At 49.0% G+C, this 57671-nt stretch carries 21 protein-coding genes, 1 tRNA gene and 1 pseudogene (2 of these 23 only partly in view); 3 read left to right on the forward strand and 20 right to left on the reverse strand.

Annotated elements, in window-relative coordinates; all coding sequences use genetic code 11:
• The 12 genes and pseudogenes from JNUCC21_RS09760 to JNUCC21_RS09815 form a co-directional block, all read right to left on the reverse strand.
• Positions 1-20: the beginning of an AMP-binding protein gene (locus JNUCC21_RS09760; RefSeq protein WP_031379066.1), read on the reverse strand. It extends 1621 nt beyond the left edge of the window; only the first 20 of its 1641 coding nucleotides appear in the window; its start codon is at positions 18-20; its stop codon lies beyond the left edge, outside the window.
• A gap of 45 nt (positions 21-65) precedes the next feature.
• Positions 66-1208, reverse strand: coding sequence for an acyl-CoA dehydrogenase family protein (locus JNUCC21_RS09765; protein ID WP_003153894.1), 1143 nt, complete (start codon positions 1206-1208; stop codon positions 66-68).
• A gap of 140 nt (positions 1209-1348) precedes the next feature.
• Positions 1349-2886: pseudogene (locus JNUCC21_RS09770) on the reverse strand (glycoside hydrolase family 10 protein).
• Positions 2887-3007: 121 nt separating this feature from the next.
• Complete coding sequence (locus JNUCC21_RS09775; RefSeq protein WP_007410116.1) at positions 3008-3388, reverse strand: DUF1360 domain-containing protein; 381 nt, start codon at positions 3386-3388, stop codon at positions 3008-3010.
• A 72-nt stretch (positions 3389-3460) separates the two neighbouring features.
• Positions 3461-7264, reverse strand: a complete 3804-nt coding sequence (locus JNUCC21_RS09780; RefSeq protein WP_369878789.1) for an amino acid adenylation domain-containing protein — start codon at positions 7262-7264, stop codon at positions 3461-3463.
• A gap of 18 nt (positions 7265-7282) precedes the next feature.
• Positions 7283-18058 carry an amino acid adenylation domain-containing protein gene (locus JNUCC21_RS09785; RefSeq protein WP_369878790.1) on the reverse strand — a complete coding sequence of 3592 codons (10776 nt, stop codon included), beginning with the start codon at positions 18056-18058 and terminating at the stop codon, positions 7283-7285.
• A gap of 25 nt (positions 18059-18083) precedes the next feature.
• Positions 18084-25733, reverse strand: coding sequence for an amino acid adenylation domain-containing protein (locus JNUCC21_RS09790; RefSeq protein ID WP_369878791.1), 7650 nt, complete (start codon positions 25731-25733; stop codon positions 18084-18086).
• Positions 25734-25748: 15 nt separating this feature from the next.
• On the reverse strand, positions 25749-33446 hold the full coding sequence (locus JNUCC21_RS09795; protein WP_369878792.1) for an amino acid adenylation domain-containing protein: 7698 nt from the start codon (positions 33444-33446) through the stop codon (positions 25749-25751).
• A gap of 25 nt (positions 33447-33471) precedes the next feature.
• Entirely contained in the window at positions 33472-41130 is a 7659-nt protein-coding gene (locus JNUCC21_RS09800; RefSeq protein WP_369878793.1) for an amino acid adenylation domain-containing protein, read from the reverse strand.
• A 479-nt stretch (positions 41131-41609) separates the two neighbouring features.
• Positions 41610-43085 (reverse strand): D-alanyl-D-alanine carboxypeptidase/D-alanyl-D-alanine-endopeptidase, encoded by a 1476-nt coding sequence (gene dacB / locus JNUCC21_RS09805; protein WP_369878794.1) that lies wholly within the window; start codon positions 43083-43085, stop codon positions 41610-41612.
• An 18-nt stretch (positions 43086-43103) separates the two neighbouring features.
• Entirely contained in the window at positions 43104-44072 is a 969-nt protein-coding gene (locus JNUCC21_RS09810; protein ID WP_327944058.1) for an aldose 1-epimerase, read from the reverse strand.
• 115 nt (positions 44073-44187) lie between these two features.
• The gene (locus tag JNUCC21_RS09815) at positions 44188-45576 is read right to left on the reverse strand and encodes an MATE family efflux transporter (RefSeq protein ID WP_007407362.1); all 1389 of its coding nucleotides are present in this window, start codon (positions 45574-45576) and stop codon (positions 44188-44190) included.
• 228 nt (positions 45577-45804) lie between these two features.
• On the opposite strand from JNUCC21_RS09815, the gene JNUCC21_RS09820 reads away from it, so the two are divergent.
• A complete protein-coding gene (locus JNUCC21_RS09820; protein WP_052827517.1) occupies positions 45805-46347 on the forward strand; it encodes an IseA DL-endopeptidase inhibitor family protein in 543 nt (180 codons plus the stop codon).
• 145 nt (positions 46348-46492) lie between these two features.
• On the opposite strand, the gene JNUCC21_RS09825 is transcribed toward JNUCC21_RS09820, so the two are convergent.
• The 3 genes from JNUCC21_RS09825 to JNUCC21_RS09835 form a co-directional block, all read right to left on the reverse strand.
• Positions 46493-46565, reverse strand: a tRNA-Arg gene (locus tag JNUCC21_RS09825).
• 42 nt (positions 46566-46607) lie between these two features.
• Positions 46608-47153: a site-specific integrase gene (locus tag JNUCC21_RS09830; protein ID WP_003153850.1), complete on the reverse strand. Its 546-nt coding sequence runs from the start codon at positions 47151-47153 to the stop codon at positions 46608-46610.
• 314 nt (positions 47154-47467) lie between these two features.
• On the reverse strand, positions 47468-47698 hold the full coding sequence (locus tag JNUCC21_RS09835) for an excisionase family DNA-binding protein (RefSeq protein WP_003153848.1): 231 nt from the start codon (positions 47696-47698) through the stop codon (positions 47468-47470).
• Positions 47699-47941: 243 nt separating this feature from the next.
• Between JNUCC21_RS09835 and ggt the strand changes: the two genes are divergently transcribed.
• A complete protein-coding gene (gene ggt / locus JNUCC21_RS09840) occupies positions 47942-49717 on the forward strand; it encodes a gamma-glutamyltransferase (protein ID WP_007407357.1) in 1776 nt (591 codons plus the stop codon).
• A gap of 46 nt (positions 49718-49763) precedes the next feature.
• Here the strand turns inward: ggt and JNUCC21_RS09845 are convergent, their stop codons facing one another.
• The 4 genes from JNUCC21_RS09845 to JNUCC21_RS09860 form a co-directional block, all read right to left on the reverse strand.
• Positions 49764-50939 (reverse strand): MFS transporter, encoded by a 1176-nt coding sequence (locus JNUCC21_RS09845; protein WP_063095091.1) that lies wholly within the window; start codon positions 50937-50939, stop codon positions 49764-49766.
• A 143-nt stretch (positions 50940-51082) separates the two neighbouring features.
• On the reverse strand, positions 51083-51385 hold the full coding sequence (locus JNUCC21_RS09850; RefSeq protein ID WP_003153841.1) for a helix-turn-helix transcriptional regulator: 303 nt from the start codon (positions 51383-51385) through the stop codon (positions 51083-51085).
• A gap of 46 nt (positions 51386-51431) precedes the next feature.
• Complete coding sequence (thrS, locus tag JNUCC21_RS09855) at positions 51432-53351, reverse strand: threonine--tRNA ligase (protein ID WP_369878795.1); 1920 nt, start codon at positions 53349-53351, stop codon at positions 51432-51434.
• A 641-nt stretch (positions 53352-53992) separates the two neighbouring features.
• Positions 53993-54859, reverse strand: a complete 867-nt coding sequence (locus JNUCC21_RS09860; RefSeq protein WP_061581695.1) for a LysR family transcriptional regulator — start codon at positions 54857-54859, stop codon at positions 53993-53995.
• 118 nt (positions 54860-54977) lie between these two features.
• Between JNUCC21_RS09860 and JNUCC21_RS09865 the strand changes: the two genes are divergently transcribed.
• Positions 54978-55958 carry a zinc-binding dehydrogenase gene (locus JNUCC21_RS09865; protein ID WP_369878820.1) on the forward strand — a complete coding sequence of 327 codons (981 nt, stop codon included), beginning with the start codon at positions 54978-54980 and terminating at the stop codon, positions 55956-55958.
• Positions 55959-56280: 322 nt separating this feature from the next.
• Here the strand turns inward: JNUCC21_RS09865 and gltD are convergent, their stop codons facing one another.
• On the reverse strand, positions 56281-57671 hold the 3' portion of the coding sequence (gltD, locus tag JNUCC21_RS09870) for a glutamate synthase small subunit (RefSeq protein ID WP_007611890.1). It continues 91 nt past the right edge of the window; 1391 of the gene's 1482 nt are visible here — the last part of the coding sequence; the start codon falls outside the window, past its right edge; its stop codon occupies positions 56281-56283.

The raw sequence follows: 57671 nt of genomic DNA on the forward strand, positions 1-57671 counted from the left end.
AAATGGATAAGTTCAGCCATATGACCTGCCTCCCTTCCATCTCTGTCTTAGTAAACGTTTTCATTTCACTTCAAAAGCTGTCTTGCGATGACCATTCTTTGAATTTCTGACGTTCCTTCGCCAATCTCCATCAGCTTTGCGTCACGAAGCATGCGCTCAACACCGCATTCCTTCATATAGCCGGAACCGCCATGAATTTGGATGGCCTGAAGACATGTTCTGACGGCCATTTCAGAAGCATAGAGCTTGGCGAATGCAGCTTCTTTCGTAAATGGCAGGTTTTGATCCTTCAGCCATGCCGCTTTAAGCACCATCTGTCTGGCAAGGTCAATTTCCATCGCCATATCGGCCAGCTTAAATTGAATGGCTTGAAATGACGATATCGGACTGCCGAACTGCTTGCGTTCCTTCGCATATGACAGCGACGCCTCCAGTGCGCCTTGAGCGATACCGACAGCCAGTGCCGCAATCGAGATCCGCCCGCCGTCTAATGTATATAAAAATTGTTTAAAACCTTTTTCAGGATCACCGAGCAGGTTATCGGCAGGCACCCTGACATCCTCCAGCACAAGTTCGGCCGTATCCGACCCTCTCACACCCATCTTGTCGTACGGATTTGTGATCGTAAATCCCGGTGTGTCTGTCGGGACGATGAGAGCTGAAATGATCGGTTTTCCGGCGGAGTTCTTTCCCGTAACGGCGGTGACAATGACCGTGCGGGCGTAATTTGCGTTTGTGATCCAGCATTTCTCTCCGTTTATCACATAGTCATCGCCCTTTTTCTCGGCTTTTGTCTGGGTTCCGCCGGCATCGGAACCTGCATTCGGCTCTGTCAGCCCGAATGATCCGAGCGCTTTTCCCGAAGCAAGCGGAATAAGATGTTCTTGCTTTTGCTGTTCAGTACCGAAATAGTATAATGGGCTTGCACCGAGTGACACGGCCGCCGCGTAGCTCAGCCCCGTGCTGCCGCAGGCTTTTCCGATTTCTTCGACCGCTGCTGCATATGAAATGGTGTCACCGCCCGCCCCGCCGTATTCTTCCGGAAACGGAATTCCGAGCAGCCCGAGTTCGCCTATTTTTTTAAATGTGTCTATCGGGAAGACGGCTGATTGATCAACCTCATGGGCTTTCGGGGCAATTTCATTTTTGGCGAAATCTCTGACCATTTCGCGCACCATCTGCTGTTCTTTTGTCAGTTGAAAATTCATTAACCTTCCTCCTTCTGCTGCTTTCTACATTTTATTAATGGGGGTCTTTATTCATTCCATCCAAATAAAGTCTGAACATTCGGACTCATCCGCTGCAAAAAAACTGACAGCGCCGCAACTGTCAGTTTTATTAATAATGGCTATTTAATTGTCCGTTTTGCGGAGGGACGGCTCTCATGGTGAAGCCTGTCAACGGAAGTAACGAAATAGGTGCAGGCTTCTTTCGCCCGAATATCAGTATCTGAAAATGTCTGCGTCCGTGACGATGTTTTTCTGACTGTATCCACTAAATAAGGCTGCTTTCCCTTTTCTGCGCGGTAAATGGCGTAATAAGCCGTTTTTTTACCGTTGGATTTCGCATCTTCGATATAGAGTGTATGGCCTGAAGCGTTCTTCTCCGCCCGCTTGACAGCCGGTTTTTTTAAAGCGGAATGTCCGAGCCAAGGCATCTCGGGAATTAATGCGGGCCGGCTGTACATGTCTTTGATCAAACGGTTTTTTACATCGAGCGGATTACGGTTTAAATCCTTTAAACTGAAATGCATGCTGCCTTTTATCCATGCTGATCCCCTGTTAAGAGCAATCTGTCTTCCGTATTCCCCGGGTCGGCCCAGGCCGGATCAGCGTTGTTGTTGATTTTATAAGCTGCCTGCCCGATATATAAATGCACCGGCCGATTGTTCACTTCTTTTCCCCACCAATCCGCTAAGACGTCATATGCCGCCGCTTTAAATCCGATGCTCCAGTAAATTTGCGGTGCGATGTAATCAATGTATCCTTTTTGGATCCATTCTCTCGTATCAGCATATAAATCATCATAGTTCCGCACCCCGGCGGCCGTTTCGGAGCCTGTCGGGTCATCTGCGGCATTTCTCCATACGCCGAACGGGCTGATTCCGAATTTGACATAAGGTTTTTCTCGTTTGATGGTTTGGTTGATTTCTTTTACAAGCCGGTTGACGTTATCCCGGCGCCAGTCATCAATTGATGCAAAGTGAGCTTTTCCGTACCGTTCGTATTCCGCCTGATCGGGGAATTCCTGTCCGGCAATTTTATAAGGATAAAAATAATCATCCATATGAACCGCATCAATGTCATAACGGCTGACCACCTCTTTGATTCCATCCGTTATAAATTGTCTTACTTCCGGAATGCCCGGATTATAGTACAGCTGTTTTCCGTATGCAGCGACCCAGTCCGGATGCGAACGCGCGGGATGATCATCTGAAAGCGCATTCAAATTTGTATGATTCATCGTGATCCGGTAAGGATTGAACCAAGCGTGAAATTCAAGATTCCGTTTATGTGTCTCTTCAACTAAAAAAGCAAGCGGATCGTAGCCGGGATTTTTGCCTTGTGTTCCTGTCAAATACTCTGACCAAGGCCCGTAATCTGATGGATAAAAAGCATCAGCCGCAGGCTTAATTTGGACGATAACGGCGTTCATTCCCATCTCCTGAACGTCATCCAGCAGCTTGCTGTATTCTCTTTTTTGCTCTTCCGGTGACAGCCCTTTTTTAGAGGGCCAGTCGATATTGGTGACAGACGCGATCCATACGGCTCTCATTTCTCTCTCCGGCTGAGTGCCGCTTGCTTGTGCGGATGCTGAGAATGTAAAGATGCCGGCGGTCAGTACAACGGCCAAAAACCATATCATGCTAAAACGGCAGCTTTTCATGTTTTTCCCCCTCTCTGCTTTACGGTATTCCGAAGCATTCCGGGCGGTGAATCAGAAAGCCTGCTTTGCTCCTCTCAGCCTAAAAGGGAAAGAAAAAAGTCCTAAAGCGAATCAAAACGCTTCAGGACTTTTTATGTTTCATAGCGGCGAGCACGTCAATGACCTTCGTTCCGACGCCGACACACGTTTCAAGAATGGCCTGCGCTCCGGCGATGGACAAAATGAAAATAACCGGATGTGCATAGCGGGGCCAGACCAAGTAGCAGATGCCGATCAATATGGCGCACCAGACGCCCGCACACCAATAACATTGCAGCATATAACCGAATGCGGAGGAAGGGACTTTTTTTTGGACGGCGCGCCCGTTTTGATCGACGGTTTTTTCTTGCTTTATAAAGGGTTTTCTTATGAATTCCGTAATCTTATCAAATACGATCAAATGGGTCAGCCGGTAGCTGGCAAGAATAATCATTACATACGTAAGCCAAGATAGGTTCGTCATCTCAAAGCCTCCAAAAAACTGGTTTGATTCCCCTATCTTGCCCTCTGTCATCCTGAACCATTCTGCCGGATGTTACAGATTCCGCGCCAAGCGTCTTCCGCTGTTTGCAATGATGTCCAGTATGACCTCAGCATTTTGCTGTGCAAAGGCGGGTTCAAACATATCTTTATGGGCGCCCTCGCCTTGATATTCCTGATAGAGTCCCGTTGTGGCGCCTTCCCATTTCATCGGCTCGGTCTTATCACTGTGCTCTTCCTTTATACCGGCCTCGATAAAATGGAGGTTTGCCGCAATTTGGCCGTCATTTATCAGTTCCGCCCAGTACGTTTGATAGCGCTCTGTCTTTTTGATGACCGCTTCTCTGACGGCTTCCGGGACATTTTCGGCTGTTGCGTTTGTTGGCTGCGGCGGCAGTGCGTCAAGCTTTCTGTACGCGTCTGCGATAATGACGTCGCTGATTTCTAAGCCGCGCTTTTCCATCGCTTTTGCCGCCTCGAATGCCGTATTGCCGCCTGCCGAATATCCGAAGAGTATATAAGGGCCTTCCGGCTGGATTTCCAGCATTTTATCAATGTATTGTTCCATTCTGCTGTCTTCTTCAATAAAGTTAAAACCGTACACAGCAGCCCGTTCGTTTAATGCCGCCGCAAGATCTTTAAAGAAAATCCCGAAACCTGAGATAGGCGGAAAACAGAAAAGATTTCGGCCTTTCGGCTGGTTCAGTCTGCTGATATGCTGCTCTGCAGCTTCTGTCAGTGTGTTTGAATACAGCTTTTCAGCCAATTGTTCAATTGTCGGATATTCAAATATCATTTCAATCGGCACATCCATCTGCTGCCTGGTCTTCAGCTGATGAATCACTTGCAATGCTTTCAAAGAATGGCCGCCCAGCTCAAAGAAGTCATCCTGTATGCCCAGCTCCCTGCAGCCGAGGATCGGCGTCCAAATGTCGATCAGCTCACGCTCTACCCAGTTTCGTGGCGGAACGGCTTTTGATGACGTTTTTTTCCGCTCCGGCGCAGGCAGCCCGCGGCGGTCCACTTTGCCGTTTGCGGTAAGCGGCATACGGTCAAGCTTCATCACATACTGAGGAATCATATAGTCGGGAAGCGACCTGGCCAACAGGGATCGAATGGCTCTTTCTTCAGCATGCGCGCCTGTATAATACGCACAAAGGATTACTTCTTGTCCTTCGTCTGACACGATGACTGCCGCTTCCCTGATTCCATCGATTTCAGTCAAGCGCGCTTCGATTTCGGCCGGCTCAATCCGCTTTCCGCGAATCTTGAATTGACGGTCGATACGGCTGATGTATCCGATGCTTCCATCAGGCAGCCAGTGTGCCAAGTCGCCTGTTTTGTAGATCTTTTCTTCAGGATGAACCGGGTGGCTGACAAACGCTTCACTTGTTAAGTCAGGCCTGTTTAAATAGCCTTTGGCAACCCCGTCACCGCCGACACAAAGCTCACCGGGCACGCCGATCGGCGCAAGTCCGCCATTTTTATCAATGATATACGCGGTTGAATTGCTGATCGGTTTTCCGATTGGGATCGGCTGAGAAAAATCGTGCCTGATTTCGTAAAAGGTAGAAAATGTCGTATTTTCTGTCGGTCCGTATATGTTATAAAGTCTGAGATTCGGACAGCGGTGTCTGACCTTATTGATGAGCGCCGGGGACAATGCTTCTCCGCCGACATATAAGGTGTGCAACCCAGAAAACATCTCCGGATCTGCCTGGGCGAACTGGTTAAAGAGCGCCGTCGTCAAAAACAGAATCGTAATACGGTTGGAAGAAAGATAATTGCCGAACCTCTCAGGGGCAAGCATTGTCGAGCGGTCAACCACATGAAGACATGCTCCGTTCAAAAGCGCTCCGAAGATTTCAAACGTCACTGCGTCAAAACCGATGGACCCTGTCAGAATGAGACGGTCCGACATGCCAGCCGACGTGTAATTGCTGTTTGACACGAGCGATACGACGTTTCGGTTGGAAATCATCACGCCCTTCGGTTTTCCTGTTGAACCGGATGTATACATAATATAGGCAAGGTCATCAGGTGCTGTATCGGTATTCAGTTTTCCCGCATCAGGTGTTTGTTTTTCAGCTGCAGCCGGGATAGAGATGATGTGAGAAAAGTCAATGTCAGTCTCAATTCCTTTTTGTACCGTTAACAGCTGTGCTCCGCTCTCAGTGAGCATATCGGCGATCCTGTCGGTTGGCAGTTCTGCATCAAGAGGAAGGTACGTCCCTCCCGCTTTCAATACAGCGAGAACAGCTATGATAAATTCCGGTGAGCGTTCGGCCAGAATCCCGGCAATTCCTTTTGGCGCCAAACCGTTTTCCAGCAGGGTGCGGGCGAATGCAGTTGACCGTTCATCGAGCTCCCGGTACGTCATCGTCAGCCCGCCGGCGTGAAGCGCCTGATGGTCCGGGGTTTTCTTCACCTGTCGGCTGAACAGGCTGATGATGCTTTCATCTCTTTCATAAGTTGTTTTCGTGTCATTAAATTCGCCGATTATTCTTGATTTTTCCTTTTGTCCGAGCATCGGAAGCCGATCAGCGGGAACATCGGGATTGAAGGCGGCGCCGCGCAGAGCTTCTTCCAAGTGTCCTTTTACGCTCTCTATCCATACTTCGTCATAAACGTTCGCATTGTAGCTGAATTTGATGAGCAGCTCATCGCCAGGCGCTATGATGAGGTTAAAATCGTAACCCGATTGTTCCGAAACGTTGACATTCCCGATCCGGAACGGTGCATCCGATTCCTTTTCCGCGTCTTTCATCTGCTGCTGGATCGGATAATTTTCAAACACGATAATATGGTCGATTAAATCCTGTTTCAGCTCAGTCTGCGATTGGATGTCAGCAAGCGGATGATAGCTGAACGCCTCTGAATCAAGCATTTCTTTCTGCAAGCGGCCCAGCAGTTCTCTAAAGCTTTCGTCACCCGTTTTAATGCGTACCGGCACGGTATTGATAAACAACCCGATCATGCTTTCCACGCCGTCAATGACGGAAGGCCGCCCTGATACGACGGCGCCGAATACGGCATCGTCCGTCCGGTTGTAGCGCTGCAGCATCAGGCCCCATACAGTCTGCATAAGAACCGCGAGCGTAGCGCCCTCTTCTTTGGCGATGGTTTTCAGCTTGTCCGTCAGGTTTTGATCTAAAGAAAACAGCAGCTCTTTCTTACGGTAGCCTTTTTCCTGGGGACGGGCCGATATTTTCGGGAGTCCTGAGGGTGTCTCGCAGCCTGCTAAATATCCTTTCCAATACTCAGAAGCCGCGTCTTTGTCCTGATCCGTCAGCCATGTAATATAAGTGCTGTAAGGCTTTGCGGGCGCCAGTGTGATGGGTGAGCCTGTTTCAATCGCCCGGTACATATGCATGAATTCCTGAAGGACGATGCCGAGGCACCAGCCGTCCATAAGGATGTGATGGTGGCTCCAGACGCATACATATTTTTCGTCAGCCGTTTTAAACAAAGAAACACGCATCAGCATATCCTTTTGCAAGTCAAAGCCTTTTAAGCGGTCACGTTCCTTAAATCGCTGTAAATAGATGCTCTGTTCCGCTTCGTCCAAATGTGTAAGATCTTCGCGGTGCAGCCGGAATTCCCGCTCACGCAGCACAACTTGGCGGGGGCCGTTCAGCTGAGCGACATGAGGTAAAAAAACCGTTCTGAAAATATCGTGGCGTCTGATGACAGACTGTACGCTTTGCTCAAACAATTCCGGACGAAGCCGGCCTTTTATGGTGAAGACGGATTGCTCGATATATGCAGCCCCCTCCTTTTGCAGAAAGGAATGAAAAAGCATTCCTTCCTGCATTCGGCTGAGGGGATAAATATTTTGGATATTTTTTGTTTTGTCCATGTGTTCCTCCCGCTCGGTTTAGTGGAAGCTGAGTAAGTCGGCAATATCCTGCAATGCTTCCTCAGTCAGCTCCCGATCATCAAAGTCACTGACGGTCTTCTCCGTATCGGTTTTGCCGAGGCAGTGTTCCGACAGTTTCAGGAGATAATATCGGCAGCTTTCGGACAGCCGTTCGATCGTATCTTGCCGGAAGCGCTCCGTTTCATAGGAAATGCTGACGGTCATCCGGCCTTTTGCCGCAATCGCGCTGATTTCAAGTGACTGCTCCCGTTTCCATGTATCTGTCACATCATCTCCGCCTCCCAAAGGAGAAAACTGAAACGCGTCAGGCTGTTCCGTTTCTGCCGGGTTCCCGCCGGGCGCATCGAATTGTCCGAGATAATTAAAGCTGATCTCCGGTGCTTTCCCGAAAGTCATCCCGGCAAGCTTCGGCGGTGTTAAATATTTGAGGACGCCGTATCCGTTCCCTTTATCCGGAATGCGCCGCAATGTGTCTTTGACGGTTTTCAATGTGCGAATTTCATATTCTTCAAGAGGTTCATAAGCTCCGCTCCGGAAAAGCACCGGGTAAATGGAAGTGAACCACCCCACTGTCCTGCTGATGTCCGCACCTGCCTGCTCCGATTGGCGTCCGTGTCCTTCAAGGGCGATTTTCAAAGCGTGCCGCGGCGACCACTTTTGAATGGCAAGCACGGCGGAAGCCAAAAGCACATCTTGCGTATCCGTATTGTAGGCGCTGTGCACATCTTTCAACAGGGCGTCCGTTTCACTTTCTGTCAGAGTGAAGGATACCGTGTTCCGTTTTTTTGCAGGAGTTTGAGATAAATCTGCCTGTTCGTAAGGAAGACTTTCTGTTTCATAGTGTTCAATCTCCCGCCAATACTCCGCCTGCTGAAGAAGCTGTCTGTTTTCGGCATAATCGGCCAGCTGCTCCGTATATGTTTTGAATGACATGGTTTTCGGAGGGAGTTTGATTTCCTGTCCAGAGATGGCCTGTTCATAAGCAGAAGCCAAGTCTTCCAATAAAATCCGCCATGATATCCCGTCGACAGCGAGATGATGGACCGTCAGAAACAAGTAATCTTCTGCTTCAGAGCGGAACAGCCCCGCCTGTACCAGCGGCCCGTTCTCTAAATCCATGTTTCTCTGAAGCTCTGCGACGCGGCGTTTTACAAAACGTTCCTTCTCATGCTCATCGCCTTCCATTTCTAATATGGTCAGGCTGTAAAGCTGTTCATCTGCGAGGTCAGCCGGTCTGTTGAAGAGGAGAAGACCTTTCTCTTCGTCTTTTATGCAGACAAGGCGCAAGGCATCATGATGTACGGTAATGGCTTTTAACGTTTTCCTCAGAGCCTCTTCATCTATTGAATTTGCTCTCGTCAGCATGACGGACTGGTTAAAATGATTTGCTTCCTTCATGTCTTGTGTGAAGAACCATTTGTGAATCGGCGACCACTTCACTTCTCCTTCTGCAGGAGCTTGGCTGACCGGCTGCCGCTCTGTACGGACATAAGGCGCCAGCTCCCTAATTGTCGGCCGGCTGAAAATATCTTTTACGGCGATCTGTTTTCCTGCCTGATGTAATCGGGCTGATACTTGCAGGGCTTTGATGGAATCGCCGCCCAGTTCAAAAAATGATTGATCCGCGGCAATGTTTTCAGTTCCGAGCACTTCGCTCCAAATCGCGGACAGCTCTTTTTCCATGTCGCTTTCAGGCTCGGTAAATGCCTGTCCGGTGTGCGCTTTTTTCCGCGGCTCAGGAAGCGCGCGGCGGTCAAGCTTCCCGTTCGGTGTGACAGGCAGTGCTTCAAGTGTTTCAAAGAACGCCGGCACCATATAAGCGGGCATTTCATTTCTGAGCGCCTGCTGCACGGTTTCACTTTCTGTTCCTTCTTCTGTCACGATATAAGCGCATAGTTCCGTTTGGCCTGCTGATACGGTATGAGCGGTGACGGCTGCTTCTTTGACACCTTTTATGCCTGTTAAGGCGGATTCAATTTCTTTCAGTTCCACCCGGTAGCCTCTGATTTTGACTTGCTCGTCTATTCGGCCGATATATTGCAGCGTGCCGTCCGGCAGCCATTTTGCCAGGTCGCCCGTGCGGTACATGCGCCGGTTCTTCCGGAACGGGTCTAGGACAAAGGCTTGAGCCGTTTGCTTAGGAAGATTGCGGTACCCTCTTGCAAGACCGGAACCCGAGATGCAAAGTTCTCCCGTTACACCGATCGGCTGCGGATGATCTCCGTTTAAAATATAAACGTGTGAATGCTCAATCGGACGGCCGATCGTAATGTTCTCACTTTGTTCTATATGTCTTGCCGCTGTAGTGGCGACGCTGTTTTCCGTCGGGCCGTACTCATTGGCAAGCTCCGTGTGTGGACAAACTGATAAACTGCGGCTGATAATGTTTTGGTCGACAGCTTCTCCGGCTAATGTGACAATTCTGAGAGACTCTGCATCCCCCGGCTCCAGTACGTCAAGCAGTGTACGGTACAGTACGGGAACAATGATCATGTGAGTGATGCGGTAAGATGCAAGATAGTGTTTAATAGCAAGAATATCTCTTGCTTCATCTTCGGCTAAAACGGCCGCTTTCGCACCGGAAATCAGCGGTGTGAACATGCTTGTTACAAACCCGTCAAATGAAAATGAAAAGAGCTGAAGAATCGTATCTTTCTCATTCAGATCATAAAATCCGCTTCGCCATTGAAGGGTTTGGCTGACGGATCGATGTTCGACCATAACCCCTTTCGGCCTGCCTGTCGTTCCCGATGTATAAATGATGTAAGCCAAATCTTCCGGTGCTGATAATGACTGGACCGGCGAAGCATCCTGTTCTTGGATATCCTCCAGTGCGAGCACTTCACCGTTAAAACGATCAGGCACTTGTTCTATCGCACCGTGTGCGGTAAGGAGAAGCGCTGTGCCGCTGTCTGAGATGATATATTGCTTGCGTTCCTCCGGATATTCAGGATCTATCGGGACGTAGGCTCCTCCGGCTTTCCAAACCCCGAAGACTGCCGCTACTTGTTCCGGCGATCTTGGTATCACAATGCCGACGGCTGCATCAGGTCCGATCTGCCGTTTTTGCAGGGCTCTGGCGATTTTATTCGACCATTCATCTAATTCTTTGTATGTGATCAATGTTTCCCCACTGATAAGGGCCGCGGCATCAGGTGTTTTTCGCGCCTGGGTGATGAACAGTTCATGAACTGTTTTTTCAGGCAGCTGTTGATCCGTCATGCCGTTAAAGTCCGAAAGAATCCGGTTCCGTTCCGGAGCAGTCAGCATGCTGATCGCTTGTAAAGAAGTTTCCGGTTCACGGACAATGTGTTCAAGCATCGTCATAAAGTGGGAAGCCCAGCGTTGCATTGTTTCTCTCCGGAATAAAGACGCCGCATATTCAAACAGAAAATGAATCTGTCCTTTGCCTTCAGAAGCCTGCAGAGTGACATCAAATTTGGAAACCGGACGGGACACGTCCGCAGGCTGAATATGCAAACCGTCCAACAGCAGTTCCTCATGCTCTATATTCTGGACGACAAGCATGGCGTCAAACAGCGGATTGCGGCTTGTGTCCCGCTGCACACCGAGCCGCTCCACCAGCTCTTCAAACGGGTAGTCCTGATGCTCATACGCTTCAAGCGCGGCCTGGCGGACTTCCGCCAAGTAATCGGTGAACCGTTTGTCTCCTTTCGGCTCCGTTCTGATGGCCAGCGTGTTGACGAACATGCCGAGAATCGGTTCAAGGTCTTTGTGCGGACGCCCGGCAATCGGCGAGCCGACGATGATGTCTTCCTGCCCGCTCAATCTCGCGAGTAACGTATTGTACGCGGCGAGAAGCACCATATACAAAGTGGAGCCGTGATCCCGGGCGATGCGGTGAAGGCCGGATGCCGTTTCAGCGTCAAGCGTGCACGATACGCTGCCGCCCGCAAAGCTTCTGACAGCCGGACGGGCCTTGTCAGCCGGAAGCTCAAGCACCGGAAGCTCTCCTTCAAGCCGCTTCAGCCAATAGGCTTCCTGCTTCTGGTACCCTTCTTTCTCCTGAAACGACCGCTGCCAGACGGCATAGTCTTTATATTGAAGGCGCATCGGCGCAAGCGAACGGCCTGCGTACAGCTCGCCGAATTCTTTTATCAAGGTGTTGACGGACACACCGTCAGAAATAATATGATGCATATCCGTTAATAATAGATGGCGTTCGTCTGATTCTTTCACGAGAGCCGCACGGAAGAGCGGCGCTTTCTCCAGACAAAACGGCCGGACGAATGCGTCAGCTGACTCGGCCTCATCCAGCTGAAACGGTACGCTGTCATGGATGCGCTGCACCGGTTCGCCGTCAGGCCCCGTTTCAAAGGACGTTCTGAGCGACTCATGCCGCTCCACAAGCTCCCGGAACGTCTCCTCCAGCCGGATGCGGTCAAGCGGGCCCGTCAGTTCCAGCACAGCCGGCATATTGTAGCCGACACCGCCGTCTTCAAGCTGTTGGAGCACATACATCCGTTTCTGCGCCGAAGACACCGGATAGGTGTCCTGTGTTTGCGCAGGCTGAATCGCTTCATACGGGCTCTCTTCCAAGTCCTGAATAACCGAAGCGAGCTCTTCCACCGTCGGCCGGGCGAAGATGTCCTGTAACGGCACCTGAACACCGAACTCTTTGGCGATGCGGGAGACGAGAGCCGTCGCTTTTAACGAATGGCCGCCCCGCTCAAAAAAGTGATCCCGGATGCCGACGGGGCCGTTTTTCAGCACCTCTTCCCAAAGGGCGCAAAGCTTCATTTCCGTGACGTTCCGCGGGGCGGTGTACGCCCGTCTGTCTGCCGCTCCGCCGGGAGCCGGCAGTGCCCGGCGGTCAAGCTTTCCGCTCGGTGTGACCGGCCATTCAGTCATCTTTATGAACTGAGCCGGCATCATGTAAGCCGGAAGGCGTGTCGCAAGCTCCGCCCGCACGTCATCGCTTTCCCGTCCTTCAATATAGGCGTAAAGCGCGGTTTCGCCGTGTTCGGTCAGGGCGGTGACCGCCGCCTCACGAATGCCGTCGATGCGCCGGATCGCCGCTTCGATTTCTCCCGGTTCAATCCGGTAGCCGCGGACTTTCACCTGTCCGTCTGAACGGCCGAGCCATTCGACTAGGCCCTCTTCTGTCCAGCGTGCGATATCGCCCGTCTGATACATGCGCTCTCCCGGATAAAACGGATCATCGAGAAAACGCTCCTCCGTCAGCTCAGGCCGGTTCAGATAGCCCCGGGCCACCCCTGTCCCCGCGATGTACAGCTCTCCGATACAGCCCGGCGGCAGAAGCCGTTTCTTTTGATTTAAAATATACAGCCGCATGTTATGCCCGGAAATGCCGATCGGAACATTGTGAAATTCTTTTCCTTGCGGCAAATCAAAGTACGCCGCTTCTACTGTCGCTTCCGTCGGACCGTAGGAATTTGTCAATTCCGTTCCCGGCAGAAGGTCATAAAAACGGGAAACCAGGTGCGGGCCCAATTGTTCGCCGCCGGCAAAAACCCTTTTTAAGCAGGTTTTTTTGATCGGCTGTTTTCTGGAATTTATATATTCCAAGAAAGCATGAAGCATGGATGGCACAAAATGAGCCGCCGTTATGCGGTTATTCTCCAATGCGTTCAGTATCATTTCAGGGTCTTTCTCGCCGCCTTGCGGAAGGAGGAAAACAGAAGCTCCCGCGATCGGCCACCAAAACAGCTCCCAAATCGAAGCGTCGAAAGAGTATGATGTTTTATGCAAAATGATGTCAGAATCACTTAATCCATAACGCGTTTGCAGTGAGTATAAAAAGTTTACGGCTGACCGATGTTCAACCTGCACGCCTTTTGGGCGTCCCGTAGAACCGGATGTATAGATGATATAAGCCAATGAATCAGGTTTTACCGGAACGTTAGGGTTGGCCGCAGCTTCAGGGTTTCCTGTTTGTCCGCTTTTCAGAGAGATCGTTTCTCCCTCAAAAAGATCTGGTGCGGAAAGTTCTGGTTCTGCCAGTAAGAATTTCACGCCGCTGTCTTTCAGTAAAAAGCGAATCCGCTCTTCCGGGTAATCCGGATCAATCGGCAGATATGCACCGCCTGCTTTTAAGACAGCGTAAATGCCGATCAGCATGTCAGGAGAACGCCGGCCCATAATGGCGGTTTTATCCTCCAGCCTTATCCCGCGCTTGATCAGCTGATGCGCAAGCTCGTTTGCCCTTTCGTTCAGTTCCTGATACGTAATCGAAATGTCATCAGTTAAAATTGCCGGACGGTCCGGCGTTTTTTCCGCCTGCTGTTCCAGCAGATCATGAAGAGGCTGATGAAGCGGAAACGCTGTTTTCTGCAAGGGACTGAAATCTTGAAGCAGAGACACTTCTTCTTTTTCTGTCAAGACAGAAATATCGTCTAATTCCAAGCCCGGATCAGCCGCGGCGTTTTCGGCAAGTGTCGTAAAAAATCCCGCCCATTTTTGAATCGTTTTTCTCTTAAACAAATCGGTGCTGTATTCAAACTGGCAGTACAATTCACCGGCGTTTTCAGAGATGTACAGCGATAAGTCAAATTTAGAAATCGGCAGGCTGACGTCTGCCGGCTGCAGTTCAAGTCCGGCTGCCCTAAGCTTCTGCTGTTCCATATTTTGCAGCGCAAATGTTGTGTCAAACAGCGGATTTCGGGACATGTCCCGCGGCACACCGAGCTTATCGACGAGCTCTTCTAACGGGTAATCCTGATGTTCGTAAGCCTCAAGCGCTGTTTGGCGAATTTCCTTTAAATATTCTTTGAATGTCATGCTTCCGTCGGGACGCGTCCTGAAAGCAAGCGTATTGACAAACATGCCCAGAACGGCGTCAAGGTCGGCATGAGGCCTTCCTGCAATCGGAGACCCGACGATCATATCTTCCTGTCCGCTTAAACGGGCTAACAGAACCGTGTACACACCGAGCAGCGTCATATACAGTGTGCATTTGTTTTCTTTCGCCAGCTTTTTCAACTGTGCTGTATGTTTTTCATTGATGACAAATGACACCCGGTCACCGGAAAAGCTCCGCACCGGGGGACGCGGCTTATCAGCCGGCAATTCAAGCACGGGAATCTCACCGGCAAGCCGGTTCAGCCAGTACTCCTCTTGTTTCCGATATGCGGCGCCCGCCATAAATGATTGCTGCCAGACGGCATAATCTTTGTATTGAATCCGTAACGGCGGCAGACTTCTCTCAGCATACAGCTCACTGAATTCACGTATCAAAAGATTGACGGATACGCCGTCTGAAATAATATGATGCATGTCAGCTAAAAGCAGATGCCGGTCTTTTTCTATTTGGACAAATCCCGCCCGGAAAAGGGGCGCTTTGCCGAGATCGAACGGCCGGATAAACGCTTCGGCTGATTGTTCTTTTGTAAATGCAAACGGCACGTCATCATGAATCCTCTGCACAGGCAGGCCGTTTTTTTCTTCAAAGGACGTTCTGAGCGGTTCATGCCGCCGGATCAGTTCCTTGAACACGGCTTCCATCCTGTCTCGGTCAAACGGCCCCTTCACCTCTAAAACGGCTGGAATGTTATAGCTGACACCGCCATTTTCAAGCTGGTGAAGGACGTACATCCGTTTTTGGGCGGATGAGACAGGATATGTTTCTTTCATTTCTGTCTTTTCTATGGATGCGAACGGGTTCTCTTCTGCTTCACTGATGATTTTGGCGAGTTCTTCTACAGTCGGATGGCTGAAGACATCGCTCAGCGGGATTTGCACACTGCACTCTTTAGCTATTTTTGCAACGAGTGCCGTCGCCTTTAATGAATGGCCGCCAAGCTCGAAAAAGTGATCGTGAACGCCGATCGGGCCGCTTTGAAGCACTTCTTCCCATATGCGGGTAAGCTTCAGCTCCGTCACATTCCGGGGAGCTGTATATTGACGGCCCGCTGCGTACGCCGAAGCTTCCGGAAGGGCCCGCTGATCGACTTTTCCGTTCGCAGTGAGCGGAATTGAGTCAACAAAAGCCCATTTGACCGGAATCATATAATCAGGCAGCTCTTTCGCCAAATCACTTCGCAGCTGAGAAGGATCAGTCGCTTGTGAGACGCTGCAGTAGGCGCATAATTCATTTTCGCCGGACTCATTCGTTTGAATCAGAACAGCAGCTTCTTTCACGGCATGATGATTTGCCAGGACGGTTTCAATTTCCTTCGGTTCAATCCGGTACCCTCTGATCTTCACTTGATCATCTGTCCGGCCGATGTATTCAATTTGGCCGTCCGCACGCAGTCTTGCCAAATCTCCGGTCCGGTACATGACGGCGTCCGTTCTGAACGGATCCGGCAAAAATTTCTCTTCGGTCAGCGCCGGATTGTTCACATAGCCTCTTCCTGTATTCGCCCCGGAAATATACAATTCTCCCGCAATTCCGAGAGGCTGAAGCTGCCTATTTTTGCTGAAAATATACATCTTGTTATGATGGATCGGTTTCCCGATCGGCGGATGTTCAGGTATGTCATCTCCCGCAGAAATCGTATACGTTGAAACCACATGAGTTTCTGACGGGCCGTAATGATTATGCAGATGCATACCGTGTAAACGGAGCGTCTGCCTGAACAAACGCGAAACGGTCAGCTGCTCCCCGGCCGTAATGACATGCTTCACACAGCGGGGAAAAGACTGTGCATAACCTTCTTCATTGAAAAGCATTTTGACAAACGCAGTCGGGAAAAACACAACTTCCGTGTTGTGCTGATCAATAAACGAAAACAGCTGAGAAACATCCCGTTTGATTGATTCCGGCACGATACAAAGGGTGCCGCCGCTCAAGAGTACTGAAAATAACTCCTGATAGCAGACGTCAAACGCCACAGATGCGTACTGCAGCACATTTGTGCAAAAATCAATGTCTGTGTTCGTCAATTGGTGAGAAAGCAGGTTGGCCATATTTTTATGTTCGAGCAGCACACCCTTCGGTTTCCCTGTCGTTCCCGATGTATAAATCATATAAAGGAGGTCGTCTGCCGTATTAATGGATTGCACATTGCTTCCGTCCGCTTCCGTCCCGGCCTCTTCTATATATGTAACCTGCAGCGTTTGTTCCGCGGGGACTGACTGATGCCGCTCTGTTACAACATGGACGCAGCCGCTGTTTTCAATGACATATCGGATACGCTCCTTTGGACTGCCCGGATCTATCGGGACAAAGGCGCCGCCCGCTTTTAAAATACCGAGAACAGCCGCCGCTAAAGAAGGGGAACGGCCGAGCATGACGCCTACCGGTTCCTCCCGCTTTAATCCGCGCTTTTGCAGCAGGCGGGCCAGCTTATTAGCCGATTCGTTCAGCTCTTTGTACGTCACTGACTCACCTTCATACCGAATCGCGATTTGATCCGGCGTTTTTGCGGCCTGCCGTTCAAACATCGCATGAACCGTGTCATATTCAGGCTTTTCGGTCTCTTCAGAAATCGGTGCAAGCAGCTGCGCTTTTTCCTCCGGGGTTATGATTTCAAGCTTGTCCGGCGTGATGTCCGGTTTGTCGAGAACTTGGGAGACGATATGTGCCAAATGGCCTTTGATATTTTCAATAAATTGGCGGTCATACACGCTTGAATCGTATCTCATTTTCAAATGAATCTCGTCACCCGGCGCCACCATCAGGTAAAAACTGTAGTTGGTTTCGTCTTCCATGCTGAAATCATGGATGTGAAAAAGGTCTTTTGTGTCCCCCTTGCTGTTCAGCACATCAAGCTCTTGTTCAACCGGATAATTCTCAAACACGAGAATATGATCAATTAAGCCTTGTTTTACCTGTGAATTCGCCTGTATGTCATAAAGCGGGTGATAGCTGTATGCCTGTCCTTTCAAAGCGTCCTTTTGCACGTTTTTGATCAGCTTTTGAAACGGGATGTTTGCCCCGCTGATCCGGACAGGCACGGTATTAATAAACAGGCCGATCATTCGCTCGATGCATTCGATTTCAGACGGCCTTCCGGAAATGACAGAACCAAAAACCGCATCTTCTGTCTGGTTATACGCCTGGAGCAAAATGCCCCAGAGCGTGTGGAAAATGGTGCTCAGCGTGACCTCTTCTTTTACGGCCAGCTCTTTCAGCTTAGCCGTGTCCTCTTTTGAAAAGGAAAACGTCACTTCCTCTTGTCTGCTTTCGCCGGCTTTTTTCTGCTTCGGCAGAACAGTCTGCTGCTCAAAGCCTTCAAGGTATCGCTCCCAGTACGAAGCGGCTTTTTCTTTATCTTGCTCCATCAGCCACTTGATGTAGGTCCCGTACGGCACAGCGGGCTCAAGCGTTAACGGTGTCCGGCGGAGCCGCGAGGCGTATATCTGGAAGAACTCTTTCAGCACGATTCCGAGACACCAGCCATCCATAATGATGTGATGGAAACTCCATATGCACGTATATTCACATTCACCGGTTTGAAGCAGCGTCACCCGCATCAGCATGTCTTTTTGCAGATGAAACCCTTTCTTACGGTCTCTTCGTTTGGCTTCTTCAATATGCTTGATTTGATCAGCCTTGTTTAAATTGGTTAGATTTTCCTCAATGATGCTGACGTTCCGCTCTTTTAATACGACCTGCTGCGGCACTGACACGTTCTGGCTGATAAAGATCGTTCTGAAAATATCATGTCTTTCGAAAAGGGCATGAACGCTCTCTTCAAACACGCGGGTGTCAACCTTCCCCGTTATTGAAAAGGAGGCCTGCTCGGCGTAAGCCTGTGATTCCTTTTGCAGGAGGGAATGAAAAAGCATTCCTTCCTGCATATAAGACAGCGGATAAATATCCTGAATTGCATTCTTTTTTGTCATGTTATAATCTCCCCGTCGCCTTTTTCTACAGTTCCTCGACAAAACTCGCTATGCTGTCCAAATCATCAGATGTTAACGTTTTGCTGCTAAAATCACTAACGGTTTTTTCTGCTTCCTCTTTGCCGGTGCAGTGCGCCATAATATCACGCAAATATTGCTGTAAAGTTTGCAGCAGCTGTTCCATCGTTTCTTTGCGGAAGCGGCTCGGCGGATAGCTCAAACTGAAGTGAAGTTTGTTTTGTGCGGCCATCGCGCTCATTTCCACCGCTTGTTCCCGCTGCCATGTCGGCGTGATGTCGTGCCCGCTTGCAAGACCGGACAGACTGAACGTGTGCTGATCTTCTGTATCATTGAATTGCCCTAAATAGTTAAAGCTGATTTCAGGCGCTTGTCTGAAGCGGATTGTTTTTTGTTCAGGCGGTGTCATGTATTTTAAAATGCCGTAGCCTATTCCTTTATCCGGTATTCTTCCGAGTGTGTCTTTGACCGTTTTTACCGCCGTTCCAAGCTCAGCGCCTGCTGTGTTCAAGTCAATGAGCACCGGATACATGGAGGTAAACCAGCCTACGGTGCGGCTGATGTCAAGCTCCGGCATGATGTGCTCTCTCCCGTGCCCTTCCATCGCGATGCGCAGTCTGCCGCCCCCTGTCCAGTCCCGTAAAGCCAAAGCTGCGGCAGTCAGAAGAATATCTTGCGTATCGGTATGGTAGGCCCGGTTGACCTGCTGAAGCAAAACGGACGTTTCTTCTTCTGTAAGCGTAAAGCTTACCGTTTGCCGAATGCTGTCGGCTCCCGTCTGATGCTGCGGTTTTTCATAAGGAAGTTCGGCGGCTGTTTCTTCTTCAATAAAACGCCAATATTCTTCTTCACGCATCAGCTTGCTGCTTTTTGCGTATTCTGAAAGCCTTTCAGCGTATTGCTTAAACGAATCGGTCTTTGGCGGAAGCTGGACCGGCTGACCTTTTACGGCTTGAGTGTAAGCGGCAGATAAATCCTCCAGCAAAATACGCCATGACACTCCGTCAACCGCCAGGTGATGTACGGTGATGAATAAATAATCCCCGGACCGGGTTTTGAACCAGCCGGCTTTTAATAACGGGCCTTTTTCAATATCCATCCGCTGTTGGAGCGCAGCGACTTCACTTTCTATTTCTTTTTCCCAAGTATCTGTCTCAGACAGATCCCAAATGTCCAAGCTGTACAGTTCATCTTTTTGAATACCGTGATTGGTTTGTCTGAAACTTTCGTTTTCTGCACTGACGGTGATCCGGAGTGCATCATGATGAATGACAAGATGCTGCAAGGCTTCTTTGAGCGGCTGTTTATGCAATGCGTCAGAGCTGAACATCATGACGGACTGATTGAAATGATTTCTGTTTTCCATCCGCTGTGATAAAAACCACTGCTGAACGGGTGTCCAAGGAATGTTTCCTTCCACCGGCCGCTGATCGATAACTCTTTCCGCTTTCCGGATAAGAGGCGCGAGCTCCTTAATGGACGGATGCCGGAATAAGTCACTCGCCGTCATTTTCCACCCATAGCGTCCGAGCCGTGCGGAAACTTGCAGCGCTTTGATTGAGTCGCCGCCCAATTCAAAAAATGAGTCCTCAATCCCGACTTGTTTTGCGCCGAGCACTTCCTGCCAGATCACGGAAAGCTGTTCTTCGAGCTCATTGCGGGGAGCTGTGTACGCGGTTTGAAGCGCGAGCTCCGGTTCGGGCAGATTTTTCCGATCCAATTTACCGTTCGGCGTAAGCGGCAGCTTCTCAAGTTCCATCATATAGGCCGGAACCATGTAATTCGGCAGTTGCTTAGACAGTGAAGAACGCACTTTTTCTGTATCCATGTCCGCCTGCAGACTCATATATGCGATCAGTTCTTTATTGCCGGACTGCCCGGTTCTGACTGACACGGCAGCTTCTTTCACGCCGTCCAGGCTCCTCAGTGCGGCTTCAATCTCTCCCAGCTCCACCCGATAACCGCGGATTTTCACTTGATCATCCATCCGCCCGGCATATTCGATCGTTCCGTCCGGCAGCCAGCGGGCTAAATCTCCGGTGCGGTACATCCGTTCTCCGGGAACAAAAGGATTAGGGACAAATTTTTCTTCCGTCAGCTCAGGGCGGCCGAAATATCCTCTTGCCACACCGTCTCCGCCCGTGCACAATTCGCCGATGACGCCGATCGGCTGCGGTGTTCCCCTGCTGTTTATGATATATGCGGTTGAATTTCCGACAGGGCGGCCGATCGGGATTGAATGATCGTATGATTGTTCAATCAAAAAGCAAGTCGAGAACGTCGTGTTTTCAGTCGGTCCGTATCCATTCCATACTGAGAGATGCGGAAGCGCATTCCGAACCCGGTTTACATGGCTTGGGGACAGTGCTTCCCCGCCGATAATCAATCGGGATAATCCGGAAAACACGTGTTCATTTTGTTCTGATAAATGGTTGAACAGAGACGATGTCAGCCACAGTGTCGTAATGCCGTTTTGCTGTATAAATGTTTCCAGAACATCCGAGTCGAGATAGGTTTCCTGGTCACTTACATATAAAGAAGCGCCGTTTAAAAGCGGTCCGAATATTTCAAATGTCGTAACGTCAAATCCTAATGATGAAGTAAACAATAGTCTGTCTTCCGGCGTAAAATCAATATAATTGCTGTTTTTCACAAGGCGGATCACGCTTCGCTGTTCAATCATGACGCCTTTTGGCGCACCTGTTGATCCGGACGTATAAATCATGTAGGCCAACGATTCAGGTCCGCCGAGCGGTTCGGGATTTTCTGAACTCAAGCCGGCCTTTGTTTGAATATCCTCTATGAATAAACGTTTTCCTGAAAGCGGCAGACCGTCAAGTTTATCAGATTGGAGAAGAATATCAGCTTTACAGTCTTTAAGCATCCATTCAGCCCGTTCCCGCGGCACATCGTCACCAATAGGCAAGTAGGCGCCTCCCGCTTTTAATATTCCGAGGATTCCGGAGGCAAGCTCTGTTGTGCGGCCGGTTAATAAGGCGACAACGCTTTCCAGACCGACGCCATTTGATCGGAGAGCCGCCGCTATTCTGTTAGCCCGTTCGTTCAGCTCACGGTATGTCAAGATTTGTCCATCATATACAACTGCCCGGGCATCGGGGGTTTCTTTTGCCTGCCGCTCAAATAAACGGCTGATGGTTTCGTGTCTTGGGTAATCGCTTTTCGTCTGATTAAACTGATAAATGACGCGATTTGTTTCAGCATTATCCAGTACGTGAATGTCACCAAGCGGTATCGCTTGGTTTTCAATTACTTTTGTAAGAATACGAGTAAAATAAGAAAGCCATTTTTCAATTGTCTGTTTTTGATAGATATCTGTATTGAATTCAAAATCAAAGCTGATGGAACCGTCAGACCCTTCTGACGCGTAAAGCGTGGCATCAAACTTTGCGGTTTTATGACTTGTATCCGCAGCTTGAGCCAAATGCAGCTTATTTAACACCAGGGATTCACGCTCCATATTTTGGAGCACAAACATAACGTCAAACAGCGGATTGCGGCTTGTGTCCCGCTGCACACCGAGCCGTTCCACCAGCTCTTCAAACGGGTAGTCCTGATGCTCATACGCCTCAAGCGCCGCCTGGCGGACTTCCGCCAAGTAATCGGTGAACCGTTTGTCTCCTTTCGGCTCCGTTCTGATGGCGAGCGTGTTGACGAACATGCCGAGAATCGGCTCAAGGTCTTTGTGCGGACGCCCGGCAATCGGCGAGCCGACGATGATGTCTTCCTGCCCGCTCAATCTCGCGAGTAACGTATTGTACGCGGCGAGAAGCACCATATACAAAGTGGAGCCGTGATCCCGGGCGATGCGGTGAAGGCCGGATGCCGTTTCAGCGTCAAGCGTGCACGATACGCTGCCGCCCGCAAAGCTTCTGACAGCCGGACGGGCCTTGTCAGCCGGAAGCTCAAGCACCGGAAGCTCTCCTTCAAGCCGCTTCAGCCAATAGGCTTCCTGCTTCTGGTACCCTTCTTTCTCCTGAAACGACCGCTGCCAGACGGCATAGTCTTTATATTGAAGGCGCATCGGCGCAAGCGAACGGCCTGCGTACAGCTCGCCGAATTCTTTTATCAAGGTGTTGACGGACACACCGTCAGAAATAATATGATGCATATCCGTTAATAAAAGATGACGTTCGTCCGATTCTTTCACGAGAGCCGCACGGAAGAGCGGCGCTTCTTCCAGACAAAACGGCCGGACGAATGCGTCAGCTGACTCGGCCTCATCCAGCTGAAACGGCACGCTGTCATGGATGCGCTGCACCGGTTCGCCGTCAGGCCCCGTTTCAAAGGACGTTCTGAGCGACTCATGCCGCTCCACAAGCTGCCGGAACGTCTCCTCCAGCCGGCCGCGGTCAAGCGGGCCCGTCAGTTCCAGCACAGCCGGCATATTGTAGCCGACACCGCCGTCTTCAAGCTGTTGGAGCACATACATCCGTTTCTGCGCCGAAGACACCGGATAGGTGTCCTGTGTTTGCGCAGGCTGAATCGCTTCATACGGGCTTTCTTCCAAGTCCTGAATAACCGAAGCGAGCTCTTCCACCGTCGGCCGGGCGAAGATGTCCTGTAACGGCACCTGAACACCGAACTCTTTGGCGATGCGGGAGACGAGAGCCGTCGCTTTTAACGAATGGCCGCCCCGCTCAAAAAAGTGATCCCGGATGCCGACGGGGCCGTTTTTCAGCACCTCTTCCCAAAGGGCGCAAAGCTTCATTTCCGTGACGTTCCGCGGGGCGGTGTACGCCTGTCTGTCTGCCGCTCCGCCGGGAGCCGGCAACGCGCGGCGGTCAAGTTTTCCGCTCGGCGTGACCGGCCATTCGCTCATCTCTATAAACTGAGCCGGCATCATGTAGGCCGGAAGGCGTGTCGCAAGCTCCGCCCGCACGTCATCGCTTTCCCGTCCTTCGATATAGGCGTAAAGCGCGGTTTCGCCGTGTTCGTTCCGGGCGGTGACTGCTGCCTCACGAATGCCGTCGATGCGCCGGATCGCCGCTTCGATCTCTCCCGGTTCAATCCGGTAGCCGCGGACTTTCACCTGTCCGTCTGAACGTCCGAGCCATTCGACAAGGCCATCTTCTGTCCAGCGTGCGATATCACCCGTCTGATACATGCGTTCTCCCGGGTAAAACGGATCATTGAGAAAACGCTCCTCCGTCAGCTCAGGCCGGTTCAGATAGCCCCGGGCCACCCCGGTCCCCGCGATGTACAGCTCTCCTGCCACGCCCGCAGGCTGGATGGTTCCTCCGCTATCTAATACATACAGACGGGCACCCGGAACGGGTTTTCCGATCGGAAGCCTTGTCCGTCCGCTGTCCCGTTTTCGGTCACAGACGTAAAACGCCGCATCAACCGTCGCTTCTGTCGGTCCATAGCCGTGAATAAGCATCGTCTCCGGCAACAGATCTGCAAACCGGGCAGCCGTAAGCGGGGAAAGAGCTTCGCCTCCGGCAAACACGCGTGTCAGTGTTCTGCCGAGGCGTGTTCTTGTTTCCTCAGGCTCCGTTTCCAGCGCGTCTAAAAAGCTGTTGACCATTGCCGGAATAAAATGCGCGGTCGTCACCTTTTCTGAGGCAAACGCTTCAATCATCCGCACAGGATCTTTCTCCCAGCCGGCCGGAAGCAGATACACGGAGGCGCCTGACATCGTCCACCAAAACAATTGCCAGATGGAAGCGTCGAAAGAAAAGGATGATTTCAGCACGATAATATCCTCTTCCGTCAACGGGAACTGCCCTTGCATCCCTGATAAAAAGGCGGCGGCCTGACGGTGTTCAACAGCCACTCCCTTCGGTGTTCCCGTCGAACCGGACGTATAAATGATATAAGCGAGCGAATCAGCATCCGCTTCGTCAGAGACAGCCCCTGTCTCCGCCTCACTTGTCAGAGCAGAAAGAGACACTTCTAGCGTTTCTCCGGAAAAACCGGAAACGGATAACCCCGGCTGTGCAAGCAGGAGACAAGCGCCGCAGTCATCGAGCATATAGCGCAGCCTGTCCTCAGGATACTCCGGGTCAAGCGGCACGTAGGCGCCGCCCGCTTTTAACACGGCAAGCACAGAAACCACCATCTCCGGCGAGCGTTCAGCGAGCACGCCGACCATGCTTTCTTTGCGGACGCCTTTTTGTCGGAGCCGAACGGCGAGCCTGTCTGTGTACTGGTCAAGCTCGGCGTACGTCAGCATACCGCCCGGAAAACGGAGCGCCGGACGATGCGGCGAAAGCGCGGCACGGCGGGTAAACAGCCCGTGAAGCGTCGGAGCCGGCGGTTCAACCGTTTCTGTACGGTTAAACGCATCCAGCATATTTCTGGCTTCACACGCATCAAGCAATGCGATCTCGGAGGCGCTCATTTCAGGGTCGGAAATGACTGACTTCATCATATGCCGTAAAAATGTTTCAATATTCTTCATAAAAACACGATCGTATATACCGGTATCAAAGTTTAAGCGGATATAAAGAGAATTTCCCGGAATCACCTTTATGCTGCATCCGTAGTTTGTGACTTCCTCCATCGTGAAATCTTCTACCGCAAAATCAAATGAACCTGCCTGACTCACATTTTCAATTTCACGCTGGGCCGGCACATTTTCAAACACGATAATGTGGTCAAACAGCGCTTGCTTCAAAGGGCTTTGCGCCTGAATGTCATACAGCGGATAATAGCTGTACGCTTCTGCTTGCAGCGTCTCCTGCTGCAAATGCCTGACGAGCTCCAGAAAAGAAAATGAACCGCTTTTCACCCGCACGGGAATCGTATTAATAAACAGGCCCACCATTTTTTCCACGCCTGCGAGATCCGACGGCCGGCCGGAAACGACAGAACCGAAAACGGCGTCATCACAGCGGCTGACACGCTGCAGCAACAGGCCCCACAGTGCCTGGAACACTGTATTCAGCGTTGCTCCCGCCCTTGCCGCAATGTTCTTCAGCTCATTTGTCTGCTCTTCAGAAATGGTGAAAACCGCCTGCTCAAGTTCGCCATTTGGTTCTGCAGATTTTTTCGGAAGAGACGCCGATTGCTCAAGGTCGGCAAGTCTCGTTTTCCAAAAAATCTCGGCTTCTTTACGATCCTGCTTCATGAGCCATTTAATATACTTTCCATATGGCTGAACAGGCTCGAGAGACGGGAGCCGTCCGTCTCCGAGAGATTGATAGATCATCAGAAATTCCTTCATGACAATTCCGAAGCACCAGCCGTCCATGACGATATGATGATGGCTCCATATACAAACATAGCGTTCAGGCGCTTTTTTCAAAATGGAGACTCTCATGAGAGGGTCTGATTGCAAATCAAAGCCTTTATCTTTATCTTCTTTTCTGAATCGGTCGGCATATTTATCTTGTGCCTTCTCGTCCAAATGAGAAATATCATGAAACTGAACGCGGCTCGGCCTGTTTTTCAACACGACTTGGCGGGGCTTCGCCACATTCTTATGAATAAATGTCGTACGGAAAATATCGTATCGTTCAAAAACAGCATCTATACTTTTTTGGAATCGTTCCCGGTCAAGCTGTCCGCTGATCGTAAACACCGCTTGTTCGAAGTAGGCTCTTGAGTCATGATCCAACAGAGAATGAAAAAGCATGCCCTCCTGCATAAAAGATAAAGGATATATATCTTGTATTTCCGGTTGCTGCCCCATTGCGCCACTCCTTTTCTATAGTTTGTTGACGGCTCCCATAATGTCACTCAGATCTTCCAGCGTTAACTCCTCGTCACTGAAATCAGCGGCGCTCCATTCACGCTCCTCTTTGCCTGTGCAATGCGTGATGATTTGCTTGAGAAAGGCATGAAAATATCCCGTCAAAACTTCAATCGTTTCTTTTTGATACTGAAAACGGTTGTACACGACATGCATGCTGAGACATTCCGACGATACGGAGCCGCTGATATCAAGTGTGTACGGACGTTCCCAGTCTGGGCTGACTTCATTTCCCGCTTTTACGGGAGAAACACCAAAGCCGCTGGAACGGATTTCACGGTCAAACTGTCCCAGATAGTTAAAACTGATTTCAGGAGAATCGGATTCAGTCTCTTCCCAGAGTTTGCTTATATACTTCAGCACCCCGTATCCCGCTCCTTTATGCGGAATGCGGCGCATCATGTCTTTTGTCCGCTTAATGTGATAGCCGAGCCGCTCGCCGTCATCAGCCTGATCTTGAAAACTTGCGTCAACCAATACCGGATAAATTGACGTAAACCAACCGATGGTTCTGCTGATATCAAGATGCTCCAAGTGCTCTTCCCTTCCGTGGCCTTCCATGCTGATTTTGAATGTCTCGTTTCCGGTCCATCTGTTCAGCGCAAGGCTTAACGCGGCAAGCAATAATTCACCCGTCTCTGTTGTGTATGCTCTGTTCGCTTCCGTTAACAGCTGCTCAGTCTCCTGTTTCGTCAATGTAACGGTCATCACATCTGTATCTTTCAGAAGATTGGAAGAGATGCGGGCATCTTTCGGAAGCGGTTCGACCGCCGCTCTTTCTCTTTCGGACCAGTAGTCTGCTTCCTGTAACAGCCGGCGGCTTTTTGCATAATCAGAGATTTGCTTCGCGTAAGTCTGATAGGAATCGGTTTTTGCCGGAAGCGCGGTTTCTTTTCCTGCGAGCGCCTGCCTGTAGCACGCGGTGAGATCTTCAAATAAAATCCGCCATGATACACCGTCAATGACAAGGTGATGAATAGAAAGCAGCAGATGATCGCCATCATTAGCGTGAAATAATCCGACAGCTACGAGCGGACCCGTCTCCAGCCGAATGGAAGTTTGAATACGGGCGGCCGCCTGTTCAATTGCGGCGTGCTCCTCTTGTAATGACCCTTTCCCTCTCACGTCATGCGTTTCAAACGTAAAGAGTTCTTCTTCAGAAAGCTTTTCCGCTCTGTTGTATTGAGTCACCGATCCGTTTTGCGTGCCGCATACGATCCGTAATGCGTCATGATGAACCGCGAGCTGTGCCAGCGCTTTTCTCATAGCAGATTCATTGATTCTGTCCGCACTGCGGAGCATTACGGACTGATTAAAATGATCATGCGGCAATGATTGCGACAAGAACCAGTGCTGGATCGGCGTCAGCGGCACGTCTCCCGTGACGGGAGCCTGATCAATCACGCGGCGGACTTTCCGGAGCCGCATCGATACTTCTCCCAGTGTCTGATGCTCGAACAGCTCGCGGACGGTCGTTTCATAGCCCTGCTGTTTCAGCCTCGCACATACTTGCAGCGCTTTAATCGAATCCCCGCCGAGATGGAAGAAATGAGCATTGGGGCCGAGGCCTTCAACACCTAAGAGTTCTTCCCAAATGTCAGCCATCATTTCTTCAGTTTCATTTCTCAGGCTGATATCATCTCCAAGGCTATCATTTAATTCAGGCTGCGGGAGCGCCTTCTCGTCCAGCTTCCCATTCGCCGTCAGAGGCAGTTCATCAAGCTCTATCAAGCGGGCGGGAATCATATATTCCGGCAGAAAAGCTCTGAGAGAGGCCTGAATCTCTGCTTCTTTTATCTTTTCGTTCCCGTGTAAGACCGCGTATGCGTAAATGGAGTGCTGACCGTGCTGATCAGCACGTGTGATCACGGCGGCCTCTTTCACGGAGGAAAGCTCTTGCAGCGCTGATTTAATTTCTCCCAGCTCAATTCTGTGGCCTCTGACTTTTACTTGCGCATCTTTCCGCCCGACATATTCCAGCTCTCCATTTGAGAGTCTTTTGGCGATATCACCCGTCCGGTAGAGCCGCATGCCGGAAACGTGCGGATTCGTGATGAAACGGGAGGCGGTTAAATCATCCCTGTTTACATATCCCCTCGCGACGCCTTCCCCGCCGATATAAAGCTCACCGGGAATTCCGATCGGCTGCGGATTCATATAGGCGTCCATAACAAAAGCATGAAGGGTTTCCAGCGGTCTGCCGATATTGCTTTTGTTTCTCTCAATATCATCCATATTCAGTTTTTTGCATGTGACGTGAACCGTGGTTTCCGTAATACCGTACATATTAACAAGCTCCGTCTCCGGGTACTTCTCTTTCCAGCTTTTCAGCATGCCGGGCTGAAGCGCTTCTCCGCCGAAAATGACATATCGAAGCTTCAGCTTGTCCGTATGCCCGGCCTCTTCATGAATGAGTCCGGAAAAAGCCGTCGGCGTTTGGTTCAGCACCGTTACGCCTTCACTTTGCAGCAGCTGCCGGTACAAATACGGATCACGGGCTGTGTCTTTCGGCACGATAACTACCTTTCCGCCGTATAAGAGCGCGCCGAATATTTCCCAGACAGAAAAATCAAAGCAATAGGAATGGAACAGCGTCCAGACGTCTTCAGAGCCGAAATCAAACGGCAGTCCTTTATGTGTGATAAGACTGATGACATTGCGGTGTTCCGTCATAACGCCTTTCGGTTTTCCGGTTGTGCCCGATGTGTAAATCACGTAAGCCGGCTGTTCAGGCGTTATTATTTCTTTCGTTCTGTCTGCTGAAACGGATTCAGGCTTATCGATGTATAAAACCGGCAGCCCGTCCATTCCGGATATCCCAAGACCCGATTGCGTCAACAGAGCACGCGCGCCGCTGTCAGTCAGCATAAATGAAATCCGCTCGTCCGGATAGTCAGGATCAATCGGCAGATAAGCACCTCCCGCTTTTAAAATACCGAGAATCCCAATCAGCATATCCGGAGATCGTTCGGTCATAATTCCGACAATCTGTCCGGAGCGGATGCCGTTTTCCGACAGCATATCGGCGATTCGATCCGCCTTTTCATTGAGCTCGCGGTAGGTGAGACGCTCATCAGACATGACGGCTGCAATTTGATCCGGCATTTTTTCCGCCTGTGCTTCAAATAAACTGACAATCGTTTCATGCCTCGGATACTCCGCCGTTTGATTTTCCGCTTGAAGAAGCATCTGCCGCTCGTTTATGCCCAGCAAATGAATGTCAGACAGCTTCCGCTCATCATCCGATGCGATTTGTCCTAAAAGCTCTTTAAAATGATCGGCCCACCGTTCGATCGTATCCTTTTCAAACAACGCGGTACTGTATTCAAAATGAAAATCCAGTGAGCCATCCGGCCGTTCCTCGGCATGAAGCGTCAAGTCGAATTTTGAAATGTCATGCTTCACTGCATGTGAAGAAACGGATAAGCCCGGAAGGTTCACTTCGAAATCATCACTGTTTTGCAAAACGAGCATGGCATCAAACAGCGGATTGCGATTGACTTCCCGGTGTGTATCAAGCTTTTGGGCAAGTTCTTCAAACGGGAAGTCCTGATGTTCGGCCGCGCCGAGGGCGAGCATTTTCACCTCTTCTAAATAAGCGCGGAATGTCTTATCCCCTTTCGGCCTGCTTCTCATTGCCACGGTATTTACAAACATGCCGATGACCCCGTCAAGCTCAGCGCGGCTTCTGCCGGCCGCAGGTGAACCGACGACAATGTCTTCCTGCCCGCTCAATTTAGAAAGGAACAAGGAGTAGCTTGCCAAAAGAATCATATACAGTGTCGAACCCGTCTCATCCATGAGCTGGCGCAAGTTCTCCGCCGTTTCCTTTTGAAGGCGCGTTCGAACCGCGGACCCGCTGAAATCAGGAAGCTGCGGGCGCTTTTTATCGAGCGGCAGATCAAGTACGGGAATGTTTTCCCCGATCGTCTCCAGCCAATAACGCTCATGTCTTTTGAATTCTTCAGCGGCAAACCGCTCATGCTGCCAGACGGAAAAATCTTTGTACTGGAGTTTTAACGGCCGCAACTCTTTTCCTCTGTACAAATCCGTCAATTCTTGAATCAGAACGCTCATTGACACACCGTCTGCGATAAGATGATGCATATCAAGCAGCAGAAAATGACGTTCTTCAGTAACTTTGGCTAAAGTCACTCTCAAAAGCGGCGCTTTTTCCACGTCAAACGGTTTGACGAAAGTTTCCATCACCTCTTGAAGAAGGTTCCCGGATGGCATGTGAATCTCTGTGAGGTCAAGATCGACATGTGCATGTATTTGCTGCATCGGCTCCCCGTTTCGTAAAACAAATGAAGTGCGTAACGCTTCATGCCTTTGTAACAGCGCTGAAAAGGCTTCGTGCAGGCGATCCCGGTTGAGTCTGCCGCTCAGTTCCAGACAAGCGGGCATATGATAGCCCGTACTGTCCGCTGCAAGCTGATGAAGGGCATAGAGCCTTTTTTGCGCAAAAGATAGCGGGTACAAGTCCTTTGCCACAGCAGGCGTGATTTCTGCATATTCTCCTCTTTTCCTCTGTTCAAGGAAGCGGGCCATGCTCTCGATGGTCGGATGTTCAAAAACATGGCGGACGGCAAGTTCAATTTGCAGCCGTTTATGTATGTTTGAAACAAGCGACGCGGCTTTCAGCGACTGTCCGCCGATTTGGAAGAAATCATCTCTCATACTGATGTGTTCCCGTTTCAGCACTTCTTGCCAAATAGACAGCAGCTCAGTCTCAAGCATTGTGCGCGGAGCTTGATAATCACCGATTCTCTCGGCTTTTTTCGGCTCAGGAAGTGCGGCCCGATCAAGTTTTCCGCTCACAGACAGCGGCATTTCCGTTAATTTGGTAAAGCTTCCCGGTATCATATAAGCAGGTAATCTCCCGGCCAATTCAGCGTGCGGTTTAAATGTCACACCCGCATTTTCCAGTACGACATAAGCTGCAAGCTCCTGTTCCCCGTCCGCCATTTTGCGCACGGTGACTGCCGCCTCTTTTACCCCGGACAGACTTCTGAGTGCCGTTTCGATTTCTCCTAATTCAATTCTGTAACCTCTTACCTTCACCTGATCGTCAAAGCGTCCCATGTATTCAATCGTTCCATCCGGTAAAAATCGGGCTGCATCTCCCGTTCTGTAAAGCCGTTCACCTTCACGAAACGGATGAGGGGTAAAGACTTTGCCCGTCAGCTCTTTTTGCTGAAAATATCCATCCGCCAGACCTTTTCCGGAAATACACAGTTCACCGACGGCTCCGACCGGCTGCAGCCGATCTCCATGCATCATATAGACAGAAGTGTTGGCAATCGGGCGCCCGATCGTAATCCGGCTGCTTTTTTGCAGGTTGCGCAGAATCGTCGTGGCCACACTGTTTTCCGTCGGGCCGTATTCATTCAGCAGCTCGGCATTCGGGCATATGCCGCGGCTCGCTTCCACGATATCAGGAGTGGCCGCTTCCCCGGCAAATGTCACCGCCCGAAGCGTCTGCGCATCCTTTTTCGTCAGCGAATCAAGCAGAACGCGATACAGAGACGGAACGATCAGAAGATGGCTCACTCCGTGGCGGGTGATTTTCTGTTTTATTGAAAGGACGTCTTTCGCATCATCTTCATCAGTTAACAATACACAGGCGCCCGACAGAAGCGGAGTGAAAAGACTCGTTAATGACCCGTCAAATACGTATGAAAAAAGATGAAGCGCTATGTCCCCTTCTGTCATCCCGTATTCTTCACGCCGCCATTGCAATGTATTGCTGATCGCTTTGTGTTGTACAAGCACCCCTTTCGGCCGGCCTGTCGTTCCGGAGGTGTAAATGACATACGCCCAATTTCCGCTGTCAGATACCGGCGGAAGCGGTGCAGTCTGCTGGGAAACCGTTTCCTCTATGATGACGACACTGCCCTTGAAATCCGGCGGAATGAGGGGGAGCAGGTCTTTTTCAGTCACGAGCAGTGAGGCTTCACTGTCTCTCAGTAAAAATGAAATCCGTTCAGGCGGGAATTCCGCATCAATCGGCATATAGGCGCTGCCCGACTTCCAAATTCCGAGCAGAGCGGCAACCGTACTCATTGATCGGCGCAGCATAACAGCAGTGATCTGATCGGGGCGTGCGCCTTTTTCCCTTAAGGCATGCGCAATCTGATTCGCCCGCTGATTTAATTTCTTGTAGCTCCAGCTTACCCCGTTATATCTCAACGCCTCTTGGTCAGGCGTTTTTGCCGCCTGTTCTTCAAACAGCCCATGAACGGTTGTCTCAGGGTACGGACGGTTCGTTTCGTTAAACGAATGAATCAAGGCTTCTTCCTCCGGAGGCACGAGACTGATGCTTGATAAAAGCCTGTCCGGATCTTCCGTTACACAGGAGATGACCTCCAGAATATGCCCTTTGATCCGTTTCATGTCTTCCCGATCGTAGATGCCCGCATTGTAGCTGAATTTCACATAAAACTCTTCTCCCGGAACGATGACGACGTTAAGATCGTAATTGGTTTCTTCCGCCATCGAAAAGTTTTCAAGTGAGAGCGCACTGCTTTCCGTTTGCTGCCAGCCGTTTACCGCAGTCTGCATCTGAACCGGATAATTCTCAAAAACCAGGATGTGGTTCAAGAGATCTTTTTGCAGACCGCTCTCGTTTTGGATGTCATAAAGCGGATAATAGCTGTGCTCTTCCGCAGCGAGTGACTCTTTTTGCACCTTTTTGAGGAGAGAAGAAAAAGTCATATCCCCAGCCGCGCGCACCCTTACCGGCACGGTATTGATAAACAGTCCGGCCATGGATTCAATGCCGGCGATAGCTGACGGCCTGCCGGAAACAACTGAACCGAATACCGCATCTTCAGTGCCGTTGTAACGGTGGAGAAGCAGTCCCCAAATGCTCGTAAATAAAGTATTCAGCGTGACCCCGGTGCTTCGGGCAATGTCTGTCAGTTTTTGCACGGTTTCAGACTCAAGGGAAAATTGAAAATGCTCAGATGCATAACCGTTTTGCGCCGGCTTATTCTTCGTTTGCGGAACGGAAACGACTTCTCCGTAATCTTCCAAGCAGCGCGACCAGAACGCTGACGTTTCTTCTTTATTCCGGCTTCGGAGCCATTTGATATAAGAACTGTAAGGAGCCGGACTGCCGAGGTTTACAGGCCGCCCGTTTCGGATCGCATAATACATGCTGAAGAAATCTTTCAGCACAATGCCCAAGCTCCAGCCGTCCATCATAATGTGATGGTGAGTCCAAACGCATGTATGGCGGTTTTCTCCCGTTTGAAAAAGAGTCAGGCGCATTAAGGGGCCTTTTTGCAGATCAAAGCCCTTATTCCGGTCGGTTTCCTTGAATTCCTTAATGATGTTTTGCTGCTGTTCTTCCGAATAATCTGAAATGTTCTCAGTCTGTACGGCTGTGTCACGGCGTGAAAGGACAACCTGCTGCGGCCCTTCAAGGTCAGGCACTTCTTTTATGAAAATCGTTCTGAAAATATCATAACGGCTGACAAGCATATCCAGACTTTTTTGGAATGTATCAATGCATAAATCCCCGCTGACTGTAAACGAAATCTGCTCGACATATGCGTTTGATCCGGAATCCAGAAGCGAATGAAACAGCATGCCTTCCTGCATATATGATAAAGGGTAAATATCTTGAATTTCTGTCGCTTGTGTCACGAATGCCACACACCTTTTTATGAAATTAAAGTCCTTTTACGAGATCTTCAATGCTTGATAGTGCTTGAGCGGTCAATTCTGTATGGCTGTAATCCGTTAATGTTTTTTCCCGCTCTTTCTTGCCGGAACAGTGGGCGATGATGTCCTCGATGTGAGTATGGAAACGATTCATGAAGACCTCGATTGCCCCCGGTGCAAATACATCGGTATAAACGGCTTTTACCTCCAGTTGCCCGGCCGCCACCATCGCGTTAATATCCAGATCAAACTCGCGGATGCGCCCGGCCGCTATATCATGCTGCGGCTTGAACGGTGACATCTTCAGCGTTCCCTCAAGACCGTCAAACGCACCGAGATAGTTAAAGCTTATTTCTGGGTCTTTATAAAGAATGTTTCGCGAATATCTCAACAGCCCGTAGCCGGTTCCGTGATAAGGAACCCGTCTCATCATGTCTTTTACCGTCTTTATGCGGTGAGCGGTTTTTTCGCCTGAGCCGCCCGGCACTCTCATATCCAAAAGCACCGGGTAAACAGATGTAAACCATCCTGCTGTTCTTGACATATCAATGTCAGGCATATGCCCTTGGCGCCCGTGCCCTTCAGTGCTGATAAGGATCTGTTCAGAACCCGTCCACTCATGAAGCGCCATTCCAAGCGCCGTTAAAAGCAATTCATGAACATCCGTTCCGTATGCCTGCTGTGTTTCCAACAGCAGCTGTTTCGTGACTTCGCTGCTTAATATCCACGATGCCGTGCGCGCGTTTTCCTGCAATCGTCCGGCGTTTTCATCAGTTATTTTCGGCAGCGGCGCTGTTTCACTAGACATCACGCTGTCCCAGTATGCGGCTTCCTCCAGCAATGCTTTGCTTTTGGAAATGTCAAAAAGCTCTTCGGCATACTTTATATAAGAATCGCTTTTCGGCGGCAGTTTGATTTGTTTGCCTTCCAATGCCTGCTGATAAGCTGTCTGCAGATCTTCAAGCAATATCCTCCATGACACGCCGTCCACGATAAGATGATGAATTGTTATAAGAAGATGGTCGGCTTCCTTCTGCCGGAACACTCCGAGATGAAGCAGAGGCCCTTGATCAAGACGCATAGCCTGCTGTATTTCTTTTTCCTCAGCGGCTATCCGTTTTTCGGGCTGCGTTTCTTCTGAAATATCTATGACGTTAAGCGTAAAGATTTCTTCATACTGCTTTGTGATTCCGCGATTATATTGAACCGTTTCCCCATGCTCATTTTCAGTGAAAGTCATTCGCAGCGCATCATGATGTTCTGTCAGCGCGCAAACCGCCTGATACAGCGCATCTATTTCGAGGCTGTCTTCACTGCACAGCATGACCGCTTGGTTATAATGAAGCTCAAACGCACCCGGCTCCTCAAAAAATCTCTGCTGGATCGGTGTCAGCGGAGCGCTTCCTTCTATCGGCCCCTGATCAGCCATTGCAACAGCCGGCATGAGGTGCTTCGCGAGTTCTGCAATCGTCGGGAACTGAAACAAATCGCGGATCGACATGTTCCAGCCTTCTCCCGCGAGTCGGGCTGACACTTGAAGCGCCTTAATGGAATCTCCCCCAAGCTCAAAGAAAGAGTGATGAATTCCCGCTTTCTGAACATGAAGCACATCTTCCCAAATCCGGCATAACATCTCCTGTTTTTCATCGCCGGGCGTGACAAATGCCTGTGTTGAATGTATCTCTTCTGCCGGCAGTGCCGATTTATCAAGTTTGCCGTTCAGTGTCAGGGGCATGCTGTCTAAACCGATAATATGAGACGGCATCATATAAGCCGGGAGCTCCTGCATAAGAGACTGGCGAAGTGATGAGATATCGGCCTCTTTAGGAACGATGTATGCCGCTAATCGGGCTTGTCCTTCAGCATCTTTCATCACGGTAACAGCCGCTTCTTTGACTTGATCGTGTTTCAAAAGCACACTTTCAATTTCTCCCGTCTCAATTCTGTAGCCTCTGATTTTTACCTGCTTATCAATCCGCCCTTGAAAACGAAGAGTACCATCCGGCAGCCAGCAAGCCTGATCTCCGGTTCTGTAAAGCGTTTCTCCCGTTTGTAACGGGTCACTGAATGCGTCCTCTGTCAGCTCAGGCTGTCCCCAATATCCTTTTGCGACGCCGGCGCCCCCGATATACAGCTCTCCGAAAACGCCGATCGGCTGGACCTGTTTGTCTTTGTTTAAGACGTACATTTGCACATTCGGAAGCGGAACACCGATCGGCACATCATCTTCCCGCGGCTCTTCGCTCATTTCGGCTTCATAATACGAAGAATCAATTGTCGCTTCTGTTACACCGTAGCTGTTAATGATCCGCATTTCTTTTCCGAAGCGTTCATGAAGCGTATAAAAATCCTGCGACTTGATCATATCTGAACCCAGTACAAGTATTTTTACACTTTGCAGCGCGAGGTTCCGGCGATATATATATTCCATAAACGGAACAATCAGCGCGGGTGTCGACTCCATAAACGTGATACGGTGCTGATCAATGAGCTGATAAAGCTGTTGTGGCTCAAGCCGGACGTCATCCGGACAAATGACAAGCGTTCCCCCGTTTAGCAGGGCGCGTGCAAGATCCCCTGAAAATACATCAAATGAGAAACTCGCCATCTGCAGCACTCTGACCGGTATAAGATCAAGCTCATAAATCCTGCGCCATGCAAGTGCTGCATGCGTAAAGCTGCGATTTCTGACTTCGACTCCCTTCGGCGTTCCCGTTGTTCCCGAAGTATATATGATATATGCAGTATCATCCGGTGACGCTGCCGGCTGAATATTCTTTGCACAAATATCGTATTGATCTTCATGATCAAGCTGAATGAGAAATAAATTGTTATCCGTCAGCTGTGAAGCAAGTTCTTTGTATTCTGACTGCACCATCAAGACGGATGCCGCGCTGTCTTTTAATAAATAGCGAATCCGTTCCTCGGGATAATGGGAGTCAACCGGTATATACGCCCCTCCCGATTTCATGACGGCAAGAACACTGACGATCGCTTCAATCGAACGGTTTGCCAATATAGCTGCTCTTTTTCCCGGACCGAATCCATTTTTGTGTAATGTTCGCGCAAGCCGATTTGCCCGCTCATTAAGCTGCAAATAGCTGATCTGTTGTGCTCCTTCAATAACAGCGGTCTGATGAGGCGTTTCTTCTGCTTTCTCTTCAAACAACTGGTGAAACAGTTTGTGTTTTTCCATGAATTCGGTTTGTGTGTTATTAAACTCAATCAGTAACTTTTGTTTTTCTTCTTCATCCAAAATGTCAGCTTTCGATAGTGTGACTTCCGGTTCGGCGGCAACATGGCGCAAGAGATTCAGTAAGTGGCCCATCCAGCGTTCAATCGTTTCTTTCATAAAAAGCTCGGTGCTGAATTCCATTTCAAAGCGGATGTTTCCATCGGATTCAGCCGCTGATAAGGTCAGGTCAAAACTTGATACATCATGTTCGGTATGCTCTGATCGCGACGCTTTCAGACCGGCCAGATTTATCTCCTCTCGCTCCATATTCTGAAGAATAAACATCGCATCAAACAGCGGATTGCGGCTCATGTCCCGCTGCACACCGAGCCGTTCCACAAGCTCTTCAAACGGATAGTCCTGATGCTCATACGCCTCAAGCGCGGCCTGGCGGACTTCCGCCAAGTAATCGGTAAACCGTTTGTCTCCTTTCGGCTCCGTTCTGATGGCCAGCGTGTTGACGAACATGCCGAGAATCGGCTCAAGGTCTTTGTGCGGACGCCCGGCAATCGGCGAGCCGACGATGATGTCTTCCTGCCCGCTCAATCTCGCGAGTAACGTATTGTACGCGGCGAGAAGCACCATATACAAAGTGGAGCCGTGATCCCGGGCGATTCGGTGAAGGCCGGATGCCGTTTCAGCGTCAAGCGTGCACGATACGCTGCCGCCCGCAAAGCTTCTGACAGCCGGACGGGCCTTGTCAGCCGGAAGCTCAAGCACCGGAAGCTCTCCTTCAAGCCGCTTCAGCCAATAGGCTTCCTGCTTCTGGTACCCTTCTTTCTCCTGAAACGACCGCTGCCAGACGGCATAGTCTTTATATTGAAGGCGCATCGGCGCAAGCGAACGGCCTGCGTACAGCTCGCCGAATTCTTTTATCAAGGTGTTGACGGACACACCGTCAGAAATAATATGATGCATATCCGTTAATAAAAGATGACGTTCGTCCGATTCTTTCACGAGAGCCGCACGGAAGAGCGGCGCTTCTTCCAGACAAAACGGCCGGACGAATGCGTCAGCTGACTCGGCCTCATCCAGCTGAAACGGCACGCTGTCATGGATGCGCTGCACCGGTTCGCCGTCAGGCCCCGTTTCAAAGGACGTTCTGAGCGACTCATGCCGCTCCACAAGCTGCCGGAACGTCTCCTCCAGCCGGCCGCGGTCAAGCGGGCCCGTCAGTTCCAGCACAGCCGGCATATTGTAGCCGACACCGCCGTCTTCAAGCTGTTGGAGCACATACATCCGTTTCTGCGCCGAAGACACCGGATAGGTGTCCTGTGTTTGCGCAGGCTGAATCGCTTCATACGGGCTTTCTTCCAAGTCCTGAATAACCGAAGCGAGCTCTTCCACCGTCGGCCGGGCGAAGATGTCCTGTAACGGCACCTGAACACCGAACTCTTTGGCGATGCGGGAGACGAGAGCCGTCGCTTTTAACGAATGGCCGCCCCGCTCAAAAAAGTGATCCCGGATGCCGACGGGGCCGTTTTTCAGCACCTCTTCCCAAAGGGCGCAAAGCTTCATTTCCGTGACGTTCCGCGGGGCGGTGTACGCCTGTCTGTCTGCCGCTCCGCCGGGAGCCGGCAACGCGCGGCGGTCAAGTTTTCCGCTCGGCGTGACCGGCCATTCGCTCATCTCTATAAACTGAGCCGGCATCATGTAGGCCGGAAGGCGTGTCGCAAGCTCCGCCCGCACGTCATCGCTTTCCCGTCCTTCGATATAGGCGTAAAGCGCGGTTTCGCCGTGTTCGTTCCGGGCGGTGACTGCTGCCTCACGAATGCCGTCGATGCGCCGGATCGCCGCTTCGATCTCTCCCGGTTCAATCCGGTAGCCGCGGACTTTCACCTGTCCGTCTGAACGTCCGAGCCATTCGACAAGGCCATCTTCTGTCCAGCGTGCGATATCACCCGTCTGATACATGCGTTCTCCCGGGTAAAACGGATCATTGAGAAAACGCTCCTCCGTCAGCTCAGGCCGGTTCAGATAGCCCCGGGCCACCCCGGTCCCCGCGATGTACAGCTCTCCTGCCACGCCCGCAGGCTGGATGGTTCCTCCGCTATCTAATACATACAGACGGGCACCCGGAACGGGTTTTCCGATCGGAAGCCTTGTCCGTCCGCTGTCCCGTTTTCGGTCACAGACGTAAAACGCCGCATCAACCGTCGCTTCTGTCGGTCCATAGCCGTGAATAAGCATCGTCTCCGGCAACAGATCTGCAAACCGGGCAGCCGTAAGCGGGGAAAGAGCTTCGCCTCCGGCAAACACGCGTGTCAGTGTTCTGCCGAGGCGTGTTCTTGTTTCCTCAGGCTCCGTTTCCAGCGCGTCTAAAAAGCTGTTGACCATTGCCGGAATAAAATGCGCGGTCGTCACCTTTTCTGAGGCAAACGCTTCAATCATCCGCACAGGATCTTTCTCCCAGCCGGCCGGAAGCAGATACACGGAGGCGCCTGACATCGTCCACCAAAACAATTGCCAGATGGAAGCGTCGAAAGAAAAGGATGATTTCAGCACGATAATATCCTCTTCCGTCAACGGGAACTGCCCTTGCATCCCTGATAAAAAGGCGGCGGCCTGACGGTGTTCAACAGCCACTCCCTTCGGTGTTCCCGTCGAACCGGACGTATAAATGATATAAGCGAGCGAATCAGCATCCGCTTCGTCAGAGACAGCCCCTGTCTCCGCCTCACTTGTCAGAGCAGAAAGAGACACTTCTAGCGTTTCTCCGGAAAAACCGGAAACGGATAACCCCGGCTGTGCAAGCAGGAGACAAGCGCCGCAGTCATCGAGCATATAGCGCAGCCTGTCCTCAGGATACTCCGGGTCAAGCGGCACGTAGGCGCCGCCCGCTTTTAACACGGCAAGCACAGAAACCACCATCTCCGGCGAGCGTTCAGCGAGCACGCCGACCATGCTTTCTTTGCGGACGCCTTTTTGTCGGAGCCGAACGGCGAGCCTGTCTGTGTACTGGTCAAGCTCGGCGTACGTCAGCATACCGCCCGGAAAACGGAGCGCCGGACGATGCGGCGAAAGCGCGGCACGGCGGGTAAACAGCCCGTGAAGCGTCGGGGCCGACGGTTCAGCCGTTTCTGTACGGTTAAACGCAGTTAACACCCGTTTCTTTTCATTTTCATCCGCCATATCAATATGCCGAATCAGCCGGTCTGGATTTCTAACGGCATTTTCAACGATCGTCAGCAAATGAGTTTGAATGCGTTTGATTGATTTTTCAGTAAATAAAGCGGATTGGTAATCAAAATTCAGCTCAATCAATCCCGTATCTGTCCGCTCCTTAATTAAAATGGACAGCTCATTTGCCGTATGCCCGCTGAAAAACATCGCCGTTTCATAATCGAAACCTTCTGCCTGACGCCACGCGAGAGGCTGGTATTGCATCGAAATCCCGATGATATTTTGCAGGTCGTGATGAATCTGCCTTAATTCATTGACAAAAAGATTGTAAGGATATTTCTGGTGCCGCATAACAGACAGCTGCTCTTTTCCTACGCTGCGGACAAAGGACAGGAACTCCGCATCAGGATCTGCCGTCATTCTGATCGGCAGTGTGCTGACGAACATGCCGAGCATATCCTTTTCGAGCCTGGAGCCCCGGTTTCCGTAATAAGTGCCGATGGCAATATCCTTTTTAGCCGTCAGACGGCTGATGCATATGTATAACGAAGCCATAAACAGAGAGATGATGCTGATATTATTTTCTTTGCAAAAACGCCGGATAGATTGTTCTAAGGAGTGAGAAAGAGTGATAGTATCTCTGGAAGCCGCAGTGCTTTGTCTAAGATGAGAGGTTCGTTCCGCCAGTGAAAGGTGTTCCGGAACGGTTCGGTATGTTTCAGTCCAAAATGAACGGTCTTTTTGAAAACGGGAAGACTGTAAGTATTGCTGTTCTTTTTCCATGTAGCTGAGATAGGAAGGTCTGTGATGTTCAGTTAAATCCTCGCCCCGCATGATCTTTTGGTAGATGTCAATGAGCTGGTTGCCGAGCAGGTTGAGCGAGATGCCGTCCATGATAATATGGTGAAATTTTGAATAAAGCCAAACTTCTTTGTCTGACATGACAAGAAGAGTAAATTGATACAGAGGTGAATGAAACAGCTTGAACGGAACACGAGTCTGCGTGTCAATCCATGCGTCCCGCTCTGCCTGATCAGTATGAGTAAAATCAACAGTCTCTAGAGAAATCGGCCGATGCCCCGCCAGATACAGCTGGGGTTCTGATCCGTCCCCTTCTGTCAGTTGAAACCTGAGCGAATCATTTTGCGAGATAGAAAAATCTAAAGCCTGGCGCAGTACGTCAAAATCGATGTCCCCCCTGAATTTGACGCATGCCGCGAGATTGCAGATACTTGTGCCCGGTTCGAGCAGCTCCGTAAACCACACTCTTCTTTGTGCGTGAGTTAAAGAATAAACAGTGTTCTCCAATGGAATCCCTCCGCTTCAATTTAAGAGGATAAGAAAGTGAAATAATTACAATTAAATTTCGACAGCATATGACTTAATCATCCATATAAGCATTATTTTAAAACATATTTTAGAAATCACAATAAAAAATTAAATTTTCTCTAACATTTTTTAGAATATAGTATATATTCCTCACTTCACTTCTTCATTTCTATAATCTTTATACCATGTAAAACGGTATGTATGCATACTATAAACTGGTTCTTAAACACTATAATAAGGAATAAAATGTATAATTAATTGCGCTTTTAAAAAGGTTTTCCTCCCGAAAAGAAGTTTTATGTTAAAAAATGAATAATCGGTGAACATGTAAGAAAGCGGTATGTAAAAAAAAGGAAGGATATTGCCGATATTACTTTTTGAAAAGATTGATTCATAATCGCAATATAATGTTTTACAGACATCATAAAAAGCCGAATCCTCTAAGGATTCGGCCCTTCTTATTGATTTGCCAGCACGACTGCGATTTTGTCTTCAATGTCTTTTCCGTCATCTTCGTCAAGCAGCCCGTTTTGAAGCACGGAAAAAATAAGCGTATCTCCTGTTTTTGTGTCTGCATAGCCGGCAATCGAACTGACTGATGTTAGTGACCCGGTTTTCGCTTTAATTTTGCCTTCTGCCGGAGTATTCTTCAGCCGGTTCCGAAGGGTTCCTCCCGTCATTCTGTCGCTTGCACCGGCGACAGGGAGCGAACGAAGGAAAGCCGGGTACCACTTTTCTTTCTGAACCGCATACAAAAGCTCTCCGATTTGGCCGGCGGATACGCCGTTAATATGAGAAACGCCGGATCCGTCTCTTGCAATCAATTCATCCGGATTCAGCCCGAACGATTTGAGTTCCGATTTCATCACGTCCAAGCCCTTTTCCCAGCTGCCCTCCCCTTTTTTCACTTTTCCCATTTCCTTGATCAGAATTTCGGCGTGTCCGTTGTTGCTCAGTTTCATAAACGGGATCAATAATTCTGAAAGAGGCATGGATGTCCGTGATGTGACGAGCTGGGTGCGGTGCGGCATTCGCCCTGTTCTGATTTTCCCTTTTACAGTTATACCCTGTTTAGTAAGCGCTTGTTTCCATAAATCTAAAGCATAGGACGACGGATCCCACACCGCCGCCCATTCTCTTGCCTGTGCCGAGCCGGCAGGTATGGTTCCCTTTATCGTAATCACATTGCCACCGTGCTCCCGTTCAACCGTCAAATCTTTCTTTCCATCAGAAGCGACGGTTTTCACTTCATTTTTCACACGAACGATGTCCGTATGGGGAGAAATCGAAATGCGCGGCTTTTTACCGGGCTGTTTCGCCGGGCTGATTTCCGCAATCACCGTTCCGGTATCATAATCCTCATTTGGTGAAGCGGTAAGAGCTGATACTTGCGCGCCATAATATTGGCCTTCATCGCTCCACGGAAGATCAACTGAATACCTGGTATCGTCATACCACGAATCATCTCCGACCAGATCTCCTTTAATGACCCGGATGCCTCTGGCTTTGACCTGTTTAGCCATCTTCTCAAAATCAGAATCCAATAGGGTCGGATCACCTTTTCCCCTGAGATAAAGGTTTCCGCGCAGCTGTTTTCCTTTTACGGCGCCGTCTGCCCGTACTTCTGTCTTAAAGGTGTAATCTTCTCCGAGAACGGAAAGCGCTGCAGATGCCGTCAGCAGCTTCATCAGTGATGCAGGCCTCAGCCGCATATCTTCCCGGCTGCCGAACAGCACCTCCCCTGTTTTTGCTGACCGGACACTGACGCCCGCTGAAGCTCCTTTTAAAGCAGGTTCTTCATCCAGAATGTGTTCCAGCTCTTTTTGCAAAGTATTTTTTTGTTCAGCCGCCTTAGCAGCATCATCGATATAAGGAACTGCGGCAATGATCAAAAGCAGAATCACCGCGCTCAAGCGTTTCACATATGTTTTCAATGTTATCCCGCCTCTTTCCTATTCTTCGTCATGCAAAATGGTGATCCTGGATGACGCAGCCGCTTCTTCGCCCGGTTTCAGAATCTGAAGCCCTGTCAGTGATGCAGGCTGATTCAGATTAAATGCATCTGTAACGGAAGTATAAGGCTCAAGACTGACAAACCCCTGCTTTCCGTCACCGTTATATACCACCCAATGCTTGAAAGACGTGTCTGCTTGATACAAAACGGATAATTGCTCATCCGGATGATAAATAACAGCTTCATTATTGCCGCCATTCCGTCCGGAAGAAAGAAAAACATCGTCAAACTGTTTATTTTTCAAAGACATCCCATGACGGAACGCTTCTTTATCAGGAACATCCAATAAACGGCCCGTCGGCACGAAACGTTCATTTAATTCCCACATGCGGTCAGCCGTCAAAAATAGACGGGATCGCTCTTCATTGAAAACAAATGTGGAATGATAGCCGAGCCCCCAAGGAAAAGCCTCCGTTCCCTTGTTGATAATCAGCGCCTGCTGCGTAAACACATTGTCTTTTAATGTATAGGTCATCCGGACAACGACATCATGCGGAAATTGTTTATGAACACGGGGAATCTTTGAAAGATCAATTTCTGTTTCGACTGTCATTCCATCCCCCTCTTCTTTCGCTGCCGCCGCTTTCCAATGCTGATTGTGAAGAAAGCCGTGAATATGATTATGTTTATCCTCTTCGTTTATCTCAAATTGATACGCGCGGCCGTCAAAACGAAACGTCCCATCCGTAATCCGGTTCGGCGGGAATAAAACGGGAATGCCGTACAGCATCGGTTTTTTGCGGAATTGCTCCGCAGTTTCCGGTTCTCTCAGAAGCCGCATACCGGTTCTTTTATCCCGAAGCGATATGACATTTGATCCCCACTCCGGCACAATGATGCATTCAGCCTGATCAGTCTCCGCTTTTATGGCTGAAGCCCCTAAATAAGTCGTATGTTCAATCGTCATAAGCACCTGCCCTTTCCTTGTTTTCTAGCATGTATAGGAATTCCATTTTCTAAACTCATTTTCCTTCTCTAAAAAAAACATCGCCCGTATGAACTGAGCGATGTGCGGTAAAACCTTATTGAATCAGCCGGGTAATCTGTTTTTTCTTCCATACAAACCGGTAATATCCGTATTGCAGCAGCAGGCTGACGACAAAAGCCGCCGGATAACCGACCCAAATGCCGAGAATGCCGAGATTCGTATAATGAGAAAGAATAAAGGCCACAGGCACTTCTATTCCCCAAATCGCAAAAATGCTGATAATCGTCGGCCATAACACCGTACCGCTCGCCCGCATCGTTGCTGAAACGATCTGAGCGTGACCGAAAATCAAATAACTCCAAAGGGTAATCATAATCAGATTGCGGGCAATGTGGAGCGTGTCCTGATCTGTTAAAAACAAAGCAAGTATCTGCCGGGAGAAGGTATAAATCAGCACAATCAAAACCCCGCCGATCAAATAATTCAGGCCGATGCCGACTTTGATGACCTGTTTCAGCCGGCCGAATTGATTGGCGCCAATGGATTGGGCGGCAAAAATGGAAACGGCGATACCGAGGCTTACCGCCGGCATCTGCACATAACTCGCCACTTGGTTGACGACCCCGTAAGCAGCCGTCGCGTTTGATCCGTAATGATTGACAAATGAAATGACCGCAATTTCAGAAAGTGACACGAGAATCATATTGATGCTCGACGGAATACCGAGACGGAGTAAAAGCGCGAGCAGCTTTTTGTCCATTTTAAGAGAACGGAGCGCAGTCCGATCAAATGCCAATGGATGTTTCCTTTTCCGCAAATAAACCATGAGTACGATAAATGTCACGATGTTTGAAATCACGGTTGCATACGCCGAACCGTAAATGCCGAACTTCGGAAGTCCGAAAAGCCCGAGAATCAATAAGGGCAAAAGCCCGATGTTTATGACTGTACTGACGATTAACGTATAAAACGGAGTCTTTGAATCTCCCGTTCCGCGTAAAAATGTCGTATACGCAAAATATAAAAACATCAGCGGCATTGCGCAAAACAAAATGCGCGCATATCGGACACTGACATCTATTACGTTTTCCGGCGTTCCCATCAGCCGCAGAATATCAAGCGTAAACACACTGCCGACAACTGCCAGAACAACACCGAGCATAAAGGTAAAAGTCAGTGTAGTGCCGACAATCGCCTTCATCCTCTCTTCGTTTTTCGCGCCGTAAGCCTGCCCGATCAGAATGGAACTTCCTGAACCGATTCCGATCGTAAAGGAGATCAGCAGAAAAAACAGCGGAAAAAAAGACGATACGGCGGCAAGCGCATCGACTCCGAGCCACCTTCCGACAAATACCATTCCTACCAATTGGCCGACAGATTGCAATACATTGCTTAAAAGCAGCGGCACTAAAAACAGTGACATCGATCGCCAGACTGACTGGCCGCGGCCTTCCGCTGTTTCTAAATGATCTTGTACTTCCATATGTAGGACTCCTTTTTTGATTTTCTTCCATTTTATTATTCAGCAGACAGCTTGTAAAAACCTTTTGTTCAATGAAACTCTTTATCTTTTTCTCACGTCTTACATGGAAATAAACCATAAAAATAAAAAGTCCGGAAAATATTTCTGAAAAGGTATTGTAATCTTACCGTAATTATTGTAACATTTGTAACATAAGAGAAAGAGATTGATTGAAGGAGAGATTATATCATGAAAAAATGGCTATTATTCCTCACTACTATTACATTGATTCTGTCATTGGGCACTGCGGCGACTGCAAAAAATGCACCTAATGGCCTTACACAAAAACAAGCACTTCAGCTGGCCCTGTCAGCGAGAGAACATTTCTGGAATACAATGAGCGGCGGTGCGCTTAAATCAAACGCAAATTGCACATCTGAACCGTTTGAATATCAAAATCTGCAATATGTATTTATGTGCAAAGACCTCGGAACAAAAGCGAAAGCCGTAAAATATCTGACACCCGCTTTTACAAAGCAAGCGATTGACAAAGGGCTCAAAGATTACCACTTCACTGTAAAAGACGGCAAATTGGCTGTTCCGGTCGGCGACGGAGATAACCTCCTGAATTGGAAAAAAGCAAAAATGACCCTTCTTTCTAAAAAAGGAAGCGTCCAAACATACCGCTTCACTGTACCGACTCTTGACGGTTCTCCATCAGCAAAACGCGATGTAACATTCGTAAAAGAAAACAACGTTTGGAAAGTCAATCAATTTGATGCTGTCATATAAGAAAAAGCCCGCTTGCTTACAGCGGGCTTTTTTCACATCATTTCCACCAGGTTTTCACAAAATATTCAACTCAAAACCCCCTTGTATAACAAGGGGGTTTTTGTTTTACCGACATTATTAAGCTGCGCCTATCACATACAAAAAACGCTCTAGGAGAGATTCGAACTCCCGACCTGCAGTTTAGGAAACTGCTGCACTATCCGCTGTGCTACTAGAGCCTGCTTCTATTATAGTAACGCTGGCGGCCGTTTTTTTCAAGTCTACAGCCCTCCGAACACTTTATAGGCGGCTCTCGTCGTATCTTCATCTATTCCGATATAACGCATTGTAATAGACGGAGAAGAATGATTCAAAATCCTCTGCAGTTCAGCAATGTCTTTTGTCCTCTGATAAAAATGATACCCGAACGTCTTTCTAAGCGTATGCGTCCCGATTTCCTCCAATCCGCAAGCGGCAGCCGCTTCCTTTAATATTCTGTATGCCTGAATCCGGGATATGGGCTTATTCGTCCGTTTCGATTTAAACAAATAGTCATCTTCTTTCATGTCTTTTGTATAAGCGTATATGTCGGCCTTTAAAGACTCCAGTATCAGAATTTTTCTTTTCTTTCTCGTTTTGCTTTCGGTTGCCCACACGTGGTCTTTGTTCCTTACATCCCTCACGCGAAGCGGCAGAACATCTGAAATCCGCAGTGCGCTGTTCATGCCGAAAATAAATAAAAAATAATCACGATCACTTTTCTTCATTAAATACTGTTTGACTTCCTGGATCTTCTCCAAACTTCGGATCGGCTGTACGATATGCATCAAAAAACCCCTTATAATAGTAAAGTAACATATTGAGCTTTATGTTACTATTATAGACGAAACCCGTTGAATGATAAAGGATAAAGGGTCTTATGTAACATAATATACATAGTGTTACATAAGGTGAATCAGATACGCAGTTTCAATAAATTCCTCAAAAACATCATTTTAAGCCCGGTGACAAGCTTTTAAACAAATAGAGACCCAAGGCATTAAAAAATGAAAACAACGTCCTTAAAAGGAAATCTGAGCATCCGTTTTTTTGTGAGCAACCGAAAAAAATGCAAAAAAAAGACACAATATGAAATTGTGTCCTAGTCTTCATCTTTTACATCAATGTCTTCAGGAAGCGGCTCATTTAAAAACTCTTGAATCATTTCCTTATATTTTTCCAGCTGTTCGAGATGGGTTTGAAATTGTTCCTTGTTGATTAAATATTGCTGCCCGTCATGGACGGCCCTTATTTTATTCGTCAAAACAAGATTGTGCACATATTCTTCAGGAAGACTGGTAAACTCAGCTGTCTCTTTGATCGTTAAATACATGGCTCACGTTCCTTTCATATGTCATGTGAGTGAATTCTGTTTTGTTTATTGTAGCTTATTTTTTGTCTTTATGCTTGTTTCACAGCTTTTTCAGTCCGGTTTCCCATTTAGCCTATTTGCGACTGATTACATTCACACAGAAACTCCGGCTTTTTACGCACCGGACTATTCCGTTTGTCACTTGTGAAAACAGCACATTTTACTTACTCTATAATTGTAAGCGGAAAACAAAGGAGGCAGACTATGAAAAAGAAAAAGTTTATGAATCTCTGTTTTATCGTTCTGCTCAGTACGTTGCTCGCGGCCGGAAGCATCCCTTATCACGCTCAGGCTAAGAAACACCCGTTTTCCTATGACGACTACAAACAGGTAGATGTCGGCAAAGACGGCATGGTTGCCACCGCCCATCCTCTCGCTTCGCAAATCGGTGCAGACGTGCTGAAAAAAGGCGGCAATGCAATTGACGCCGCGGTTGCCATTCAATTCGCATTAAACGTAACTGAACCGATGATGTCGGGAATCGGCGGCGGCGGATTTATGATGGTTTATGATGCGAAGACGAAAGACACCACCATTATCGACAGCCGGGAACGCGCACCGGCAGGCGCAACACCGGATATGTTCCTTGACGAAAACGGCAAAGCCATCCCTTTCTCCGAACGCGTTACGAAAGGGACTGCAGTCGGTGTTCCGGGAACATTAAAAGGACTTGAAAAAGCGCTCGACAAATGGGGCACACGCTCCATGAAACAACTCATCACCCCTTCCATTAAACTTGCCTCAAAAGGCTTTCCGATCGATTCGGTTTTAGCTGATGCCATCTCAGATTATAAAGACAAATTATCACACACTGCTGCAAAAGACGTGTTTCTTCCGGACGGAGAACCTCTGAAAGAAGGAGACACACTCATCCAAAAAGACTTAGCCAAAACATTTACAGCTATTAAGTACAAAGGCACAAAAGCATTCTATGACGGAGCATTCTCCAAAAAGCTTGCGGAAACAGTGCAGGAATTCGGCGGCTCAATGACAGAAAAAGATATTAAAAACTTCAATGTGACGATTGACGAACCGATCTGGGGAGATTACCAGGGCTATCATATCGCAACTGCTCCTCCTCCAAGCTCGGGCGGTGTTTTCCTGTTGCAAATGCTGAACCTCCTGGATGATTTTAAGCTTTCTCAATATGATATCCGTTCTTGGCAAAAATATCAGCTTCTCGCAGAAACGATGCATTTGGCTTATGCTGACCGCGCCGCATTTGCCGGGGATCCAGAATTCGTCAACGTCCCTCTCAAAGGCCTCTTGAATCCAGATTATATCAATGCCCGCAGACAGCTGATAGATATTGATAAAGTCAATAAAAAACCGAAAGCCGGCGACCCTTGGGCCTATCAGGAAGGTTCTGCAAACTATAAACAAGTGGAGCAGCCGACTGACAAACAAGAAGGCCAAACGACTCACTTCACGGTAACTGATCGCTTCGGCAATGTCGTATCTTATACGACAACGATTGAACAGCTGTTCGGTTCCGGCATTATGGTTCCCGGATACGGCGTTGTATTGAATAATGAGTTAACAGACTTCGATGCGGTGCCTGGCGGCGCAAATGAAGTGCAGCCGAATAAACGTCCGCTCAGCAGCATGACTCCGACTATTTTATTCAAAAATAACGAACCTGTCCTGACTGTCGGCTCCCCCGGCGGAGCAACGATTATTTCTTCCGTCCTGCAAACGATCCTGAACAAAGTTGAGTACGGCATGGATCTGAAAGCGGCGGTCGAAGAGCCGAGAATTTACACAAACAGCATGACATCCTATCGATATGAAAAAGGAGTGCCGGAAGAAGCCCGCACAAAACTGAACGAAATGGGGCATAAATTCGGCAGCAGCCCGGTTGATATCGGTAATGTGCAAAGCATCCTGATCGACCGTGAAAACGGCACCTTCACCGGAGTCGCCGACTCAAGCCGAAACGGAGCCGCAATCGGCGTAAACTTGAAAAAATGTGAAAAATGACAAGGTGAAAAGCCTCGTTTCTCAAGCTGAGAAACGAGGCTTTTGTTTATTCTGCACTGTATTCAGATGAGGTTTTTTCAGACGTTAATGACGCAAGCGAAAGCACACCGCACATCGCGATGACAACACCCGCTGATCCGATCCATGTCACTGATGCAAGAGACAGATGAGTGACAACAATGCCCCCGATGCCCGCCCCGGCCGCCATAGCCAGCTGCATCACAGACTGGTTGAGGCCAAGTAATACACCCGATGATTCAGGCTCCATCGTTGCCAAATGATACTGCTGAGCAGGCCCAGATGACCAGGCGGCGAAGGACCAAAACATAAGCACTGCCGCCGCTCCGAAAGCAGAATGTGTGACAAACGGCAATAACATGAGCATGATAGCATGAAGCGCCATTCCGCCGGTTAATGTCATACGCGCCCCCCATTTGTCTGCGCTGAAACCGCCTGCTTTAGAACCGGCAAGACTTGCAACACCGAAAATAAGCAGCAATGTACTCAGTATTCCGCTTCCGATATGAGTAACGTTCAGTAAATACGGAGAAAGGTACGTATACGCAACCGAATAGCCTCCGAGCCAAAAAAACGTAATGGCCAGCCCGACTGCCACCTTTCGTTTCTTCAAAAGAGAAAATTGCTGAATGAGCGGCACCGGTTTATCTCCTTTTATCTCAGGCAACGCGAAACGTATAATAAGCATGGCAATGATTCCGATTGCCGCAATTCCGGCAAAAACCACCTTCCACCCAAAAGCTTCAGACACGGTTCTTCCGATCGGAACACCGATAATGAGCGCCGCCGTAAACCCCATAATGACGGTTGCGAGAGAACTTGCCTGTTTTCCCGGGGGAGCGATTTTTGCTGCGATCGTAAGCGCGGTGACCACCACAGTTCCTGCTCCAAGCGCCATGATCACCCGCGCTCCCGCAAATAAACCGAATCCCTGCACAAGGAAAGAAATGATATTCCCGATAACAAACAGCCCCAGAGCATAGATCATGAGCTTCCTTCTGTCCAGTTTTGCTGTAAGGGCCATCATGACAGGCGTTCCGATTGCATAAACAAGTGAAAAAATCGTAATCAGCTGCCCTGCCGCTGCCACAGTAACTCCCAAGGAACCTGCAATTTTATCAAGCATCCCTGATATCACATATTCAGACGTCCCCACTAAAAAACTGATAATTGCCAAAATGTAAATCTTCCAGGTATTTTGCACCTGACACACTCCTTCATTGATGATTTATATAAAGATATATTGTGATATATCGATATAAAGAGTTGAACAAACAGAAACAAATCGCAATATGTCGATGTGTAGTCGGAAAAAGAAACTGAATCCCTCTTCTAAAGGATTCAGCCCTACATTTCGCGCTGAAAATAATCGGCCATCGCCTTTATCGCGTCTTCATCTCTTTTATAATAGGTGTATTTGCCAATCCGTTTTGTTTGGATAAGGCCCGCCCGCTGAAGGATGGAAAGATATTGAGACGCCGTTGACTGTGTCATCTGAAGCTTATCGGTGATCTGGCTGACACATACTCCGATCTCATTCATATCAATGCCATCATGCGGGGCGAAGTGACGGTCCGGCTCTTTCAGCCATTGTAAAATCTCAAGCCGTGACTCATTAGACAACGCTTTAAAAACATCAATAGGTTTCATACGCTTTATTATATCGTGATTTTACGATATGTCAATATTGTTTTTATTAAATCTCTATTTTTTGTTTTGCCTCTCTTATGATCCGGGAAATAAAATCACTCACATTCTCTTCAAATGTGTCTTCCCGCCCGTATTGCCTTACATGTACAGATTGATGGCGGCACTCTCGATCTCCCACAACAGCAATATACGGTATTTTTTTCATTTGTGCTTCTCTGATTTTATAGCCGAGTTTTTCATCGCGCTGATCAAGCTCAGCCCGGATACCCGCTTTCTTCATTTGCCAATGCACCTGTTCTGCGCAGTCCCGGTGTGCGGTGTTTGATACTGGGATGATTTTTGCCTGTACCGGTGCAAGCCATAAAGGGAACGCTCCTGCGAAATGTTCTGTAATGATTCCGAGAAATCTGTCGAGAGATCCGAATACCGCCCGGTGAATGACAACAGGACGGACTTTTTGGTTTTTTTCATCAATATATGTTAAATCAAATTTCTCCGGCATTTGAAAATCCAGTTGGACAGTGGCGCATTGATGGCTCCGGTTCAGCGCATCTTTTATATGAATATCAATTTTCGGTCCGTAAAATGCACCATCTCCCCGATTAAACCGAAAACGATATCCCTGTTCTTTTAATACTTTTTCTAATGCGCTCTCAGCCCTGTCCCACAAGTGTTCGCTTCCCATGTAATCTTCCGGTCTTGTTGACAGCTCAATATCATAGGAAAAACCAAATGCGGTGTACACCTCGTGAATAAGCTGCAGCGCCGAAGCGATTTCACTCTCGATTTGATCCTGCGTTACAAAAATGTGTGCGTCATCCTGGCAAAAAGATCTGACGCGGAGCAGGCCATTAAGCGCCCCGCTGAATTCGTGACGGTGCACCTGACCGAACTCAGCCATCCGAATCGGAAGATCACGATAAGAACGAAGCTTTTCTTTAAATAAGAGCATGTGGCCGGGACAGTTCATCGGCTTTAACGCGAAGCGCTGATGATCGGCTTCTGAGAAATACATATTCTCTTTATAATGTTCCCAGTGACCGGATTGCTCCCAAAGACGCTGGTTCATCATCATAGGGGTGCGCACTTCCTGATAATGATAGGCATCCTGCTTTGAACGCAGAAATGATTCAAGCGTGTTTCGGATAAACTGACCGTTCGGCAGATAAAAAGGCATACCCGGCGCTTCTTCCGAAAACATAAAAAGTTGTAACTCCGCTCCCAATTTCCGATGATTTCTCATCTCCGCCTCTTTCAACAGCTGAAAATGTCTGTTCAGCTCCTTTTCTGAGGAAAATGCTTTTCCATAGATGCGCTGGAGCATTTTTTGGTTGCTGTCGCCGCGCCAATAAGCCCCTGATACATGAGTGAGCGAAAAAGCTTTTATCTGTCCGGCAGACGCCAAGTGCGGACCCCGGCATAAATCAATGAATTCGCTCTGGCGGTATATACTGATTGTATCAGTCTGCGGAATACCCGCTAAGAGCTCAAGCTTCAGCGGTTCATGAGCAAACAGCTGCTCTGCCTCTTCTCTGGAGATTTCTTCTCTGATAATTTCCGGATTTTCCGAAATGATTCGGTTCATCTCTTTTTCAATGACGGCCAGGTCTTTTTCAGTAATTGTTTCATCCATATCAAAATCATAATAAAAGCCATTTTCAATAACGGGTCCGATCCCTAAACAAACCTTCGGATACAGACGTTTTACCGCTTGCGCCAATACGTGTGCTGCTGTGTGTCTCATCACTTCCAGTCCCGCTTCAGACTGAAAACTGCACAGTTCAATCGCCGCGTCAATCTGAATGCTTCTTCTAAGGTCAAATAACGATCCGTTTATCTTTCCGGCGGCAGATGCCTTTTTCAGACTCGGACTGATTGATTGTGCGATCTCTTCTAACGTAACGCCTTTCCGGTATTTTTTTTGTTTCCCATCAGGAAAAGTAATCACAATGTGTGGCTCCTTCACGGTCTGATCTCTCCTTTATTTTTAATAAAATAAAAAACACACTCATCCCAAAGCTAGGGACGAGTGTGTGTCAGACCCGCGGTTCCACCCAAATTCCCGCCACTTTAAGTGACGGCTCATTTTTGCCGTAACGCGGCTATACGGTATCGGCTGCTTTCGTTCACCGATACAGCTCAAAAGGCGGTAAGCTCATTCTTCGTGCCGGGAAGGTCTCAGCCGTGCCCTCCCTCTCTGTATGGCCGGTTAAAATGTCTCATGTCCTTATCATTGCCATTTTTCTTATATAAACAAAACACACTCATCCCAAAAGAAGGGACGAGTGTGTGTGTCAGACCCGCGGTTCCACCCAAATTCCCGCCACTTCAAGTGACGGCTCATTTTTGCCGTAACGCGGCTATACGGTATCGGCTGCTTTCGTTCACCAATACAGCTCAAAAGGCGGTAAGCTCATTCTTCGTGCCGGGAAGGTCTCAGCCGTGCCTTCCCTCTCTGTATGGCCGGTTAAAATGTCTCATGTCCTTATCATTGCAGATACTTTATCCGAAAAACTTTCTTTTATTATACATAAATTTTCCGAAAAAGAAAGTTTTTTTAAGAAAAACCAGAACGAAAAAATTGGCGTACACAGCTGTCCTGTTTTCTCATCTTCCGTTCGGTAATGCTTTTAATCCATTCAGCAGTTCTTCAAACGCCGATGTCAAAAATAAATCACTCCGGTAGATGAATGATATATTCATATCCCGAAACTGTTCAGGAAGCTCATGAAGAAAAAGATTTTTCCTGTTTTGAAAATAACGGACGGCTGATGCAGGCAGAAAGGAAACCCCCATCCCCGCCTGCACCGCCCCAATAATGGCTTCCAACGTACCGAATTCAATGATTTTATGTGCGGGTACTGCTTCTTCTTTCAGTATGTTTTTTATTTTGCGGCGGTGCGAACAGCCCGTGGCAAAATACAGAATCGGCTCTCGCAACAAGTCTTGCAAACTGCCTTCCCGCTTATTTGAAGCCAAGACCAATTCTTCTTGAAATACAGCGACTTGTTCAAGATCTTCGTATTCGACCGGACCATAAACAAAAGCGCCGTCCAGCTCATAGTGTAAGACGCGCTGCACTAAGGTATGTGTATCACCGGTTGACAGAGACAGCTGTACTTTCGGGCAGCGGCTGCAATACTCCGTGAAAAATTGTGGGAGATGGACGGCTGCCGCCGTTTCAAGAGAACCGATTCGAAGCGGGCCGTTCGGATCGCCTGCTTCTTGCGCCGTTTTTTGCGCCTCATGCAGCAATTGAAGGATTCTGTCTGCGTCTTTCAATAAGTTTTCACCTGCAGGCGTCAGCGTCATCCCCCGATTTGTGCGGTAAAAAAGCTGTGTTTGCAATTGCCGTTCCAGCTGCTGAATCCTGTTTGTCACATTTGATTGAACATAATGCAGGCTTTCTGCCGCCTTTGAAATACTTCCTTTGCGGGCGACAGCCTGAAAAATCTTTAAGTCTCCGCTTTCCATGTAAGGGCACCTTCTTGCTATGATTTTTATTGATAGCCGGCTATCAATTTTCATTTATTTACTGCAGCTGATACAGCCTGTAAAATCTTTCTCATCAATCATAAAGGAGAGAAGAATGATGAATGCCCTTATCATACACGAAAATGGCTTTGATTTCAGGCAGGCACCTGACAAAAGGCCGGGAAACGGCGAAGTAAAAATAAAGCTGAAAACAGCCGGATTAAACCATCGTGATTTGTTTTTAATGAAAAACCACGAAACCGGAAACCATGAATTTACTCTCGGTTCAGACGGCGCGGGAATCGTAACCGAAATAGGACACGGCGTCCGGTCTCATTTACTGCATGCAGAAGTCATTATCAACCCGGTGCTGAATTGGAAGACTGTTGAGGACGTACCGGCCGTCCCTGACATTTTAGGCGGTCCGAGCGACGGAACATTTTCACCTTATGTCATCGTTCCTGAGGAAAATGCCGTTTTAAAACCCGAACACCTGACTTGGGAGGAAGCGGGCGTGCTGCCGTTATCAGCATTAACCGCTTATCGCGCCTTATTTACAAAAGGACAATTAAAAAAAGGCGAACATCTTATCCTTCCGGGCATCGGAAGCGGCGTGGCAGCATACGCTTTATTAATGGCAAAAGCTATCGGAGCGACAGTCAGCGTCACCTCCCGCAGTGAAAACAAAAAACAAACCGCACTGTCATACGGTGCAGACCGGGCGATTGACAGCTACGGTGACTGGAATGAGGCGCTGAATGGCGAAAAAGCAGATATCATACTTGACGGTGTAGGCCCCGCCTTGTTTCAACACTATCTTGACATTATGAAACCGAATGGCCGGATCGTAACATTCGGCGCCAGTTCAGGCGATCAGCTCGGATTTCCTATTCGCTCGCTGTTTTTTCCGCAGATTCATATTCTCGGTACATCAATGGGAAGCAATGAGGAATTCGCGGATATGCTGGAATTGGTAAACCGCTGCGGCATCCGCCCCATTATCGACCGCATGTACCCTCTCAGTGAAGCAGCTGCCGCTTTTAACAGAATGCGGGAAGGACGGCAGTTCGGCAATATCGGCTTTCGTTTGGATGTCTAAAAAAGAGGAGCGGACCCGTCCGTTTCCTTATTTGTTTATAAGCGTTTCCGCTTGAAATTCAATATGTTTTTCTTCATCAATTCAAATCTGCCCGCAAATCGACTGCAGACACACAGAGCCCGTCAGCAGCACCGTGATCAACTGCTCAAGGCTTGCAAATCGTCTCAGTCTGCGGAAGAAAACAATCTCTCCACTCTGTAAAACAAAATTCCATATGTTATCTTCCACGTTATCCTTATATACCAATAAAGGAAGAAGGAGGTTTCATTTCAATACGAAAAACCGGCTGATCCCAGCCGGTTTTATAAATAAACCCCTTTATTTACGGTAAAACAGTGCTCCCCATTAAATAACTGTCGACTTCGCGCGCTGCTTCCCGGCCTTCATTAATCGCCCATACAATCAGGCTTTGGCCCCTTCTCGCATCCCCTGCGGCGAAAACACCGTCAACATTCGTTTTATAATCCCCATATGCCGCCTGAATTTTATGATTTGCCGAATCGACACCGAACTGTTTCAATAATGGCTGTTCCGTCCCTTCAAAACCGATGGCGATGAACACCAGCTGAGCAGGCCAGACTTTTTCTGTTCCGGGCAGTTCATGAAATTCATACTTTCCGAATTCGTTTCTGACTTTTTCCATTTGAATGGTGTGAATCTCTTGTAAGCGACCCTGCTTATCGGCGACCATTTTTGTCGTCTGAATTGAATATTCTCTCGGGTCTTTGCCGAACTTTGCCTGCGCTTCTTCATAGGCGTATTCAAGGGTAAAGACGTGCGGCTGTTCAGGCCACATATTGTCGTTCGTGCGCGTTTGAGGAAGTTTAGGATGTTTCCCGAACTGGTGTACGCTGCGCGCTTTTTGGCGCAGCGCGGTTGCCACGCAGTCAGCTCCTGTGTCTCCTCCGCCGATTACGATGACGTCTTTCCCTTTAGCGTCTATATATTGTTTGTCTTTAAAGTTGGAATCTAAATAGCTTTTCGTCGCCAGTGTTAAATAGTCCATCGCATAATGGACGCCTTTTGCTTCCCGGCCTTCAATCAGCAGATTGCGCTGCTTTTGGGCGCCTGTGCACAAAATGACGGCATCAAATTGTTCTTTCAGCTCATCTGCCGTTATGTCAACGCCGATTTCGGTATTTGTTACAAAATCTATACCTTCCTGCGTCAAAAGTTTAATACGGCGTTCGACGACATTTTTCTCAAGCTTCATGCTCGGAATGCCGTACATCAGCAGACCGCCGGCTCTGTCGGCACGCTCATAGACCGTTACGGAATGACCGGCTTGGTTCAGCTGATCAGCGCTTGCCAGACCTGCCGGGCCTGAACCGACGACAGCGACTTTTTTACCTGTGCGTTTCGCTGGAATTCTCGGCTGAATCCATCCGTTCTCAAAACCTTTGTCAATGATCGTCCGCTCGATGTTTTTAATTGAAACAGCCGGATCTGAAATAGCCAGCGTACAAGATCCTTCACAAGGAGCGGGACAGACCCGCCCTGTGAATTCAGGAAAGTTATTCGTTTTCAGAAGGCGCTCCAAGGCTTCTTTCCAGCGCCCCCGATAGACGAGGTCATTCCACTCCGGTATCAGATTATAAATCGGGCAGCCGGACGTAAAACCGTTGATATCAGCGCCGATTTGGCAAAACGGTGTGCCGCAATCCATACACCGCGCCCCCTGCCGCTTTGACGCTTCATCTGAAAATGGAGCCG

This window comes from Bacillus sp. JNUCC-21 (assembly GCF_041222765.1).
GTDB lineage: Bacteria > Bacillota > Bacilli > Bacillales > Bacillaceae > Bacillus > Bacillus velezensis.

Coding starts and splice junctions, on each gene's coding strand:
- JNUCC21_RS09765 (WP_003153894.1), bottom strand. CDS start 1,208: ATGAATTTTCAACTGACAAAAGAACAGCAGATGGTGCGCGAAATGGTC.
- JNUCC21_RS09775 (WP_007410116.1), bottom strand. CDS start 3,388: ATGACGAACCTATCTTGGCTTACGTATGTAATGATTATTCTTGCCAGC.
- JNUCC21_RS09780 (WP_369878789.1), bottom strand. CDS start 7,264: ATGGACAAAACAAAAAATATCCAAAATATTTATCCCCTCAGCCGAATG.
- JNUCC21_RS09785 (WP_369878790.1), bottom strand. CDS start 18,058: ATGACAAAAAAGAATGCAATTCAGGATATTTATCCGCTGTCTTATATG.
- JNUCC21_RS09790 (WP_369878791.1), bottom strand. CDS start 25,733: ATGGGGCAGCAACCGGAAATACAAGATATATATCCTTTATCTTTTATG.
- JNUCC21_RS09810 (WP_327944058.1), bottom strand. CDS start 44,072: ATGACGATTGAACATACGACTTATTTAGGGGCTTCAGCCATAAAAGCG.
- JNUCC21_RS09815 (WP_007407362.1), bottom strand. CDS start 45,576: ATGGAAGTACAAGATCATTTAGAAACAGCGGAAGGCCGCGGCCAGTCA.
- JNUCC21_RS09820 (WP_052827517.1), top strand. CDS start 45,805: ATGAAAAAATGGCTATTATTCCTCACTACTATTACATTGATTCTGTCA.
- JNUCC21_RS09830 (WP_003153850.1), bottom strand. CDS start 47,153: ATGCATATCGTACAGCCGATCCGAAGTTTGGAGAAGATCCAGGAAGTC.
- JNUCC21_RS09835 (WP_003153848.1), bottom strand. CDS start 47,698: ATGTATTTAACGATCAAAGAGACAGCTGAGTTTACCAGTCTTCCTGAA.
- ggt (WP_007407357.1), top strand. CDS start 47,942: ATGAAAAAGAAAAAGTTTATGAATCTCTGTTTTATCGTTCTGCTCAGT.
- JNUCC21_RS09850 (WP_003153841.1), bottom strand. CDS start 51,385: ATGAAACCTATTGATGTTTTTAAAGCGTTGTCTAATGAGTCACGGCTT.
- JNUCC21_RS09860 (WP_061581695.1), bottom strand. CDS start 54,859: ATGGAAAGCGGAGACTTAAAGATTTTTCAGGCTGTCGCCCGCAAAGGA.
- JNUCC21_RS09865 (WP_369878820.1), top strand. CDS start 54,978: ATGAATGCCCTTATCATACACGAAAATGGCTTTGATTTCAGGCAGGCA.